Source organism: Micromonospora sp. NPDC049004, from assembly GCF_040649315.1.
Taxonomy (GTDB): Bacteria; Actinomycetota; Actinomycetes; order Mycobacteriales; family Micromonosporaceae; genus Micromonospora.
Map to the genome: position 1 here is coordinate 56,064 of NZ_JBEZFG010000005.1, position 57,473 is coordinate 113,536.

Here is a 57,473-nt window from a genome sequence, read left to right on the forward strand (position 1 = left end):
TCAAGGGGTTGCCACCGAACCTGATGCGCATCCCCTCCGGCTGCCCGTTCCACCCCCGGTGCCCGTACGTCCAGCAGGTCTGCGTGGACGTGGTGCCGCACGACCTGGTCCTCGGCGACGGCCGGACCAGCGCTTGCCACTTCGCGCAGGAGGTTCGTGATGACAGCGCCCGCTAGCTCCACCAAGGTCCGGGGCGAGACCATCCTCTCCGTCGACAACCTGGTGAAGCACTTCCCGATCAGTCAGGGTGTGCTGTTCCAGCGGCAGATCGGCGCGGTCAAGGCCGTCGACGGCGTGAGCTTCGAGCTGCGCCGGGGCGAGACGCTGGGCGTGGTCGGCGAATCCGGCTGCGGCAAGTCCACCCTCGCCCGGCTGCTCATGCGGCTGGAGACACCCACGTCCGGGCGGGCCACCCTGGAGGGCAGGGACCTGTTCAAGGCCTCCGGTGGCGAGCTGCGCCGGCTGCGCCGCAACATGCAGATGGTCATGCAGGACCCGTACACCTCGCTGAACCCGCGGATGACTGTCGGCGACATCATCGGTGAGCCGTTCGAGATCCACCGGGACGCGGCGCCGAAGGGCAGCAAGCAGAAGCGGGTCCAGGAGCTGCTGGACGTCGTCGGGCTCAATCCGGAGCACATCAACCGGTACCCGCACCAGTTCTCCGGCGGCCAACGTCAGCGCATCGGCATCGCCCGCGCGCTCGCCCTGCGCCCCGAGGTGATCGTCTGCGACGAACCGGTCTCCGCGCTGGACGTCTCCATCCAGGCCCAGGTGATCAACCTGCTGGAGCAGCTCCAGGACGAGTTCGGGCTGTCGTACATCTTCATCGCGCACGACCTGTCCGTGGTGCGGCACATCGCCGACCGGGTGGCGGTCATGTACCTCGGTCGGATCGTCGAGATCGGCACCGAGGACGAGATCTACGAGCGCGCCACCCACCCGTACACCCAGGCGTTGCTCTCGGCCGTGCCGGTGCCGGACCCGGAGGTACGCGACCAGCGCAACATGATCCGGCTGGTCGGCGACGTGCCCAGCCCGGCCGACCCGCCGAGCGGCTGCCACTTCCGCACCCGCTGCTGGAAGGCCCAGGACATCTGCGCGGTAGAGGACCCGGCGACGGTCCCGAGAGCGGCCGACCCGCACCCGTCCGCCTGCCACTTCGCCGAACTCCGCCCGGCAGCCCCGGCGGCCTGATCCCCCACCCGGCCCGGGGTGGTTGATCATGAAGTTGTTGCCCTGCACATCGGCGTGTCAGGGCAACAACTTCATGATCGACGGGTCTTGCGGTCAGTGGAAGAAGTGGCGGGTTCCCGTTAGGTACATCGTCACGTTGGCTTTTTTGGCCGCTTCGATGACTTCTTCGTCGCGGATCGAGCCACCGGGCTGGACGATGGCGCGGACGCCTGCGTCGATGAGGATCTGCGGGCCGTCGGCGAACGGGAAGAACGCGTCCGAGGCGGCCACCGAGCCCCGCGCCCGGTCGGCGCCGGCGCGCTGGACCGCGAGCTGCGCCGAGTCGACCCGGTTGACCTGACCCATGCCGACACCGACGGTGGCGCCGTCCTTGGCGAGCAGGATCGCGTTGCTCTTCACCGCGCGGACCGCCCGCCAGGCGAACGCGAGATCGCGCAGCAGCTCCTCGTCGGCGGCCTCGCCGGTCGCCAACTGCCAGTTGGCCGGGTCGTCGCCGGGAGCGTCCACCCGGTCGGCGACCTGGGACAGCACGCCACCGGTCACCGGCCGCCACTCGAGCTTCGCCGGGCTCCAGGCCGGCGCGCGAAGCAGCCGGATGTTCTTCTTGCCCTGCAACACCTCGACCGCGCCCTCGTCGAAGCCGGGGGCGACCACCACCTCGGTGAAGATGTCGGCGACCTGCCGGGCCAGCTCGACCGAGACCGGCCGGTTGACAGCGATCACGCCGCCGAACGCCGACACCGGGTCACAGGCGTGCGCCAGGCGGTGCGCCTCGGCCACGTCCACGCCCACCGCGATACCGCACGGGTTGGCGTGCTTGATGATCGCCACGGCCGGCTGGTCGGCGAAGTCGTTGGCGGCCCGCCAGGCGGCGTCCGCGTCGACGTAGTTGTTGTACGACATCTCCTTGCCGTGCAACTGCTCGGCCTGGGCCAGCCCCGCCGGGGCGTCCGGGTCGGTGTAGAGCGCGGCCGGCTGGTGCGGGTTCTCCCCGTAGCGCAGCACCGTCGACTTGCGCAGCGCCGACCCGGCGAACGCCGGCCAGGAGTCGTCGGCCGGGGCCAGCTCGCGGGCGCACCACTGGGCGACTGCCACGTCGTACTCGGCGATGTCGGCGTACGCGCGGGCGGCGAGCGCGCGACGCTGGGCCAGCGTGAAGCCGCCCTCGTCGAGCGCGCCGAGCAGCGCCGGATAGCCGGCCGGATCGGTGAGCACCGCCACCGAGGCGTGGTTCTTGGCGGCGGCCCGCACCATGGCCGGGCCACCGATGTCGATCTGCTCCACGCACTCCTCGACACCGGCTCCGGAGGCGACTGTCGCCTGGAACGGGTAGAGGTTGGAGACCAGCAGGTCGAACGCGGCCACTCCCAGCTCGTCGAGCTGTGCGACGTGCGTGTCCTTGCGCAGGTCGGCGAGGAGACCGGCGTGCACCTTCGGGTGCAGGGTCTTCACCCGGCCGTCGAGCACCTCGGGGAACCCGGTCACCGTCTCCACCGGCGTCACCGGCACCCCGGCGGCGGCGATGGTGCCCGCCGTGCTGCCGGTGGACACGATCTCCACACCGGCCGCGTGCAGGGCCTGGGCCAGCTCGACCAACCCGGTCTTGTCGTAGACGCTGACCAGCGCCCGCCGAATCGGGCGGCGCCCGTCCTGAGTGGGACTCACGGAACCGTGACCTTCCTTCCGGTGATGGTCCAGCCTTCGCGGACCAGACGGCCGACCTGCTCGACGAGCTGACGCCGCTCGGCTTCCTTGATGCGCTCGGTGAGCGCGTCCACGTCGTCGTCGTCGAGCACCGGCACCGCGACCTGCGCCACGATCGGCCCGGTGTCCATGCCGGCGTCGACGAAGAAGAGCGTGGCCCCGGTGAGCTTCACGCCGTAGGCGAGGGCGTCGCGCGGGCCGTGGATGCCGGGGAACGCCGGCAGCAGGGTGTTGTGGGTGTTCAGGTAGCGGTCGCCGAAGGCGGCGAGGAAGTGCGGGCCGACCAACTTGAGGAAGCCGGCGGAGATGACCAGGTCGGGCTCGTGCTTGGCGACGTGCGCGGTGAGCGCGCGGTCCCAGTCCTGGCGGCTGTCGTGGTCGCGGACCCGCTCGACGAAGGTCGGCACCCCCGCGGCCTCGGCGCGCTCCAGGCCCGCGATGCCGTCGCGGTCCGCGCCGACGGCGACGACCTCTGCGCCGTACGCGGGATCGGCGGCGGCGTCCAGCAGGGCCTGAAGGTTGCTCCCGGAGCCGGAGATGAGGACGACGATGCGGGCGGCGGACGCGGGCTCGGTCACCGGGCCACCCTATCGGGCAGGTCAGGATGCCCCTCGGTTGGGCGGTTCGCCGATCTGTGACAGTGCGCGCCGAGCAAAATAAACCAGTATCGGGGGTGATGCGCGGTATGTCGTCACGCTGCTGTGCTGTGCCTGAGGTGGTCTGACCGCGATCATGGATGGGAACAACAGCAGCAACTGACGGAACCAGTCCAAGGAGCTTCTCGAATGCAGCCCGGCAACCCCGGTCAGGACCCGTACGGCCAGCAGCCCAACCAGGATCCGACCGCGCCCCAGCCGCCGCACGACCCGTACGCCCCGCCGCCGGCCGCCCCGTACGGCCAGCAGCCCACCTCGGGTCAGCCCTACGGTCAGCCCACCTCGGGCCAGCCGTACGGCCAGCCGCCGGTGGCTCCGTACGGTCAGCAGCCCGGCGCCCCGTACGGCCAGCAGCCGCAGGACCCGTACGGCGCACCGCAGGCCCCGTACGGCCAGCAGCAGCCCTACGGTGGCGCCCCGACGTACCCGAACGCCGGTTACCCCCAGCAGCAGGGCCAGAACAACACCCTCGGCCTGGTGTCGATGATCCTCGGCATCGCGTCGATCCCGCTGATCTGCTGCCTCTACCTGGGCATCCCGGTGGGTATCGCGGGCGTGGTGACCGGTTACCTCGCGAAGCAGAAGGTCGCCCAGGGCCAGGCCAACAACGCCGGCCAGGCCAAGACCGGCCTGATCTGCGGCGCGGTCGGCGTCGGCCTGGGCATCCTGCTGCTCATCATCAGCGTCGTGGCGAACGTCAACCTGCCGACCGAGCCCTGAGCAGACCCCTGCTCCCGACGGGGCGCTCCGGATCCGTCCGGGGCGCCCCGCGCCGTCTCCGCACCCCGTGGGTAGTCCCCACCGTCGGCCGTGCCCCGCATCGGCCGTGCCGAGCGTCGGCAGCGGCAGCGGCAGCGGCAGCGGCCAATCAGGCTCCGGGGCGCACCGGCGGGGTCTGAGCGGCGCGCGGGCTCCGGGCGAGCACCCGGGTGGCAGCCGCGCCGAGCAGCGCGCCGACCGCGACGACACCTGCCGCCACCGCGCCCACCTGCCAGGCCACCGGCCCGAGCTGCGCCAGGCGCCCCGCCCCGAGCGGCCCACCGGAGGCCGCGGCGGCGACGCCGAGCAGCACGCCGGCCACCGGCCCGGCCAGCGCCGCCGGCGCCAACAGTTCGGCCCAGCGCCGCGGCGGCCGCTCCGGCCCGGCTGACCGGGCCAACCGACGGGCGAGCAACCAGCCGGCGACCATCCCGGCCAGCACCGGCACCGCGAGCAGCAGGGCGCCGAGGCCGTCCACCGGGCCGCGCGGCAGGCCAGCGAGCAACGGTACGGCCGGCAGCGCGCCGACCGACACCTCACTGGTGCGTACGGCCGTGTCGACGCCGACGGCGAAGCCCGGCCCGAGCAGATAGCTGGTCGACCAGACCGCTGCGTTCGGCGCGTACGCCATGCTGACCAGGGTGATCCCGGCCTGCCCGGCCACCCCGGTCCGGTACGCGCCGATCATGTCCGCGGCGTCACCGCCGCCCATGGCCACGGCCAGGCCGGCAGCGCCGGCGCCCGCTCCGAGCAGGAGGATCGCGGCCACCAGCCCGGCGCGTACGCCGTCGCGCAGCGGGCCGGGTATCCGGGTGACGAGCAGCCGGGTCACGGCGGTGATCCGGATCGCGCCGACCAGCGCGCCGAGCGTGCCGACCACCGCGAACGTGGCCGCCGCCCGCACCAGGGAGACCTGCGGCCCGCCCGCACCGATCAGCACCGCGGCGAGCGCGCCGAGCAGCGCGTACGCCAGACCGACAGCTGCGGCGGCGATCAGCGCGCGGCGCGGTGAGCGGGTGTCGCGGGCGCCGATCGCGCGGCTCACGTGCACGCCGGCCCGGGTCAGTCGCCAGAGCGCGAGCACGGTGAGCGCCAGCGGGGCGAGCCCGAACGGGCCCGCCTCGGTGTGCAGCGGCACCCCGTGCCCCACCAGCCAACCGGCCAGCGCCGTACGCAGGGTGCCGCCCAGCGTGGTGGAGTCGGCGCCGAGCTGGACCAGGCCGAGCACGATGGCGACCGGCAGGTACGAGGTGAGAGCCGCCCCGACCGCGGCCACCAGTGCGGCGACGGCCAGCGGCGCACGCCCACGCGGCGACCCACCGGCACGCGGCGCGGGAACCCGCCGACGGGGCGCGGCGCGGTCGACCGGCCGGTCGTCGGCGCGTACACCGCCGGCACGGCTGGGTGGGTCAGGGGTGACGGGGGGCATCCGCTCTACTCTGGCACGTCGCGCGGGCGGTGGCAGTCCGTTAACCCGCCCCGGAGGGCGGCGAGTTGGGCGAACCGGGGCCGGATCCGCCCGGTCGGGTCTAGCGTCGGGCCAGAGGGGGTGGCCGTCGCCGCCAACCGGGTCCCGCTCGCCGGTCGCGGCCCGGGGTCCGCCGCCCACGACCGCCCGGAGGTAGCCGTGACGACCGCATACCCACCGCCCCCACCACCGCCGGCCAGGGGACGCGACCGCACCACGCTCTGGGGCGTGCTGGGCATCGTCCTCGGCCTGATCTGTTGCGGCATCCTCGGCATCATCTTCGGCTACCTGTCCCTGCGCGACGCCCGGCGCAACGGCCAGTCGCCGGTTCTCGGCTACCTCGCCATCGTGTTCGGCGTGATCAACATCATCGGCGGCGCGATCCTGCGTCTCACCGGCAACTACCCGTTCTGGAACAACGACTGACCCGGCGGTACGACGAAGGGGCCGACCGGTTCCGGTCGACCCCTTCGGTGTTGCCGTCCCGGCTCAGTTGCCGGACATGATCTCCCGCATCAGCTTCGCGGTCTCGGTCGGCGTCTTGCCGACCTTGACGCCGACGGCTTCGAGCGCCGCCTGCTTCGCCTCGGCGGTACCGGCCGAGCCGGAGATGATCGCCCCGGCGTGACCCATGGTCTTGCCGGGAGGCGCGGTGAAGCCGGCGATGTAGCCGACCACCGGCTTGGTGACGTTGTCCTTGATGAACTCGGCGGCCCGCTCCTCGGCGTCGCCACCGATCTCACCGATCATCACGATGGCGTCGGTCTCCGGGTCGGCCTCGAACGCCTTGAGGGCGTCGATGTGCGTGGTGCCGATGATCGGGTCACCGCCGATGCCGACGCAGGTGGAGAAGCCGATGTCGCGCAGCTCGTACATCATCTGGTAGGTCAGCGTGCCGCTCTTGCTGACCAGGCCGATGCGGCCGGAGCCGGTGATGTCGGCCGGGATGATGCCGGCGTTGGAGGCGCCCGGCGAGGCGATGCCGGGGCAGTTCGGCCCGATGATCCGGGTCCGCTCGCCCTGCGCGAGGTTGTACGCCCAGAACGCGGCGGTATCGTGCACCGGCACGCCCTCGGTGATCACCACGGCCAGGCCGATCGCGGCGTCGATCGCCTCGACCACGGCGGCCTTGGTGAACTGCGGCGGCACGAAGATGACGGTGACGTCGGCCCCGGTCTCGGCCATGGCGTCCGCAACGGACGCGAAGACCGGCAGCTCGGTGCCGTCGAAGTCGACCTTCTGGCCCGCCTTGCGCGGGTTGACGCCGCCCACCACGTTGGTGCCGGCGGCGAGCATCCGCCGGGTGTGCTTGGAGCCCTCGGAGCCGGTCATCCCCTGAACGATGACCTTCGAGTCCTTGGTCAGCCAGATAGCCATGATCAGACCCCCGCAGCTGCCAGCTCGGCGGCCCGCTCGGCCGCGCCGTCCATGGTGTCCACCCGCTGCACGAGCGGGTTGTTCGCGCCGTCCAGGATCGCCCGGCCGGCCTCGGCGTTGTTGCCGTCGAGACGGACGACGAGCGGCTTGGTGACCTGCTCGCCGCGCTGCTCCAGCAGAGCCAGCGCCTGGATGATGCCGTTGGCGACCTCGTCGCAGGCGGTGATGCCGCCGAAGACGTTGACGAAGACGCTCTTCACGGCCGGGTCGGAGAGCACGATCTCCAGCCCGTTCGCCATCACCGCGGCGCTCGCGCCGCCGCCGATGTCGAGGAAGTTGGCCGGCTTGACGTTGCCGTGCCGCTCACCGGCGTACGCGACGACGTCGAGGGTCGACATGACCAGACCCGCGCCGTTGCCGATGATGCCGACCTCGCCGTCGAGCTTGACGTAGTTGAGGTCCTTGGCCTTGGCGGCCTGCTCCAGCGGGTCCACGGCAGCCTGGTCGACCAGGGCCTCGTGGTCCGGGTGCCGGAACGCGGCGTTCTCGTCCAGGCTGATCTTGGCGTCGAGCAGGAGCATCCGGCCGTCGCCGTTCTTGGCGAGCGGGTTGACCTCGACCAGCGTGGCGTCCTCGGCGACGAACGCCTGCCAGAGGCCGACGGCGATCTCGACCACCTGGTCGGCGACCTCGGCCGGGAAGCCGGCAGCGGTCACGATCTCGCGGGCCTTGGCCTCGTCCACGCCCTTCACGGCGTCGATCGGGGCCTTGACGACCTTGTCGGGCGTCTCGGCGGCGACCTGCTCGATGTCCATGCCGCCGGCGACGCTGGCGATGCAGAGGAAGGTGCGGTTCGCCCGGTCGAGCAGGTACGAGAAGTAGTACTCCTCGGCCACGTCCGCGGTCACCGTGATCATGACCTTGTGGACGGTGTGACCCTTGATGTCCATGCCGAGGATGTCGGTGGCCCGAGCCACCGCCTCATCCGGGCCCTCGGCCAGCTTGACGCCGCCGGCCTTACCTCGGCCGCCGACCTTTACCTGCGCCTTGACGACCACACGGCCGCCAAGACGTTCGGCGATCGCGCGGGCCTCTTCCGGGGTAGTGGCGACGCCGCCGGCCAGCACGGGCAAGCCGTGCCGCTCGAACAGGTCCCGCCCCTGGTACTCGTACAGGTCCACGATTGCGCGTCCCGTCCCGTCTCCGCGGCGCGCCGTCGCGCCGCCACCAGCGTTCAGAAAACAGTTTGACGCCTGTCATCAGTTGAAACAGGCCATTGGCGGCAGCCTAGCGAGGTGGGCACGGCCGGCAACCGAGCGGGTGCACGGTGTGCGGTAATGCACAACTCCGTGTCGAGTGGGGCGGATTCCGGCCGCGCCGTGCGCGGCGTCAATCGTCCGGACGATGTTGCCGGGGGTCCGTAACCCGCCCGTCGGGGCGTCGTTGAGTCAGGTGTCGGCGCGCTGAGCAGCGCAAAGACGGGATACGGCCGATGCCCTGTCGGTCGAGGGGTGGCGGCGGGGCATCGTGCATAGAGGGGCCGGACGTGTGAGGGGTGCGTCCGGCCCCTCCCCCGTGCCCAGATCCGGTCGGCGCAGCAGACCGACGCAATCGACGCGGTGGACCGACGTGGTCGGCTCGGCGCAGCGGACCGCTGTCTCAGGCGACCGGCTGCGCGACGTTCTCCCGGACCCACTCCACGATCGCCTGCGTGGTGGCGCCCGGCGTGAAGATCTTCGCGACGCCCAGCTTCTCCAGCTCGGGGAGGTCGCCGTTGGGAATGATGCCGCCACCGAACACGACGATGTCCCGGGCGTCGCGCTCGGTCAACAGCTCCAGCACCCGACGGAAGAGCGTCATGTGCGCACCGGAGAGTACGGAGAGACCCACCGCGTCGGCGTCCTCCTGGATGGCCGTTTCCACGATCTGCTCGGGCGTCTGGTGCAGGCCGGTGTAGACGACCTCCATCCCCGCGTCGCGCAGGGCGCGGGCGACGACCTTCGCGCCGCGGTCGTGGCCGTCCAGACCTGGCTTCGCGACGACGACCCGAATACGAGAGCTCATCAGCGCACACCTTTCACCGGCTCCACGGCCTTCACCTGAACGAACGGTAACCCGCCCGGCCGGGCCCGGGAAATCGGGGCTGGAAACCCGTCCGACATTCTGCCGCGCCCGGACACCGCCGTCGGCACCGTCGATCGAGGCCGTCCCGCCCGGGCCCCGGCGTCAAGCCGGACGACTCCGCCGGATCGGTCACGCTCGGCGACGAACGGGTGGTTACGGGGGCACCGTTCGACGGCACGATGCGTGACAATCTTGGACGCAAACGGACAGATCGACACGCCAATTCGGCGCTTCGGCTTGTGGGTCGCCTGGTGGTTGGCTAACGTGTCCACGGTTGTCATCAGGTCCATGGACGGGTGACGACGCGGTCGGCAGACGTTCATCTGAGCTTCACGGACGTCCCACCGGCCGCCTCGGAACCCCGACAACGGAGGGTGTGCGTGCGCCAGCGCCTGTCGTCTGAGCCCGATCGATATCGCGGTCGCCGCCGCGTACCCACCCCCCCGCGTAGCCGTTACGCGGCAGTCGTCACCACCGCCTTCGTCGGCGCGGGCATCGTCGCGCTGGGCGCGTCGGCGCTGCCCGACGCCAAGGACGTCAGCCCGACCGTGCTCGACGAGCTCAAGCAGGCGTCGATCACCAGTCAGGACGTCGCGGCCCGTGCGGACAACGCCGAGCGCGCCTCCCGGGACAGCCGCACGAAGGAAGCGGCCGAGCCCGAGGTCTGGATGCTGCCGCTGCAGGGCTACGACTTCAACTCCCCGTACGGCATGCGGTGGGGCAAGCTGCACACCGGCGTCGACCTGGTCGTCCCCGAGGGCACCCCGTACGTGGCGGTCCACGATGGCCTGGTCACCAAGGCCGGCTGGTTCGGCGGCTACGGCTACGCGGTGATCGTCCAGCACGCCGACGGCAGCGAGGCCATCTACGGTCACTCCTCCGCGCTCAGCGTCAAGGAGGGCCAGCAGGTCAAGGCCGGCGACCAGCTTGGCCTGGTGGGCCAGACCGGCCACGCCTACGGCACGCACCTGCACCTTGAGCTTCATGTCAAGGGCGCCCCGATCGACCCCGTTCCGTACCTGCAGGAGCGCGGAGTGGACATCAAGCTGCAAGTCGAGGCAATCTACAGCGAGGTAGCGGGTTCCTGACGCTGCGTACCGCCCGTTGACCGCCCGGATCTGCTGATCCGGGCGGTTTTTTCGGCTCGGTCCACGGCTGATGTCTGCTGGATCACAGGACGGACTGTGACCGACAGCACGGCACGGCATGATCACTTTTCCGGACGGACCGCGTCAGACCGGTGCATAGCAGGTCAGTCGGCCTGCCGCCCCCGGTTCGGACGCGCGGTCCCGGACGGTCGTCCAGCTCGGCCCGACACCAGTATTTCGAGGTCAAGTGCCCCTCGACTGTGAAGGTCCGCCGTGCAGGAAGACAGCCCCGTCCAGAACGAGAACACCCCCGACACCACCGTCGAGCAGCCGGGACGTGCCCGCCGGCGGAACCGCCTCATCGTGGTCGGCGCGGCCGCGCTGGTCGCCCTCGGCCTGGGCGGGGTCGCCGTAGCCACCTCCGGCCCCGACCGCCCGGCACCCACCGCCGTCTCGCTCGACGCCCAGTCCCGCGCCGAGGCCGCCAGCCGGGCCGACCGCTCGGCCCGTGAGTCGAGCGCGCCGGCGTCTCCGTCGGCCAGCCCGACCGTGAGCCCGTCGACGGCAAGCGCCAGCCCGACACCGACGAAGACGGCCACCGCCAAGCCGAAGCCGAAGCCGAAGAAGACCACCCGGCCGACGGCTGCCTGGGTCGACCCGATGCCGGGCGCCTCGGTCACCTCCTGCTACGGCCAGCGCTGGGGCACCCTGCACGCCGGGATCGACCTGGCGCTGCCCTCGGGGACCCCCATCCACGCCGCGGCCGCCGGCACGGTCACCCAGGCCGGCGACGCCGCGGACGGGTACGGTAACTCCGTCTTCATCGACCACGGCAACGGCTACCTGACCCACTACGCCCACCAGAGCCGCATCGCGGTCACCGTCGGGCAGGCGGTCAAAGCCGGCCAGGTGATCGGCTACGAGGGCGCCACGGGCGACGCCACCGGCCCACACCTGCACTTCGAGGTGCACCAGGGCATGTGGAACCAGATCGACCCCGCCCCGTTCATGCGGGCCCGAGGCGTAAACCTGGGCTGCTGACCCCTCCCGCGCCGATCTTGCGTTTCTGCGGCGACATGAAGGGCACAAGTACTCATATCGGCAACAGAAGTGCAGGATCGGCGCGCGAGGTCAGAGCTTGTCTACCGGGGCATGGCGGAGGACCAGCCACATGGTCTGGTCGCCGAAGTCGATCTGAGCGCGGGCGCCCGGGCCGTGCCCCTCCACGGCGAGCACGCGCCCCAGCCCGTAGCGCTGGTGGTTGACCCGGTCGCCGGCGGCCACCTTCGGCCCCTGCGGCAGCTCGCTGGCCGTGGTGAGGCGACTGGCGTCCACGCCGAGCCGCTGGGCCAGCTGCGCCGCCTTCGGCGTACCCCCGGTGAAGGTGCCGCGGCCGCCGGGCGCACGATCGGCACGACCGCCGACGCCGCCGCCCCCGCCGGCCCACGAGGTGTACGACCCCTCGGTGCGCTCCCAGCGCACCAGCTCCGGTGGCAGCTCCTCCAGGAACCGCGACGGCGGGTTGTAGGACGGCTGCCCCCAGGCCGAACGGGTCACCGCCCGGGAGAGGTAGAGCCGCTGCCGAGCGCGGGTGATGCCCACGTACGCCAGTCGGCGCTCCTCCTCCAGCTCGCGGGTGTCGCCCAGCGAGCGCAGGTGCGGGAACACGCCGTCCTCCAGCCCGGTCAGAAAGACCACCGGGAACTCCAGGCCCTTGGCGGTGTGCAGCGTCATGAGGGTGACGACGCCCTGGTGGTCGGGGTCGTCGGAGGGGATCTGGTCGGCGTCGGCCACCAGCGCGACCTGCTCCAGGAAGCCCGCCAGGGTGGCCCGGTCCCCGTCGGCGCCGGTCGCCTCGATCCGCTCGGTGTACTCCCGGGCGACGCTGACCAGTTCCTGGAGGTTGTCCACCCGGCCCGCGTCCTGCGGGTCCAGACTCTCCTCCAGCTCGGTGAGGTAGCCCGAGCGGGTCAGCAGGGCCTCCAGCACCTCCTCCGGGGTGCCGGTCTCGGCCAGCTCCCGCGCGCCGTCGAGCAGCGCCACGAAGTCGGCGATGCCGTTGGCCGCCCGGGTGGAGATGCCGGGCGCCTCCCGGGCCCGGCGCAGCGCCGCGCCGAAGGAGACCCGGTCGCGGCTGGACAGCGCCTCGACGCACGCCTCCGCGCGGTCGCCGATGCCCCGGCGGGGGGTGTTCAGCACTCGCCGGAGGCTCACCGTGTCGTCGTCGTTGACCACCGACCGCAGGTACGCGAGGGCGTCGCGGACCTCCTTGCGCTCGTAGAAGCGCACCCCGCCGACCACCTTGTAGGGCAGGCCGGCCCGGATGAACACCTCCTCGAAGACGCGGGACTGGGCGTTGGTGCGGTAGAAGACCGCGACGTCGCCGGGCCGGGTCTCGTCCGCGTCGACCAGTCGGTCGATCTCCCGACCGACCCAGTCCGCCTCGGCGTGCTCGGTGTCGGCCACGTAGCCGACGATCCGCTCGCCGTCACCGGCCTCGCTCCACAGCCGCTTCGGCTTGCGGGAGGTGTTGCGGTCGATCACCGCGTTGGCCGCGTTGAGGATGGTCTGGGTGGAGCGGTAGTTCTGCTCCAGCAGGATCGTCCGCGCGTCGGTGAAGTCCCGCTCGAACTCCAGAATGTTGCGGATCGTCGCGCCCCGGAACGCGTAGATCGACTGGTCGGCATCACCGACCACGCACAGCTCGGCCGGCTCCAGCCCGTCGGTGCCGGAGACCAACTCCTTGATCAGGATGTACTGGGCGTGGTTGGTGTCCTGGTATTCGTCCACCAGCACGTGCCGGAACCGTCGCCGGTAGCTCTCCGCGACGTGTGGATGGGACTGGAGCAGGTGCACGGTCGTCATGATCAGGTCGTCGAAGTCCAGCGCGTGCGCCTCGCGCAGCCGGCGCTGGTAGAGCGTGTACGCCTCGGCGAGCGCCCGCTCGTTGGGCCCGGTGGCCCGCGCCGCGAACTGCTCCGGGTCGACCAGCTCGTTCTTGAGGTTGGAGACCTGAGCGGCCAGCCCCCGCGCCGGGTAGCGCTTCGGGTCGAGATCCAGCTCGCGGGTGACCAGCTGCATCAGCCGGCGGGAGTCGTCCGCGTCGTAGATCGAGAACGTCGATTTGAGGCCTGCGTGCTCGTGTTCGGCGCGCAGGATGCGGACGCACGCCGAGTGGAACGTCGACACCCACATCAGTCGGGCCCGCGGGCCGACCAGCGCGGCGACCCGCTCCTTCATCTCGCCGGCCGCCTTGTTGGTGAAGGTGATGGCGATGATCTCACCGGGATGCACGTCCCGTGCGGCGAGCAGGTAGGCGATCCGGTGGGTGAGCACCCGCGTCTTGCCGGACCCGGCGCCGGCCACGATCAGCAACGGCGAACCGGCGTGGCTGACGGCGTCGCGCTGCGGCCCGTTCAGCCCGGCGAGGAGCTGCTGCGGATCGAGGCGGACGGGGGCCGACCCGGGCCGGTGCGGACGGGCCGGCGCGGACTCCGGCGCGGGCGGGGACGCGGGAATGTCGAAGAGAGGATGCATCGCGCGCCAAGTCTATGCCGCCAGCCGGACACTTCCCGACCGCGCCGTCCGTCGGGCCGGGCCGCCGTGCCGGCGCCGGAAGCACCCGAGCGGGGCCGCCCTTTTGCGCCGGAATCCTTGCGCGCCGGCCACCGGCGTGGGCATACTCGACGGCGTGATCGCTGCGCGCTACTACTTTTACTACGGCACCGGGAGTCCGGCTGCCGTAGGTCGCGCCTGATCGACAGACCTGCGAAAAGCCCCGGGCTCCTGGAGTCCGGGGCTTTTTCCGTCCCGGGTTCCGGGCACCGGGCACCACAGCACGAGAGGTACCCGATGATGACAGACGTGGTGGAGCAGAACGGTGGCCCGGCCGGGCCGGAGGCGGGACAGCCCCCGGCGAGCGGGAGCGTGCCGGAGGTGGTGCCTTCGGTGCGCGGCGGCGACCCGTCCGACGCACGGACCGGCACCGTGGAGCCGACCGCCGCTGCGCGGATCGTGCAGATCAGAGAACGGATCGACGAGATCGACCACGCGTTGATCGCGCTCTGGCAGGAGCGGGCCGCGCTGTCCCAGGAGGTCGGGGCGACCCGGATGGCCTCCGGAGGCACCCGCCTGGTGCTCTCGCGCGAACGGGACATCCTGGAGCGCTTCCGGCTCGCGCTCGGCGCCGACGGCACCCAACTGGCGCTGCTGCTGCTGCGCGCGGGCCGCGGGCCGCTCTGAGGCGCCTCGGCGAGCCGCCGGTCGGTGACCCCACCGGCGGCCCGCTCAGCGGACCCCGGACAGACGAAACCGCCTGCCGTCGTCGTGGTGACGTCGGCAGGCGGTTCCGGTGACTCACACCTCGTGGGTGGCGACGATCTCGCGACGCTCCGCGAAGTGGCAGGCGCTCGGGTGGTCCGAGTCGCGCCGGATCTCCAGCAGCGGGACCTGCTCGGCGCAGACCTCCTGCGCCTTCCAGCAGCGGGTCCGGAACCGGCAGCCCGAGGGCGGGCTGATCGGCGACGGCACGTCACCCGTGAGCCGGATGATCGTCTTGTTGTTCCGCTGGGTCGGGTCCGGCACCGGCACCGCCGAGAGCAGCGCCTGGGTGTAGGGGTGGGTCGGCCGCTCGTAGATCTCGTCCTCGGTGCCAATCTCAACGATCTTGCCGAGGTACATCACCGCCACCCGGTCCGACAGGTGGCGAACCACCGACAGGTCGTGGGCGATGAAGATGTACGACAGCCCCAGCTCGCTCTGCAGCTTCTCCAGCAGGTTCATGACCTGGGCCTGGATGGAGACGTCCAGCGCCGAGACCGGCTCGTCGCAGACGATCACCTCGGGCCGCAGCGCGAGCGCGCGGGCGATGCCGATGCGCTGACGCTGACCGCCGGAGAACTGGTGCGGGTACCGGTTGATGTGCTCCGGGTTGAGCCCGACCAGGTCGAGCAGCTCGCGGACCTTGGCCCGACGGCTACCCCGGGGCGCCACCTCCGGGTGGATCTCGAACGGCTCCCCGATCAGGTCACCGACCGTCATCCGCGGGTTCAGCGAGGTGTACGGGTCCTGCATGACCAGCTGGATCTGCCGACGCAGCCGACGCAGCGCCCCACCGGAGAGCTTGGAGATGTCCTGGCCCTTGTAGACCACGCTGCCGGCGGTCGGCTTCTCCAGGTTCATCAGAACCCGGGCGAGGGTCGACTTGCCGCAGCCGGACTCGCCGACGACACCGAGCGTCTCGCCGGCCCGCAGACCGAACGAGACCCCGTCGACGGCCTTGACCTGGCCGACGGTCTTCTTGAACACCACACCCTGGGTGACGGGGTAGTGCTTGACCAGGTCACGGACCTCGAGGATGTTCTCAGACACGGTTCACCAGCTCCTCGGCGAAGTGGCAGGCGCTGGCCCGGGCGGGGCCCACCTGGAGCAGCGGGGGGACCTTCTCCCGGCACACCGGCTGCGCCATCGGGCAGCGCGGGTTGAACGGGCAGCCCGGCGGGATGTTCATCAGGTTCGGCGGGAGGCCCTTGATCGTCCGGAGCTGCTGCCCCTTCTCGTCCAGACGCGGGATCGAGTCGATCAGACCCATCGTGTACGGGTGCGCCGGCTTGGCGTACAGGTCGTACACGTCGGCTTCCTCGACGATCCGGCCCGCGTACATGACGGCGATCCGATCGGCGACGTCGGCGACCACACCGAGGTCGTGGGTGATCAGGATCATGCCCATCTGCCGCTCACGCTGGAGCTCCGCGAGCAGGTCCATGATCTGGGCCTGCACCGTCACGTCGAGCGCGGTGGTCGGCTCGTCCGCGATCAGCACCTCGGGGTCGAGCGCCAGCGACATCGCGATCATCGCGCGCTGCCGCATACCGCCGGAGAACTGGTGCGGATAGTTGTTGAACCGGCCCTTGGCGTTCGGGATCTTGACCTGGTCGAGCATCTCGATCGCGCGCTTCTTGGCCTCCGCGCGACCCAGACCCCGCCGAACCCGGAACTGCTCGGCGATCTGGAACCCGACGGTGAAGACCGGGTTCAGGGCGGAGAGCGCGTCCTGGAAGATCATCGCGATGCCCTCACCGCGGATGCGGCGGCGCTCCTCGGCGGACATGCGGAGCATGTCCTTGCCGTGGAAGCGGACGTGCCCACCGGTGACGAAGCCGGGGGGCGTGTCGAGGATGCCCATGATCGTCTGCGCCGTGACGCTCTTACCGGAGCCGGACTCGCCGAGCACGGCGAGGGTCTCCCCCGCGTCGACGTGGTACGTGACCCCGTTGATGACCTTTGCGACGCCGTCCCGGGTACGGAACTCCACCCGCAGGTCGTCGACCTCGAGCAGCCGGCCGGAGGGGCGCCCGGACCCGCCGGATCCCGGCGCGGACTGCTCAGACACGAGAATGTCGGACACTGGATCTCCCCTAGCGGAGTTTCGGATCGAGGGCCTCGCGGACCGCTTCACCGAGCATCACGAAGCTCAGCACCGCGGCGACGAGGAATGCGGCAGGGAAGAACACCAGCCCCGGCGCGACCCGGATGAAATCCTTACCCTCGCTGATCATGATGCCCCAGGACACCACCGGCGACTTCAGGCCGACACCCAGGAAGGACAGGGTGGCCTCGGCGCCGATGAACGAGCCGACCATGATCGTGCCGTAGACCAGCAGCGGGGCCAGGCAGTTCGGCAGCAGGTGCTTGAGGATGATCCGGCCACTGCCGGCACCCAGCGCGCGCGCCGCCACGATGTAGTCGGCCTCCTTGGTGGCGAGCACCGAGGAGCGCATCAACCGCATGACGACCGGCCAGCTCAGCACGATCAGCGAGATGATCACCAGGCCCATGATCTCGGCCTTGCTGTTGCTGCTGCCCGAACCGTTGAACGTGGTCAGGATGACGATCGCGCCGAGCACGAACGGCACTCCGAAGAACACGTCCGCGACCCGGCTGAGAATCGTGTCGACCCAGCCACCGAGGTATCCGGAGATGATGCCCATGGCGCCGCCGACCAGCAGGGTGCCGACCACGGAGAGCACGGCGACCACGATGGAGGCACGCGCGCCGTAGATGACCCGGGCGTAGACGTCCCGGCCCTGCAGGTCGTACCCGAACCACGCGTCGCCGGACGCCTTGTTGAGGCTGCGCGAGAGCGCTCCGTTGACCGGGTCGCCCGGGGCGAACAGCGACGGGAAGGCCGCCATCAACAGGAAGATGACGATGATCGTCGCCGAGATCCAGAACAGCGGCTTACGGCGCAGGTCCCGCCAGGCGTCACCGAGCAGACCACGGGGCTTCTCGTTGCTCTGCGGCCCGGGGGCGGCGGGGGTGTCGGTCGGCTGCGCAGCAGGGGTGCTGACAATCGAAGCGGTACTCGGGTCACTCATAACGGATCCTCGGGTCCAGGGCGGCGTAGAGCAGGTCGACCAACAGGTTCATCAACAGATAGACGACCACCAGTACGACCACGATGCCAACCACGGTAGCGCTTTCCTTGGTGACGATCGCGCGGTAGACCTCGCGCCCGATTCCGTTGATGCCGAAGATGCCCTCGGTGACGATCGCGCCGCCCATCAGGGCGCCGAGGTCGGTGCCGAGCAGGGTGACGACCGGAATGAGCGAGTTGCGCAGCAGGTGCACACCCACGACCCGGCGCATCGGCAGGCCCTTGGCGATGGCGGTGCGCACGTAGTCGGCACGGCGGTTCTCCGCGATGCTCGTTCGGGCCACCCGGGCGATGTACGCCACCGATGCGCTACCGAGCACGAAGCCCGGCACGATCAGCTCGGAGAACCGCATCTCGGACGAGACGGTCGGCTTGACGATGCCCCACTGCACACCCAGCAGCCACTGCAGCACGAAGCCGACGACGAACACCGGCAGCGCGAGCAGGAAGAGGGTCGAAACGAGGACCAGGTTGTCCAGGAAGCCGTTGCGGCGCAGACCGGTCAGGATGCCGGCGCCGAGGCCGATGACAGCCTCGATGGCGAGCGCGACCAGGGCCAGCTTCAGGGTGTTCGGGTACGCCGTGGCGATGATGTCGCCGATGTCGCGCTGGGAGAACGTCTGGCCGAAGTCGCCCTGGAGCAGGTTCTTCATGTAGTTGCCGTACTGCACGAAGACGTTCTGGTCCAGGTGGTACTTCTCGGTCATGTACGCGACGTACTGGTCCGGGCAGCGGCGCTCGCCGCACTTGCCGGCGAACGGGTCGCCCGGGACGGACCAGACGAGCCAGTAGATCAGGAAGGTCGAGCCGATGAAGACGGGCACGAGTTGGAGCAGCCGTCTCAACAGATAACGGCCCATGGGGTGGTCCTCCAGACAGGGGGCGCGTCGGACGGCCGACACGGTGGTGACAACGTGGCGAGTGGAGTGCTGTGGCATCCACTCGCGGAACGGCCCCGGGTCGGGCTCACCGGATGTGGCGAGCCCGACCCGGGGTCAGACCGTTCGGATCAGAGCTCGACCGAGGTGATGTCGAGTTCGCCGACGTTGTTCAGCTCGAGCTTCTTGATCTTCTCCGAGTGGCCGGACTGCTGACCGTAGAAGTAGATCGGGATGCTCGGGACGTCCTGGTCGACCTTCTCGAGAACCTTGGCGAAGGCCTCGTGCGAAGCCTCCAGGCTCGGAGCAGCGCTGGCCTGCTTGGCCAGGGTGTCGACCTCCGGGTTGCTGTACAGGCCGTCGTTGGACGAGCCACCCTTGACGTAGAGCGGGTTGACCCAGTTCTCCACGTCCGGGTAGTCCTGCTGCCAGGCGGCACGGTACGGGCCGGTCATCTTGTGGGCGTTGATGTTCTGACGGAACACCGCGAAGGTCGGGATGCCCTCGGCGCGAGCCTCGATGCCGAGGTTGGTCTTGACCTGCTGCGCAACCGCGTCCATCCAGTCCTTGTGGCTGGAGTCCGAGTTGTAGTAGAAGACCATCTCGCCCGTGAAGCCACCGGCCTCGGTCAGCAGCTGCTTGGCCGTGGTCGGGTCGAACTTGCAGGCGGTGCAGTTACCCGGCTTGGCGCCCGGGGTCAGCGGGTTCGCCCAGCTGTCGGCCGGCTTGCGGGTGCCGAAGAAGATCTTGTCAGAGATCTCCTGCCGGTTGATCGACAGCGAGACCGCACGACGCAGCTTCGGGTTCTGGAAGCGCTTGTCGTAGATCGGGAACGCGATCAGCGCGGTCGACGGCGTGACGGTGTTCAGGCCACGGTCGCCGAGGTCGGTCTTCCACTTGTCGCCGGCGAGCGCCGAGGTGGGGACGACCTCCATGAAGTCAAGGTTGTTGGCGAGCAGGTCGGCGTAGGCCGCCGTCTCGTCCTGGTACAGCTTGACGTCGACGTCCTTGATCTTCATCTTGTCGCGCAGGCTGTAGTCGTCGAAACGAGTCAGCTTGATGAGGACGTTGTCCTGCCACGACACGAACTTGACCGGGCCGTTGCCGATCGGCTTCTTGCCGAACTCCTCGGGCTTCATGGTGAAGAACGCGTCCGGCAGCGGCATGAAGGCGCTGTAGCCGAGCTTGGTCGGGAAGACCGCGGTCGGCGCGGCGAGGGTGACCTCGAAGGTCTGCTCGTCGATGACCTTCAGGCCGGAGAGCTCCTTGGCCGACGGGGCCGGGGCCTTCTGCGGGCCGTCCGGGCCGTCCGGGTCCTCGGTGTAGGTCTTGTCGAAGCCCGCGATGTCCGAGAAGAAGGAGCCGTTCTGCGCGCCGTTCGGCGAGTACGCGGCCCAGTTCCAGGCGTCGACGAAGTTCTTCGCCTTCACCTCGGTACCGTCGTGGAACTTGGTACCCTTCTTGATCTTGATCGTGAAGACCTTGGAGTCCTTGGTGTCGATGGACTCGGCCAGCGCGTTGCGCGGGGCCCCACCGTCGTTGGGGTACTCGACCAGGCCGGTGAACAGCCAGTCGATGACCTTGCCACCGCCGGTCTCCGTGGTGTTCGACGGAACCAGCGGGTTCTCCGGCTGGACGCCGTGGATGACGATCGCGCCATCCTTGCTGGCGGCGGCGTCGCCGTCGCCGTCACCGCTCGAGCAACCGCTCGCGACAAGCGCGGCAGCCGCGCTGAGCGCGATCGCGCTCGTCGCCCGCTTCGAGACTCTCATTCCGAGGGGCCTCCTCTTTCTAACCTGGTTCCGTCGTGGGTTTCACGCACGTTTTGGGGGTGACACCGCCCGACCACCCCGGGGCGGGGGTCGCCGGGACCACAGGGAAGTTTGGGGACACCCCTGATGTTCCGATCCGCCGGGCTCCCTCACCCGACGAGGCACGACCCTACGCAGGCGACACAGCCACGAACCCGCCGGGAACAGCGGAGGTCGTGGTCGTGGGCCGTACGGAGTGCCACACACCGAGGGTGAGGTGCTGCCACTGTGACACCCACTGGCCTCTTCCGTGAAGGTGCCGTTATCAAGCCGTTAGTTGCCCGCCACGTTGCCGATACTTGAAAAATGATCATAAAACGGTCGGGGTGGGTGTCTCCGACCTGGAAGTACATGACCTGCTCGGACGCTCGCGCCCCGCTCAGGCTCGGCTTCTGTGAGGTTTTTCGCTTGACGACCACGCGTTCCGGCGTCTGTCGCGGGCTCGACTTTCTTTGCCCGTCCGGACGAGGTCGACGTCGGCTGCACGGGCACCATGGTCGGCTGGGTGGCCGAGGGTGCCGCGGGCGTTTTTCTGATCATCAAAGTGGCGACCACGGCGGCTACGACGACACCGGCCCCGGCGCCGCCTGGAGGCGGGGCCGGGGCCGGTGGTGTGGCGGGGATGGATCAGGCGGTGAAGCGGACCTTGCGACGACGCACCACAAGGACGGCGACCGCACCCGCGGCGAGCAGCAGCAGACCGGCGGTCGCCGCCGCCGCGATCGGCGAACCGGTCAGCGGCAGGCCGCCACCGTTGCTCGCCGGCGAGGTGGACGGGGCCGGGCTGGCCGGCGGCGCCGAGTCCGACGGCGTGGCCGACGGGGTGGTCGGCGAGGCCGACGCGCTCGGGGTCGCCGACGGGGTGGCCGGCGGCGTCGTGGGAACGGCGGTGAAGGTGGCCGAGACCCGGGTGGTGACGGTGGCGCCGGTGCTGCCGCCGAGGATCAGCTTCTGCGCCTTCTTCGGGCCGGTGAACAGGAACACCCGGCCGAAGGAGACGGCGTCCTGCGCGGTCAGCGTCACGTCGACCGTGCCGGCGGCCTCGGCGGCCAGCCAGAACTGCCCGCCGTTGGTGGTCGTGGTGACCGGCTTGCCCTCGGCGTCGACGGCGGTGCCGCCGGTGGCCGCGACGGTGATGGCACCCGCCGGACCACTGACCGTGAACGGACCGGCCTTGCCGCCGACCGTCGCGGTGGCGCTGGCCGGGCTGACCGACAGCTCGGCACGCGGCTCCGGCTGGTCGGTGGCGTTCTTGATGAGGTAGTCACGGACCTTCGTGATCACCTCGTACTGGTTGGGGGCCTGCAGGCCCTTCTCCCAGGCGCCCAGCTCGATGCCGTCACTGAAGTGCCAGACGGCGGTCTGGGTGCCGAAGTAGAGCAGGTTGTCGAGCTGCTTCTTGCCGATCTTGGTGTCCACGCCGGCGGCGGCGAGGAGCTTGGTGGAATCGGCGTTCGGGTAACCGTGGGTCAGCACCCACTGCACCTTGGCGAGGTTCTTCACCTGGGACTCGTCCCAGGTGCCCTCCTCGTACTTGCCGTCGAGCTTCACGCTGGTGTGGTAGTCGATGCAGAACGCCGGCACCAGCTTGCCGTCGATCTTCAGAGCGAGCGCAGACGTGGTGCGCGTCTTGCCGTCGAGCTTCAGGGTGACCTGGCTGCCCTCGACCGCCTTGGCCACACCGGTGGCCGGGGCCGCGGCGGCGGCGCCCGCCACGCCGAGCGCCAGGGCGCCGCCGGCGACAGCCGCCAGGGCGACCCGCGCCCAGTGTCGTCCTCGTTGTCCCAACATCGAAGTGGTACCTCTTCCCCAGGGGTGACCCGCCATCGCGGGCACGCGCGTGAGCCGTCGTTTCCGCGGGATGCGACACCCACGCGCGGAAACGGGACCGGGGCAGTATGGGACGACGGCTGATCGTTTGTCAGCCCCGCCCAGCGGCATCCGTGGCATCTGCCCGAAATGCCGGGGCGGAGGAATAGATCACACGAGCCGGCGGTCCGCCGCCCAGCGCGAAAGCTCGTACCGGTTGGACATCTGGAGCTTGCGCAGCACGTTCGACACGTGCGTCTCCACCGTCTTGATGGAGATGAACAGCTCCTTGGCGATCTCCTTGTACGCGTACCCCCGGGCGAGCAGGCGCAGCACCTCCCGCTCCCGGTTGGTGAGCTGGTCCAGCTCCGGGTCGGCCACCGGGGCGTCCGGCCGGGCCGCGAAGGCGTCCAGCACGAACCCGGCGAGCCGGGGGCTGAACACCGCGTCACCGTCGGCGACCCGACGGATCGCCGCGGCCAGCTCGTCCGGGGAGATGGTCTTGGTGACATAACCCCGGGCGCCGGCCCGGATCAACCCGATCACGTCCTCCGCCGCGTCGGAGACGCTCAGCGCCAGGAACTTGACCTGCTGATGGCTGCGCCGCATCGCCTCCAGCACGGCACGGCCACCGCCGTCGGGCATGTGGACGTCGAGCAGCACCACGTCCGGGCCGGTGGCGGCGATCCGGGTGACCGCCTCGGCCACCGTGCTCGCCTCACCCACCACCTCGACATGGGCGCCCAGCTCGGCACGCACCCCGGCGCGGAACATCGCGTGGTCGTCCACCAGGAACACCCGCAGGCGTTCCGGGCGGCTGGTCGCCGGGTCGAGGTGCTCCATCGGCTGCTCGGCCATGGTCATTTGTTCCTCTCCGCTGCGGACGAGTCCCGGGAGATCGGCAGGATCAACCGGACCTCGGTCCCCTCCCCCGGGCCGGACCGGATCTCGGCCCGTCCGCCGTGCCGCTTCATCCGTCCGATGATCGAACCGCGTACGCCGTGCCGGTGGTCCTCCACCGTATCCGGATCGAAGCCCTTGCCCCGGTCCCGGACGAAGACGCTGACCTGTTCGGGCTCCACCTCGGCGTAGAGCGACACGGTCTGCACACCTGCGTGCCGGGCCGCGTTCACCAGCGCCTCGCGCGCGGCGGCGACCAGCGCGCCGACCTTCTCGTCAGTCTCCCGGTCGCCCACCACCACGGTCTCCACAGTGATCGCGAAGGTGTCCTCGACCTCGGCGGCGGCCTGCTCCAGGGCGGCCGCGAAGCGCTCGCTCGGCGACGCCGTGGGCTTGTAGAGCCAGTTGCGCAGCGAACGCTCCTGACCTCGGGCCAACCGCTGCACCGTCTTGACGTCGCCGGCGTTGCGCTGGATCAGCGCCAGCGTGTGCAGCACCTGGTCGTGCACCATCGCGGCCAGCTCGGCCCGCTCCTGCTCGCGGATGCGGCCCTCGCGCTCCGCGCGGAGCTGGCTGTACGTCCGCCAGAGCACCGGCGCGGCGACCACGCCGACCCCGGCCAACCCGACCAGCGCGAAGATCACCCCGTTGATCACCGCGTCGAAGTTCTGTGCCGGCGAGTAGACCGCCGCGACACCGATGATGCCGACCGCGACCAGCACCCCGCCGCCGATGAACCGGAGCACGAAGGCCCGCCGGTCACTCTCCTCGACGACCGCCCCGAGCCACGGGACCGGCATCGTGTCGCCCCAGCGCCGTCGCCGCTCGGGCGCCGACTGGTGCCAGATGACCCCGGCGCCGACCGCGATGATGGCCACCAGCCAACCGGCGGTGCCCGCCGCGCCGACCGAGTCGAAGACCATCACCTGGATCAGCAGGACACCGAGCCCGATCCCGACGAACGGCAGGAGCTGGGCCACGTCGCGCCGGGGCGGCACGGCGGTGTCGCCGGGGCGCAGCGGCACCACCGCCCAGAAGGCCGCGTAGAGCAGCAGTCCGAGCCCGCTCAGCCCGAGCAGCACCATGAACGCGACCCGCACGCGCAGCACCGAGATGCCGAGGTGGTCGGCGATACCGGCGGCGACGCCAGCGGCCATCCGGTGCTCGGGGGCGCGGTAGAGGCGCGGAGGCGGGGTCACGGTGCTGATCGCAGGCTCCCTGGTCACGGTGGTGGGCTGTCCGGATGTCGGTGAGTCCGATCGTCACACGCTGCGGCGTCCCCCGACCACGGGGACGCCCCCGACATTCCGGCCGCTCGGATCTCAGGGTGGGGTCAGGGTCGGGTCCTGAGGTCGTTCGGGCGAAGCGGGCAGCAGGATCGAGGCATGACCGAGGAAGCTGCCCCGCCGCCCCGCCCCGGGTCGGCACAGCCGGGCGGTTCAGTACCGCCCGCCCCAGCCGGAACACCCGCCGGCTGGACCGAGCCCACCACGTTCGGCCCGCCCGCCGGCACCGGCCCGGCCGCCGAACCGACACCCGGCGCGTACGAGCCACCGAGCTATCCGCCCGGCGCCGGCTTCGCGCCCGGCGCGGGCTACGGGCCCGGCGGCGGTACGACAGGTGCCGGCTACGGGGCCGGCGGCGGCGCGGGTACGCCTGGAGGGCCCGGTGGGCCGGGGCCGTCCGTGGGGCCGCTGGGCGGCACCGGCTTCACCTCGCGGTACGGGCTGGTCCGGCCGCGCGACGGTCGTTACCTGGCCGGGGTCTGCGCCGCGATCGGACGAGCCACCAACACCGACCCGGTGCTCTGGCGGGTGCTGCTCGCGGTGCTCGGGTTCTTCGGCGGCATCGGCATCCTGGTGTACGTCGCCGCCTGGCTGATCATCCCGAACGAGGGCGACACGGCATCCCCGGTGGAGTCGATGCTGGGGCGCGGCCGTTCCAGCATGTCCCCGGTGACCGTGATCGTGCTGGGCATCCTGGTGGCGGCCAGCTTCGGCTACATCGTCACCGACGCCTTCCGCGCCGTGCTGCTCGGCGCGGCCATCCTGATCGGCGGCGCGTTGCTGCTCAACCGGGACAGCCGTGGGCCACAGCCCGGCGCCCCGGGTGGGCCGGTGCCGCCCACTCCGACAGGTACGCCACCCGGGCCGGTTCCGCCGGTTACCTGGCCCGCCCCGACGCACGGCACGGTGCCGTCCACCGGGCCGCTGGCGACCGCGCCGTTGGCGGATGGCGCTCCGGCGTACGCCGCCGCGGCGCCGGGTGAGCCGCCGAGCGCACCCGTGCACGGCACCCGGCCGGCCACCGCCACGCAGCCGTTCGCCGGTGCGCAGCAGGTGTCCGGGGCGGCACTGTCGTCCGCGGCCGGGCCGGTGTTCGGGCAGCCGGCCGGCGCCACGACGGGGCCGCAGGAGAGCGCCTGGCCGGCACCCGGGCAGAGCTGGCCGGGCAGCGACACGGCCACCGAGGTCACCTCCACCGCCGGCTGGCCGTCGGCGCCGGTGACCGCAGTGCCCGCCGGTCCGTCGGGTTACCCGGTCTCGGCGACGCCGGGCGGGTACCGCCCACCGTTCGCGCCGCACGGCCCGTACGCCGCGCCGGCACCGGCCGCGTACCCGCCGCCCAAACCACCGAAGCCGCCGAAGCGGCCCCGGGAGCGTTCGCCGCTCGGCGCGGTGAACTTCTCGCTGATCTTCCTGGCCCTCGGCGTCGTCGCCCTGCTCGACCTGCTGGACGTCTTCGCCGTCAGCGCTTCGGCGTACTTCGCGGCCGCGTTGGCGACGATCGGGCTGGGGCTGCTGGTCGGCACCTGGTTCGGTCGGGCCCGCTGGCTGATCGCGCTCGGCCTGGTGACCGCCGCGGCTCTGGGGACCGCCACGGTCGCCGAGTCCTACGACCGCATCCGCGGCGTGGACGGCGCGGTCACCTGGGCGCCCACCGACTACCGCGACCTCGCCGACCGGTACGAGAACAGCTTCGGTGACGCCGTGCTCGACCTGCGGGGCCTCGACTTCTCGAAGCAGGACAGCCAGGTGACCGTCGCGATCAATTTCGGTAAGGCGACAGTTGTCGTACCGCCGAACGTGGACGTCACCACCGTGGCCGACGTCAATGCCGGCGACGCCACCATCTTCGGCAACCGTTCCGGCGGGATCGACGGCCGCCAGCGGGAGTCCACCGACCTGGGCGCGGACGGCCCCGGCGGCGGGAAGCTGCGCCTGTACATCCACGTCAATGCCGGCAACCTGGAGGTGACCCGGTGAAGGCTCACCGTACGGACCTGCTCTCGTTCGCCTTCGGGCTGGTGTTCCTGGCGTTGTCGGCCTGGTGGCTGCTCGCCCAGCTGCTCGGGCTCGCACTCCCGCCGGTCGGCTGGTTCCTGGCCGGCGCGCTGATCCTGATCGGGATCTTCGGTCTGGTCGGCGCGTTGCGCTCCGGCCGATCCGGCCGCCCGGAGCCGAACGACGTCGCCGAGCCGGCCACGATCGCGGCCCCGCAACCCGGCACGTCGACCTCGGCGTTCGGGCCGGTCACCGCCGCCGAGCCCGGCGTGCCGACCTCCGGGGCACCCACCCCGACCTCCGGAGCGGGTGTTCCGGCGTGGACCGCCGAACACTCCACCTGGGACACTCCCCTGCCGCCCGAGGCCCCGACCGTGGCGACGCGGGCACCGGAGGCGCCGACCGCCGAGATGCGTCTGCCGGAGGCCCCGACCGCCGAGATGCGGGCACCGGAGGCGTCGGCGGACGCCATCCACCCGGCCTGGCTGGCCCACGGCGCGTCGGAGCCGCCGACGTCGCCGGTCTCCGGCCAGCCCGTTGACGGGAGTGACCAGCCGACCCGACCCGATCACCTCAGCACGACGACCGGCGACGATCCGGCGGACGAGCGGGAGAGCCGACGGCGGGAATCCTGACCCTGCTCCCCGCCCGCGGCGGCCCGCACCACCTCCACGGCGGTGCGGCCGGCGCGGGCGGGCGCATATGCTGACCGGTGGAGATCTCGCCTCCGCCGGCCGGCCCGTCCCCGCCATGGCGCCCCGCCGCGATTCCCGTCTCTACCCCGTCAGGAGCCCGCCCGACATGACGCAGTCCCCCGCCGTGCGTACCACCGGCCGGTCCGGTCCGGTCCGCATCGGCGAGCGAGCCGCCCGTACCCTCGTCGCCGAGCTGGCCCGGATGAACGACCCGAAGGCCGCCCTGCTGGTCGGCGCGAGCCCGGAGTCCGCGGTGCTGGCCGCGGCCATCGAGGCGTTGCTCCCCGGTGACCAGCTCACCGTGGTGCCCGCCGACTCGTCCGGCACCTCCGTGCTCCGCGAGCACGTCACCGCTCAGGGCCGATGGGTCGCCGACCGTGTCCGGGTGGTCGACTCGCTCGCCGACGCCGAGGCCGCCGCCGTGGTCATCGCCGGCGAGGCGTTCATCGGCACCGCCGAGGAGACCCGGAGCGGCATCGACGGGTTGTCCAAGTACCTGACCGACGGCGGCGTGCTGAGCGTGGCGACGACCGCGACGCCGGGCCGGACGACCGGCGCGGCCACCGAGCTGGCCCGCCACGACGCCCTCTACGGCGTCGGCGGGGACCTGGTGCTGCGGAACACGCCGCCGGTACGCGTCTACCGACTCCGGTTCACCCCGGCCAGCCCGGCCGCGGCCGACCGGTTGGCCCCGGCGTACCGGCCGTCGAGCGTGCCGCTGACCCGGGGAATGCACATCGACTCCAACGGGGTGGCCGCGGCGGGCATCACGCTGGGTCTGGCGGCGCTGGCCCGGGTGGCGCGGCCGTCGAGCAGGTTGTGGCTGCTGCCGGCGCTGGCCGCCGGGCCGGTAGCCGCGTTCTTCCGCGATCCCCAGCGGGACGTCCCGGAGGACCCGAACGCCGTGGTGGCCAGCGCTGACGGCAAGGTCCTGTCGGTGCAGCGCCTGCACGACGAGCGCTTCGGCGACGGCGAGTGGCTGCGGGTCGCGGTGTTCCTCTCCGTGCTGGACGTGCACGTCAACCGGGCTCCGGTCGCCGGCAAGGTGGTGGACTACTTCGTCGCCGACGGCGGCTTCGTCAACGCGATGAAGCCGGACGCCGAGCACAACGTCGCCGCGTACACCGTTCTGGACACCAGCCGTGGCACTGTGGTGGTCGCGCAGCGGACCGGCCTGATCGCCCGCCGCATCGTGCAGCGGGCGCCGATCGGCGCGCTGCTGGCCAAGGGGGAGCGCTTCGGGCTCATCCGGTTCGGCTCGCGGACCGACGTCTACCTGCCGGCCGAGGCCGCGGACCCGCTGGTGGGGCCGGGTGACAAGGTGGTCGGCGGCTCCACGGTCATCGCCCGCTGGCGCTGACGTCGAGACGCGAAAAAGGGGCGCCGCTGTCCGCGGCGCCCCTTTTTCGTGTGTCGGATCAGGCGGTACGACGCTGGCGCAGCCAGAGCACCGGCCCGCTGACCAGGTAGCCCACCACGATCAGGGCGAACGTGAGCCGGATGTCGACGAGCGCGCCGACCACCGGGGCCAGCCAGAGCCACGGCGGCAGCTTCACCAGGCGCGCGAGCTTGGCGTACGGGAAGCTGGACACCATCGCGAAGGCGAGCAGCGCCACTCCGGCGACGAGCACCAGGCCGGGCACCGGCAGGCCGATCGCCACCGTCACGGCGAGCACGGCCGCGGCCATGGTGGTGGGGACACCGCAGAAGAAGCGGCCGTCCTTCGGCGAGACGTTGAAGCGGGCCAGCCGGATCGCCGCACACGCCGCGACCAGGGCGCAGGCGACCGCGGCCGCAGCCGTCGACACCGAGCCGGCGAGCGAGGCGTAGACCACCACCGGCGCGGCGAGGCCGAACGAGCACATGTCGGCCAGCGAGTCCATCTGAGCGCCGAACGGGCTGGCCACGCCGAGCCGGCGGGCCAACGCGCCGTCGAGGCCGTCGAAGCCGACGCAGGCGATCAGGCAGAGAGCGGCGATGCGCACCTCGCCCTGCATGGCGAGGAAGATGGCCAGCATGCCGAGCATGAGGCTGGCCAGGGTGCAGGCGTTGACCAGGCCGAACTTCATCCGGCGGGCGACGGTGCGCTCGCCGGGCAGCAGTGGGATCGACCGGGACGACGCCTCGTCGGCGTGCGCCATCGGCGGCAGCGCCGGGCTGACCGGCATGACCGCCTCGATCTCGGCCCGGTTGACGCCGAGCGACGGGCGGCTGAGCCGGTCCAGGCCGTAACGGCGGCGCTGGCGGTCGGCGTACCGGTGCTCGGGCAGTGTCACGTCGGTGGTCCGCAGGTCGCCGTCACGGCGACCCACCCGGACCAGCAGCACCTGGCGGGCGAACGTGCTGCTGCGGCGCAACGGGCCCGCCCAGCGACGCCCTGCGGGGCGCGGACTGTCAGTCGTACGACGCCGGCGCCATGGGGCTCTCGGCACGTTTCCTCCATCACCGGATCGGCTTGCCGCCGTTTGGGGCGGGTGTCCGGCTGTCTCGTGCCGGACCTTGCGTGGCCCGGCAGCCGTTTTGCGGAGTACACCATCGCATAGGGGAACGTGGCTTGGCGATAGCTGCCGGCGGTACTTATATCTGGTGCAAACCGCGCGAACCGCCTTGTTATTCCCATCCGGGGCTTGATCGCCCGTTTCCTCCACCATTCCCGCCTCCGACTGTACCGGAGGGCCACCATCTCGGCTCGCTGAGCCGGGTGCTATCGACCCAGCTGTCCGATTGCCGAGGCAGCGATACCGGTCAGCGGCAGGTCAGCGGTCTCGGCGATGGTGAACCAGCCCGCCCGGGCGGTCGAGCCACCGGCCGACTCGGTCACCACCGCGTCGGTGGGTACGTCCACCAGGACCCGATAGATCACCCGGACGCCGTGCCAGTCCAGCGGACGCCCCTCCGGGCCGAGCGCGGCCGGGTTGTGCAGATTGTCCACGCCGAGCAGTTCGACCACCCGGCCCACCTGACCGCCCTCCTCCACCAGCTCACGGAGCAGCCCGGTGGTCGGCTGCTCGCCGTGATCGGTGCCACCGCCGGGCAGGTGCCACTTGCCGGCACCGGGATAGCCGTCCGCGATCTGGGTGAGCAGGATCCGCCCGGCCGGGTCGGTGACCAGCCCGTACGCCCCGAAGCGCAGCCGCCGATCCGGGTGCAGCAGCGGGAGCGGCTCGGCGGACGGGGGCGCGTCGGCGGGGAGCGGGGTGACCGGCAGTCCGAGCAGTTCGGCGCTGAACGGCGTCAACGGCAGCCGGGCCGCGTCCTCCGGGCTGACCCAGCGGGCCTCGATCGTGCCGCCTCCGGTGTCGCCCGACACGTCGCCGTCGACTGTCATCTCGAACAGCAACCGGTCGTTGTGCAGCGAGACACCGTCCTGCGTGGGAGGGCTGACGTCCGCGACCACGGCCCGCAACCGCCCCACCGACACGGTCAGCCCGGTCTGCTCGCCCACCGTGCGCACGACCGCACGCTCTGGGTGCTCGGCGTGCGCGACCGACCCCCCGGGCAGCGACCAGAGGCCCCCCGCCGGCTCCCGAACAACCAGAACCCGCCCGGAAGCCGACAACAAACCATAAACCGCAACCCGCCGCACCAGCTCCACAACCAGCCCCCGCTCCCCCGCACCCGCCCTCCGGCCGGTGATCATGAAGTTATCGCCGTCCATCTCGGCGTGTCCCGACAATAACTTCATGATCGCCGCAAGGAGGGAACCCGGGCGCAGCCCGGGGGGTGGGGGTGGGGGGTCAGGTTAGTTGGGCTGCCTGGACTGCTTCTGCCGTCACCTCGGTCAGGCGGTCGGTTCCGAGGGCGCCCAGCTCCTCGCGGGCGAACCACCGGGCCTCGCAGGTGGAGCCACCGACGTCGGTGATCGTCGGCGCGTTGGGCTCGTCGACCACGACCCGGTAGAAGGCGCGGACGCCGTGCCAGTCGATCGGGTAACCCTCCGGGCCGAGCGAGGCGGCGTCCCGGTGGCTCGCCACACCCAGCAGCTCGACGAGGCGGCCCGCCTGGCCGGTCTCCTCCACCAACTCCCGGATGAGCGCCGCGCCGGGCTGCTCGCCGTAGTCGGTGCCGCCCCCGGGCAGGTGCCAGCAGCCGGCGCCCGGGTAGCCGTCGGAGATCCGTGTGAGCAGCACCCGGCCGGCCGGGTCGGTGCACACGGCGTACGCGGCGAAGCGCTGCGCCCGGTGCAGCCCGTCCGGGCCGGGCACCGCGTAGAAGGAGGGGAACTCGGGCACCTCGTCGGGCACCACGTCGGCCGAGGAGGCGGGCAGACCGAGGGCACGGGCGGTGAACGAGCGCAGCGGCAACTCGCGGGCCTCGTCGAGCGTGTACCACCGGGCCAGGTCGGTGGGGCGTTCGCCGACCCGGTCGGCGAGGGTGCCGCCACGCACCGCCACCCGGTAGATCAACCGGTCCGTGTGGATGGTGATGCCCCGCTCGGGCAGCGCCCGCATGTCGGCGAGCACGTCGGCCAGGCCCGAGACGGCGACCGAGAGGCCCGTCTCGGCGGCGGTCTCGCGGACGACTGTGTGGTTCGGGTCCTCACCGTGGTCGACCGCCCCGCCAGGCAGCGACCAGGTGCCGGGGGTGCCGGAGCGCTCCGATGCGCGGACCAGCAACACTCGGCCGTCTGAATCAGCACAAACTGCGTATGCCGCGATCCTGCGAAGCGGCTCCAGCAAGGTGGTCACGGGACCAAATTCTCCCCGGATGGCGTTACCGGGACGGAAAAGAGTCGGATTCCTGACTCTTTGCTACCCGCTCAGGGATCGGTCAGGGTAAGGATCCGGGCGGTCACCGAGGGCGGGCCGGGCACCGGCGCGGACCGTGGAGACATGACATCCACCGCCGCTCCCCAGGCCCCGTACAAGCAGCTCCGGCGACCCACCACCGACCGCATGGTGGCGGGGGTCGCCAGCGGCCTCGGCCGCTACTTCAACGTCGACCCCACACTGGTCCGCGTGGCCTTCGCGGTCACCGGCCTGCTCACCGGCGGGCTCGCGCTTTTCGCGTACCCCATCATGTGGTTCCTGATGCCCGAGGAGCCCACCAGCGCGCCCGCCTGGCCGCACCCGGCGGGCGCCGCGCCGCAGCCCACCGCCGGGCCCGCGCCCGGCGGACCGCAGCACGGGTACGCGCCGACGCCGCCCTACCCGCCGACGACCCCGCCCCACACGCCGCCCGCCGCGTGAGCCGCTGTCACTCCCACTCGATGGTGCCCGGCGGCTTGCTGGTCACGTCCAGGACCACCCGGTTGACCTCGGCGACCTCGTTGGTGATCCGGGTGGAGATCCGGGCCACCACGTCGTAGGGCAGCCGGGACCAGTCGGCGGTCATCGCGTCCTCGCTGGAGACCGGGCGCAGCACCACGGGATGCCCGTAGCTGCGCCCGTCTCCCTGCACGCCGACGCTGCGCACGTCGGCGAGGAGCACCACCGGGAACTGCCAGACGCCCCGGTCCAGACCTGCCGCGGTCAACTCCTCGCGGGCGATCAGATCGGCGCGGCGCAGCAGGTCGAGGCGCTCCTGATCGACCGCGCCGATGATCCGGATGGCCAGGCCGGGGCCGGGGAACGGGTGCCGCCAGACCATCGCCTCGGGCAGGCCGAGCTGGAGGCCGAGCGCCCGGACCTCGTCCTTGAACAGGGTGCGCAGCGGCTCGACCAGGGCGAACTTCAGGTCCTCGGGCAGGCCGCCGACGTTGTGGTGACTCTTGATGTTGGCGGTGCCGGAGCCACCGCCGGACTCCACCACGTCCGGGTAGAGGGTGCCCTGGACGAGGAACTCCACATCGCCGTGCGAGGCGATCTCGCGGGCGGCGGCCTCGAAGACCCGGATGAACTCCCGGCCAATGATCTTGCGCTTCTGCTCCGGATCGGTCACCCCGGCCAGCGCGCCGAGGAACCGGTCGGCGGCGTCGACGACCTTCAGCTTGATGCCGGTGGCCGCCACGTAGTCCTTCTCGACCTGCTCGGCCTCACCCGCACGCAGCAGGCCGTGGTCGACGAACACGCAGGTGAGCTGGTCACCGACCGCCCTGTGCACGAGCGCCGCGGCGACCGCGGAGTCCACCCCGCCGGACAGGCCGCAGATGACCTCCTTGTCACCGACCTGGGCGCGGATCCGGGCCACCTGCTCGTCGATGATGTTCTCGGGCGTCCAGGTCGGCTCGATGCCGGCGATGTCGTACAGGAAGCGCTGGAGCATCTCCTGGCCGTGCGCCGTGTGCCCGACCTCCGGGTGGAACTGCACGCCGGCTCGACGCCCGGCCACGTCCTCGAAGGCCGCCACCGGGGCGCCCGCCGACTCGGCGGTGACCGTGAAGCCCTCGGGGGCCTCGGTGACGCAGTCGCCGTGGCTCATCCAGACCGGCAGGTCCGCCGGCAGGTCGCGCAGCAGCACGCCCGGCTCGAGGAGGCGGGGGCGCAGCGGCGTGCCGCCGTACTCGCGGTTGCCCGTGTGCGCGACGGTGCCGCCGAGCGCCTGGGCCATCGCCTGGAAGCCGTAGCAGATGCCGAAGAGCGGCACGTCGGTGCTGAACACGCCGGCGTCGATCTGCGGGGCGTCCGGCGCGTACACGCTGGCCGGGCCACCGGAGAGGATGATCGCGGCCGGGTTCTTCGCCAGCATCTCGGCGACCGGCATCGAGTGCGGCACGATCTCGGAGTAGACCTTCGCCTCGCGGACCCGGCGCGCGATGAGCTGGGCGTACTGGGCTCCGAAGTCCACCACGAGGACAGGGCGAGGCAGGCTCATGTGCACAAAGCCTACCGACAGTCACGGCCGCCCCGAGCCGCGCCCCACGCACTCGGCGCGGCGCGTCGCCCACCTCATCCGGTACGACCCACAACGTTCCGCGGGACCGCACCGGCGCCACGCGCGGCGATACCGTGCTCAGCGACCCGAGCGCGGACCGGACGGAGGCACGCCGATGACCGAGGTGACCGTACGACAGTTCCGTCCCGAGGACGGCGAGGCGCTGTCGGCCCTGGTCGTCCGCTGTCTTCGCGAGGTGAACAGCCGCGACTACCCGGCCGAGCTGATCGATGAGATGTGCGCCCACTTCACCGCCGACCGGTTCCGCGAGCTCGGCGTCGAGCGTCGGATCTACGTCGCCGAAGAGGACGGGCGGCCGGTCGGCACGGTGTCCCGCGACGGCAACAAGGTCTACACCATGTTCGTCGACCCGGACGCGCACGGCCGGGGCGTCGGCCGCCGGTTGATGCGACACGTCGAGGAGCTGGCCCGCGCCGAGGGGCACGAGTTCATGGAGACCGGCGCCAGCCTCACCGGGCACGGCTTCTACCGGCGGATCGGCTACACCGACGTACGGGTCACCGACACCGTGTTCGGCATCAACCACATCCTGCGCCGCCCGCTGTCAGGGGCGTAGCGCGGCCGGAGCGTCCGCCGGCACCGCCGGCTGCCGGGGCGCCACCGCGTCGAGTCGCCGGTACGGATCCCCGAGCGCCGGGCGGGGGTCCTCCTCGCCCCTGTTCGGCCAGAAGGACATCGCCCGTTCCGCCTGCGCGGTGATCGTCAGAGACGGGTTGACGCCCAGGTTCGCCGACACCGCCGCGCCGTCCACGACGTGCAGCCCCGGATGGCCGTACACCCGGTGCCAGGGGTCGATCACCCCGTCGGCCTCGGTGGCGCCGATCACCGCCCCGCCCAGGATGTGCGCGGTGATCGGAATGTCGAACGGCTCGGTGAGCGAGCCGCCGGGCGTGCCGCCGATCTCCTCGGCGAGCAGCCGGGTGGCGGTGTTGCCGGCCGGGATCCAGGTCGGGCTCGGGGTGCCGTGACCGGGCCCGGTGACCAGCCGGCGACCGAACACGCCGCGCCGCCAGCGGGTGGACAGCGAGTTGTCCACCGACTGCATCACCAGGGCGATCACCGTCCGCTCCGACCAGCCGCGCACGGACAGCATCCGGGCGGCCAGCCCCGGCTGCCGGACGATGCTGCTCAGCCAGCGCCGAACGCGGTGCGGGCCGCCGTCGACAAGCAGCGACTGGAGCAGCCCCATGGCGTTGGAGCCGCGCCCGTAGCGGACCGGCTCGATGTGGGTCTGCGGGTCGGGGTGGAACGAGCTGGTGATCGCCACCCCCTCGGTGAAGTCGGTCCGCCGCTGCCGGGCCTCCTGTCGGGAGATCGACGCGCCCAGGATCGCCTCCGAGTTGGTCCGGGTCAGCTCACCCAGGCGGGGTGAGAGCCGGGGCAGGGCGCCGTCGGTCTTCATGCCGTGCAGCAGCCGTTGGGTGCCCAGCGCCCCGGCGGCGAAGACCACCTGCTCGGCGTGGATCACCTGCCGCCGTCGGCGCAGCCAGGCGCCGGTGCGCTCGGTGTGCACCTCGTACCCGCCGTCGGCGGCCGGACGGACGGCCGTCACAGTGGTCAGCGGGTGCACTGTGACGCCCAGCCGCTCGGCGAGCCACAGGTAGTTCTTGACCAGCGTGTTCTTGGCCCCGTGCCGGCAGCCGGTCATGCACGAGCCGCAGTGCAGGCAGCCGGTGCGCTCCGGACCGACGCCCCCGAAGTACGGGTCGGCGACGCGCTCGCCGGGGCGGCCGATGTGCACGCCGACGGGGGTGGCGTGGAAGGTGTGGCCCACCCCCATCCGGTCGGCCACCGCCCGCATGGCGCGGTCCGCGCCGGTGTCCATCGGGTACGTGGTGACGCCGAGCATCCGCTTCGCCTGGTCGAAGTGGCGGGCCAGCTCGTCGCGCCAGTCGGTGATGTCCCGCCACTGCGGGTCGGTGTAGAACGCCGGCAGCGGCTCGTAGAGGGTGTTGGCGTAGACCAGCGAGCCGCCGCCCACTCCCGCGCCGGAGAGCACGAGCACGCCGCCGCCGGATCGCCGCTCGGCGGGGCGGAGCAGGGTGAGCCGCTGGATGCCGTAGCAGCCCAGCTTCGGCGCCCAGAGGAACCGGCGGGCCCGCCAGGACGTCTGCGGGAACTCGTCGTCGGCGAAGCGGCGGCCGGCCTCCAGGACGCCTACCGAGTAACCCTTTTCGGCCAGGCGCAGCGCCGTGACGCTGCCGCCGAAGCCGGACCCGATGACGACCACGTCGTACCGCATGAAGGCATCATTACTCGTCAGTAGCGCTCGCGCCAGCGCCCGTTTTCGCGCGATCATGCACCGGCCGACCGACCCGGCGCCTTCCGGCCGCAACCCGGAGCACCTGTCGGAGCGTTGTGCCGGATACGGGTGGAAGGAAAACACGATGAACCTGGGGTCGATGGAGCCGCGGCGACGGTGGCTGGTGCTCGGGCTGGCCGCCCTCGCCGTCGTCGCGCTGATCGCTGGCGGCACGGTGGTGATCACCCGGCTGACCGGGGGCGACTCGCCCGCCGGCACTCCGGTGGCCGGCTCGCCGAGCCCGTCGCCGGTCGGCACGCCCACGGCCACGCCCAGCCCGACCGGCCCGCCTCCGGGCGCGAACATCACCGGCCCGCTGACGCTCTTGCTCGTCGGGGTGGACACCCGGGTCAGCGTGCCCGGCTGGGAACCGCACTCCGACGCCGTGCTGGTGCTGCACGTGCCGAAGGGGCTGGGCCGGGCGTACCTCTTCTCGCTCCCCCGCGACCTGCTGGTGGACATTCCGGCGTTTCCGAAGGCCGGCTACAAGGGTGGCAGGACCAAGCTCACCCACTCGATGAGCTTCGGCAGCCGGGTGCCGGGCAAGCCCAAGCAGCCGAGCACCGCCCAGGGGTACGAGCTGCTGCGCAGCACGGTGAGCGGCTACACCGGCCTGCGGATCGACGCCGGGGCGGTGCTCACCTTCACCGGGTTCGACCGGCTGGTGAACGCCCTCGGCGGGGTGGACATCTACGTCGACCAGCGGGTCGCCTCGCTGCACCGCAAGCCCGACGGCAAGTACCGGGACAGCGCCCCCGGCGGGTACACCGGGCCGCAGCAGGTCTACGAAAAGGGCGAGCGGCACCTCAACGGGTGGCAGGCGCTGGACTACGCGCGGCAGCGCTACATCACCGGCGGCGACTACGCCCGCCAGCGCCACCAGCAGCAGCTCGTCCGCGCACTGACCCGCAAGATCCTCGATGAGGGCCTGGCCCGGCAGCCGGAGCGCGTCGACCAGGTGGTCGCCGCGCTGGGCGACACCCTGATCTACGTGGGCGGCAACCGGATCGTCGACCTGGCGTACGCGCTCAGCGGGGTGCCGGAGAACAAGTTCGTGCTTGTCGGCCTGCCCGGCTCGGGTGTCGGCAAGGGCAGCGCCTACCGGGGCGAACAACTCACCAGCGAGGGCCGGACGTTCATCACCGAACTCCGGGCCGGCCGCGCGGACGCGTACCTCGCGGCCCACCCCAAGCTGGTCGTCAAGACCTGACCCCGCCAGCCCCCAGCCCCGCGATCTTGCACTTTCGGTCGCCGATTGCGCCGCACTTGCCCCTTTCGCCGGGGCAGAAAGTGCAAGATCGCGGGGAGTGGGGGGGTGGGGGTCAGAGCTTCTTGGGCTGGGCGGGCTTCTTGGTGCCGTTGAGCCACGCCTCGAACAGGGCGTCGAGCTGCTTGCCGGAGATGCGCTCGGCGAGGGCCACGAACTCGGCGGTGGTCGCGGTCCCGTTGCGCTTCTCCGCCGCCCAGGTCTTGACGATCTGGAAGAACGCCTTGTCACCGACGGCCACCCGCAGCGCGTGCAGGGTCATCCCGCCACGCTGGTAGACCGACTCGCTGAACAGGTCCTTCATCCCCGGCTTGCCCGGCGGGGTCTTCCACACCGCGGCCGGGACCCGCTCGTAGCGGATGTCGAACGCCTGCTTGGCGGTGTACTGCTTGGTGTGCTCGGCCCACAGCCACTCCGCGTACGTCGCGAAGCCCTCGTTGAGCCAGATGTCCTCCCACTTGGCCAGCGCCACGCTGTCGCCGAACCACTGGTGGGCCAGCTCGTGGGCGACCACCTCGGTGTTCTCGCCCCGCCGGAAGAAGCCGGCGGAGTAGACCGGGCGGCTCTGCGTCTCCAGCGCGTACGAGATGCGGCTGTCCGAGACGACCACGCCGCCGTACGCGTCGAACGGATACGGCCCGAAGACGCTCTCCAGGTAGTCGGCCACCTTGACGGTCTGCGCGATCGACGCGTCCGACGCGCCCTTGGCCACCTTCGTGGTGACGGCACTGTAGACCGGCTTGCCCTTGTGCTGGCCGGTGGTGATCCGGAACTTGCCGATCACCACGGTGCTCAGGTAGCTGGCCATGGGCGACTTCTCCGACCACTTCCAGGTGGTCCAGCCGTCCTTGGTGGTGTTGCCGCCCGGCACGCCGTTGCTGACTGCGGTGACGCCCTGCGGGACGGTGATCTCGAAGTCGTACGCGGCCTTGTCGGACGGGTGGTCGTTGACCGGGAACCAGGTGCTCGCCGACTCCGGCTGGCCCAGCGCGATCGCGCCGTCCGCGGTGTGCAGGAAGCCGCCCTCGCCGAGCACCTCGTTCTTCAGCGGCTTCGGCACGCCCTCGTACACGATCTCCGCGACGAACCCGTTGCCCGTGATCAGGCCGGCCGCCGGCTTGATCACCAGCTCGTTCTTCTCCCGGCTGTGGGTGGCCGGCGTGCCGTCCACGGTGACCGTCTTGACCGTCAGACCGGCCAGGTCGAGGTTGAACGTCGACAGGTCCGCCGTCGCCGTGGCCTGCACCGTCGTCGTACCGGTCAGCTGGTCCTTCGCCGGGTCGTAGCGCACCTTCACGGTGTACTTCCCGACGTCGTACCCGCCGTTGCCGTAGGTCGGGAAGTACGCGTCGCCGACCCCGGCCGCCCCGGCGGTGAAGGTCCGCGACGGCGTCGGGGACGCGCTCGGCGTCGGGGCCGCGGCCTCCTTGGTGGACGAGTCGCATCCGGACAGCACGAGCGCCCCGGTCACCAGCAGACCGGCACCCACCCGCAGCCTGCGCCGCGTTCCCCGCATCACGAACCCTCCCCGTACGCCCGGTGCGGGGGGCCTCGCCACCCCGCGCGACCGGCGCTCCTGCCCGATCGCAGGCGGCAGCCTATCGACAGATGATCACGGGGCCGTCACGGCAGGGTCGGTGCCGCTCCGCCCACCAGCCACGCGTCGAAGAGCGGCCGAAGCTGCCGGCCGGCCACCCGCTCGGCCAGCGCCACGAAGTCCGAGGTGGTGGCGGTGCCGGACGCCCGCTCCGTGGTCCAGGTGCGCAGGATGCGGAAGAAGATGTCGTCACCGACCGTCCGGCGCAGCGCGTGCACGGCGAGCGCGCCACGCTTGTAGACGGCGGTGCCGAACATCCGCTCCCGTCCCGGCTCGACCGACGGCTGGGACCAGTCGGTCGACGCGTACTGCATCTCGAAGTTGCGCTGCGCGGTCCGGCCGCCGTCGTGCTCCTCCCACAGCCACTCGGCGTAGCTGGCGAAGCCCTCGTTGAGCCAGATGTCGCTCCACCGGTGCAGGGACACGCTGTCGCCGAACCACTGGTGGGCCAGCTCGTGCGCCACCACGCCGGGATTGGGACGGTCGTCGGTGAAGAAGGCGGGCCCGTAGACCGGCCGCGACTGGGTCTCCAACGCGTACCCGACCCGGTCGTCGGCGACCACGATCCCGCCGTACGCGTCGAACGGGTACGGGCCGAAACGGCTGGCCAGAAAGTCCACGATCTCGCCGGTGCGGGCCAGTGAACCGGCAGCCCCACCGTTCGCCGGCAGGCTCGCCGCCACGGCGGTGACCAGCGGGCGCCCCGCGTGCTCGCCGGTGACCACCCGATAGTTTCCGATCACGAGGGTGCTCAAGTAGCTCGCCATCGGGGTGCGCTCCGACCAGCGCCAGGTGGTCCAACCGTCGGCGCTGCTCCTGGGCCCGGGCACCCCGTTGCTCAACGCGGACAGTCCGTCCGGGACGGTCACCGCGATGTCGTAGCTGGCCTTGTCCGACGGGTGGTCGTTGACCGGGAACCAGGTGGCCGCGGAGTCGGGCTGGCCGAGAGCTATCGCCCCGTCGTCGGTGTGCAGGAAGCCGCCGCTGCCCAGCTCACCATCGGTCACGGCGGTCGGCACCCCCGCGTAGTCGACCACCACGGTGAAGGCCCGGCCTCGCGCAAGCCGGTCGCGCGGGGTCACCACCAGCTCGCCGTCGTCGCGGCGGTGCTCGGCGCGCTCGTCGGCGACGGTGACCGCGCCGACGTTCAGGCCGACCAGGTCCAGGTTGAACCGGGACAGATCCTGGGTGGCAGTCGCCGTGATCGTCGCCCGACCGGTGAGCCGGTCGGTCTTCGGGTCGTAGCGGACGTCCAGCCCGTAGTGCGTGACGTCGTAGCCGCCGTTGCCGCGGCCCGGCACGTACGGGTCGCCGATGTCCGCGGCACCGGGTCGGAACCCGCCGTCGTCGTCGCCCGTGCAGGCGGCGGTCAGCGTGACGGCGCAGCTCAGCGCCGTGAGGGCGGCGACCAGCCGGCGGCGGGACGGTGAGCGTCCGCTCAGGACCATGCACGACTCCTTCTCCGCCATCCCCGGTCAGGAACGAGCGTAGCCAGCAACACGTCGTCCGATGGCCGTATCGAGGGCGACAGCCCTACCGGCAGACGACGGAAGGCCGGCTCCGCGCGATCGCGGGCCGGCCTTCCAGCGTCGAATCGTCAGCGGTCGAGGACCAGGCCGACCTTCTGGAACTCCTTGAGGTCGCGGTAGCCGCACTTGGCCATCGCCCGGCGCAGCCCGCCGAACAGGTTGAGCTGACCGTCGGCCTCGTCCGCCGGGCCGAAGAGCAGCTGCTCCATCGACCCGAGCGGCTCACCGGCGACCTCGAACGCGCCGCGGGGCAGCGACGGGTGGCTGGCCGCCGAGTGCCACCAGGCGCCGCCGGCGGGCGCCTCGTCGCAGAGCGACAACGGCTCGCCGAGCATCACCGCGTCCGCGCCACAGCCGAGGGCCTTGGCGATGTCACCGGAGGTCTGGATGTCGCCGTCGGCGATGAGGTGCACGTACCGGCCGCCGGTCTCGTCGAGGTAGTCCCGACGGGCCGCCGCGGCGTCGGCGATCGCGGTGGCCATCGGCACCCGGATGCCCAGCACCGACTCGGTCGTCGACCAGTCGTCGCCGCCGATGCCCACGATCACGCCGGCCGCGCCGGTGCGCATCAGGTGCAGCGCCGTCTTGTAGTCGGTGCAACCGCCGACGATGACCGGCAGGTCGAGGTCGGCGATGAACTCCTTGAGGTTCAGCGGCTCGTCGGTAGTCGACACGTGCTCGGCCGACACGATGGTGCCCTGGATGACCAGGATGTCCACGCCGGCGTCCAGGATGACCGGGGCCAGCGCCAGGGTGTGCTGCGGGGACACCCGCACCGCCACCGTGCCGCCGCCGGCGCGCAGCTCGCGGACCCGCTCGGCGATCAGATCCGGGCGGATCGGCTCGGCGTACACCTCCTGGAGCCGCTTGGTGGCGCGGGCGTCCTCGTCGAGGCCGGCCAGCTCCTCCAGCACCTTCGTCGGGTTCTCGTAGCGGGTCCACAGCCCCTCGACGTTGAGCACGCCGAGACCGCCGAGCTGACCGAGCCGGACCGCCGAGGACGGGCTCATCGTGGCGTCCGAGGGGTGCCCGACACAGGGAATGCCGAACGGGTACGCGTCGAGCTGCCACGCGGTCGAGACGTCGTCGACGTCCCGGGTCCGGCGGCTCGGCACGATGGCGATGTCGTCCAGGTGGTAACCGCGCTGCGCGGTCTTGCCCAGCCCGATCTCGACCACGTCACGCATGGGGGACTCCAGGTTGTTGGGGGATGGTCAGCGGGAGTGGTAGTTGGGCGCCTCGACGGTCATCTGGATGTCGTGCGGGTGGCTCTCCTTGAGCCCCGCCGCCGTGATCCGGATCAGCTGGCCACGCCGGTGCAGCTCGGGGATGCTCTCCGCGCCGACGTACCCCATCGCGGCCCGCAGCCCGCCGGTGAGCTGGTGGGCGACCGCGGACAGCGGGCCCCGGTAGGGCACCTGCCCCTCGACACCCTCGGGGACCAGCTTGTCCTCGGCGAGCACGTCCTGCTGGAAGTACCGGTCCTTCGAGTACGACTTGGCCTGCCCCCGGGACTGCATCGCGCCGAGCGAGCCCATCCCGCGGTACGCCTTGTACTGCTTGCCGTTGATGAAGATCAGCTCGCCGGGGCTCTCCTCGCAGCCGGCCAGCAGGCTGCCGAGCATCACCGTGTCGGCGCCGGCGACCAGGGCCTTGGCGATGTCGCCCGAATACTGGATGCCGCCGTCGCCGATCACCGGGACGCCGGCCGGGCGGGCGGCACGGGCCGCCTCCATGATCGCCGTGATCTGCGGGACGCCGACTCCGGCGACGATCCGGGTCGTGCAGATCGCGCCGGGGCCGACACCCACCTTGATCCCGTCGGCGCCGGCCTCGACAAGCGCCCGCGCACCTGCGTACGTGGCCACGTTGCCGCCCACGATGTCGATCGTGACGTCCTTCTTGAGCCGGCGGACCATGTCCAGCACGGCCCGCTGGTGCCCGTGCGCCGTGTCCACGATCAGCACGTCGACGCCGGCGTCGACGAGCGTGCGGGCCCGCTTGTACGAGTCCTCGCCGACGCCGACGGCGGCGGCCACGCGCAGCCGGCCCGCGTCGTCCTTGGTGGCGTTCGGGTACTGCTCGCTCTTGGTGAAGTCCTTCACGGTGATCAGCCCGCGCAGCCGACCCGAGTCGTCCACGATCGGCAGCTTCTCGACCTTGTGGCGACGCAGCAGCGCCAGCGCGTCGTCCTTGCTCACGCCGACGGTGGCGGTGACCAGCGGCGTCCGGGTCATGATCTCGTGGACCGGGGTCTCCGGTTCGGAGACGAAACGCATGTCGCGGTTGGTGACGATGCCGACCAGCTGACCTTCGCCGTCCACCACCGGCACACCCGAGATGCGGTAGCGCCCGCACAGCTCGTCGACCTCGCGCAGGGTGTCGTCCGGGCTGGCCGTCACCGGGTTGGTGATCATGCCGGACTCGGAGCGCTTGACCAGGTCGACCTGGAGGGCCTGGTCCTCCACGCTCAGGTTGCGGTGCAGCACGCCGATGCCACCCTGGCGGGCCATGGCGATCGCCATCCGCGCCTCGGTGACCGTGTCCATGGCGCTGGAGAGCAGCGGAACGGTCAGTTCGATGCCGCGGGTGAGCTTCGTCCGGGTGTTGACCCGGCTGGGGACGACGTCCGACTCGCCCGGCTGGAGCAGCACGTCATCGAAGGTGAGCCCGAGCGGAACGACCCGGGCCGAGCCGGCGGGCAGCTCGGGCAGGTGGCCGCCCAGGTCGGCGTGCTCGACGCCGGCCGGAAGATCGGTGCTGGGCGAATTTTCCACGATTGCTCCCCTGAGCTGCTCGGATGGGCTTCAGCGAGGTGGCGCGGGCGGGCACCGGAACACGCCACGGTGCCGGCACGTCGTCCTATCGTACCCAGTGACCTGGGCGACCTCCGTCGGCGGCGGCCGCGTCGGCACCGTGCCGGGGGGCGGACGTTCGCGCCGCGTTGGGTCTACGGTGAGGGGGTGCACGACGAGCCCATCGACCCGTTCAACGGCGACCCGGCCGACCCGACCGCGGGCCTGGACGATCCGGGCGACGACGCGACGCCGGATCCGCTGACCGACGTCGAGCGGCAGGATGTGCTGGAGGACCTCGCCGACCTGGAGATCTACCAGGCCCTGCTGGCGCCCATCGGGGTGCGCGGGCTGGTCATCGAATGCGAGGACTGCCGGGAACCGCACTACTTCGACTGGGACCTGCTGCGGGGCAACCTGCGGCACCTGCTCAACTCGGGGCGGCCCCGGGTGCACGAGCCGGCGTACGACCCGGACCCGGACCACTACGTGACCTGGGACTACGCCCGTGGATACGCCGACGGGGTGCACGACACCCTGACCGAGGGCACCGAGGACGAACCGGGCACCGCCACCACGGCCGAGTGATCGCTGGCTGACCCCGGTGGGCGGGTCAGGAGACCAGGCCGGCGCGGAAGCCGGCGGCGACCGCGTGGGCACGGTCCCGGGCGCCGAGCTTGCGGAACAGCCGTCGCGCGTGTGTCTTGACGGTGTCCTCGGACACGAACAGCTCCCGGCCGATCTCCGCGTTGCTCTTGCCCTCGGCCATGCCGAGCAGCACCTGGAGTTCCCGTTCGGTGAGCCCGATCGCCGCCCGGTTGGGGCGGGCGCTCGGGGCGGGCCGGTTCGGGTCGGTCTGGCCGGCTGCCGACCCGTCGGTCGCCGATTCGACCTCGTCGTCACCCCGCTGCACCGGCACCGACGGCATGCCCGGCGACCCGTCGCCGGGCGCGGCCGTCCAGCCGGGTTCGGCGGAGCCGCGCACCGATGGCGCGGAGCGGCCCGAGCCGCCGACCGCCGCGGTGTCCCGCGCCGGGTCGGTGACCCGCTGCCGGGAGGCCCGTCCGGGCGCGGTGAGCAGCAGCAGGGCCTTGGCGACCGCGCTGGTCAGGTCATGGTCGGCGTTCTGGATGAGACCCCGGGCGCCGGCGCTGATGGTGGCGGCGGCGGCCTCGGACTCCTCCGCGCCGAGCAGCAGGACCGCTGCCTGCGGCGCGCGGGCCAGCACCCGACGGACGAAGCCCGCGCTGTCCGGCCGGGTGAGAGCCGTGTCGGCCAGGACCACGTCGGCTGGCCGCTCGGCGAGTCGCAGCATCACCTCGGGATCGGAGACGGCGGTACGGACGATCGCGGACAACCCCAGCCGGGCGGCAGCAGAAGTGAGGTGCTGAGCCGCGAGCGGTGTCCGAACGCACACAAGAACGGTACGCACTGTGGTGGTCTCCTCTCCGCACACGAGCAGACCATGACGGCGTCGGCTGGGGAGGGGGTTCCCGGCAATCATCTGAACTTTTCCGACAGATGGGGCAAAAGCCGCAAGTCGTCGGACGTTTTGGATCACACACGTGTGAGCCGACGACAGCCCGGGTACCGGGAGTTCCAGGCCGGGAACGGTGCGCCTGCGCGGCCCGCCGCCCGGAAGCCGGCCACAAGAATTCTCGCGGTGCCGCGCGGGAGGAGGGGTGCTGATGTCGAACGTACGTAGACTGCCCGGACCCATCGTCGATCTCTGGGACTGGCAGCGGCTCGGTGCCTGCCGGGGCCGGGACAGCGCCCAGTTCTTCCACCCGGACGGGGAGCGGGGCTCCTCCCGGCTGCGCAGGGAGTCCGCCGCCAAGTCGGTCTGCCGCGCCTGCCCGGTCCGCGCCGAATGCGCCGCGCACGCCCTGTCGGTCCGCGAGCCGTACGGCGTCTGGGGGGGCTTCAGCGAGTCGGAGCGGCTGCGCCTGCTCGCCGTCGGCTGGGAGGACCTGGCCGACCGGCGGCAGATCCGGGTCGACGTCGCCCGCCTGGAGGCGCGACTGGGCCGCCCGCACAAGTCGACGGTCCCGGCCCAGCGCAACGTCGCCTGACCCGACACACCAGCACTCTCCGAAACCGCGCTCCCGATGGGGAGCGCGGTTTCGCGTCACGGCACCACGACCGCGAGGCAACTTCTGACGGACGGCGGACCGGCGCCGCCGCTCGCTCCGCCGCCATGCCAGGCCCACGCAGCCGTGCGCTGAACGTTTTCGCTCTGCCCACCCACCGGTAGGCCTGCCGTCCTTTGCGATGCCGGCGGTATGCCGGCGGTCCTTTGCTCTGCCGGCGGTATGCCGGCGGTCCTTTGCTCTGCCGGTGCTCTGCCTGCGGTCCTTTGCTCTGCCGGTGCGATGCCGGCGGTATGCCTGCGGTCCTTTGCTCTGCTTCAGCGGAGGAAACACCCCCTGTCCGAATAACGGACACGGCGTGTTTCCTGGGTTGAAGCAGAGCAAAGGAAGAACGAAGGTGCAGGTCCTCCCTTGGCCGCCGACGGGCTCAGCGCGCGGCCCCGACCGGCTCAGTGCACGGCGTGAGCCAGATCAGCGGACGTTGACGGGGACTGTGTGCCAGCCGGTGGCGCCGTCCGGGGCGACGCTCTGCGTACGCTCGGTCTGGGTTTCGCCTGTCGCGTCGGTTGCCCGGACCTGGAGCCGGTGGTCGCCAGGCGTGGCGTCCCAGCGCCAGGACCACTGCACCCAGGTGTCCACCGAGACCGTCGGGGCCAGCTCCGCCTCCTGCCAGGGGCCGTCGTCGACGCGTACCTCGACCCGGCTGATGCCCCGGTGCTGCGCCCAGGCCACACCGGCCACCGTCACCGGACCGGCGGTCAACCGGTTGCGCCGACGCGGGGCGTCGATGCGCGACTGGGTCTTGATCGGGCCCTGGGCGGACCAACCGCGCGGCACCCAGTACGCGTCGAAGTCGGCGAACCGGGTCAGCTCCAGCTCGGTCACCCACTTGCAGGCCGACACGTAGCCGTAGAGGCCCGGCACCACCATCCGGACCGGGAACCCGTGCTCGACCGGCAACGGCTCGCCGTTCATGCCGATCGCCAGCAGCGCGTCCCGTCCGTCGCGGAGCGCTGCGGTGGGGGTGCCACAGGTCCAACCGTCGACCGAGCGGCCGACGACCTGGTCGGCGTCCTGCTCCGGCTGCACCTCGTCCAGCAGTTCCCGCAGGGGTACGCCCAGCCAGCGGGCGTTGCCGATCAGATCGCCACCGACCTCGTTCGAGACGCAGGCCAGTGTGACGTACCGCTCGACCAACGGCCGGGCCAGCAGATCGGCGTAGCTGTAGGTGCGCTCGGTGCCCACCCGGCCGTGGATGCGCAGCCGCCAGGTGTCCGGGTTCACCTGCGGCACCACCAGGGCGGTGTCGATCCGGTAGAACCCGGAATTCGGGCTGACGTACGGCGCGAGCTGGGCCAGCGACAGGTCCGCGCCCGCCGGCACCGCCGGTGCCGGGGCGATCGGCGCGGGCAGCCGGATCGCGTCCCGGGCGGCGGACACACCGCGTCGACCGGACAGCCAGCGCCCGCCGAGACCGGCCACGGCCGCCGTGCCGAGCAGTACGCCGGTGCCGGTCAGGAACCGTCGGCGCGACTCCGGATCGACAGCCGGGGCCGGCGCGGCGGGGGTCACCGGCACCGGCGGGGCGGCGGGGGTCACTGGGATCGGCAGGCTCTCAGTCGGCCCGGCGGGCGACACCGGCGTGGTTGCCGAGCGGGGCTCGGCGGGTGGGGCCCAGGGCCAGGGGTCCAGCTCGAACGGGCCGGCGATGAACAGCCAGAGCACCAGGGCGCCGAGCGCGCCACCGACCAACGACGGCAGGGCGTCGAAGACGTCCGCGCCGGAGCGGGTCAGCGCGGCGGCCACACCGACGACGCCGAACGCCGCGATTCCGGCCAGGCCCAGGGCCAGCCGGCGGACCGCCAGCATCCCGAGCAGCGCGGCGAAGGCACCCAGCAGCAGTGCCGTTCCGGTCAGCAGGGCGATCTTGTCGGCGGTGCCGAAGACGTCGATGGCGAACTGCTTGAGCGGCTCGGGGACGGCGTCGACCACCACCCCGCCGACCGCGACCAGTGGCGCCGACCGGGGGCCGGTCAGCACCGCCACCGGCTCCGCGATCCCGATCGCGACGGCGGCGGCGGTCACTCCGGCCAGCGCGGCGTACCGCCGCGACGTGGTGCTCATCGGCCCAGTGTGCGCGTTCGTCTCGCCGGGTCGCCAACCACGTCAGCGCTTGGTAATGATCGCGGAGACGAACCGGGGCACACCGCCGTACGACGGTGTGCCCCGCAACGGGTGTCGCTACCGGATCAGAAGCCCGGGCCGTGCTGGTGGCCGTGGCCGTGGCCGTGCCCACCGGCGGCGGCCGGCTCGGCCTGCTCCGGCTTCTCCACCACGAGGCTCTCGGTGGTGAGCAGCAGACCGGCGATCGAGGCGGCGTTGGTGACCGCGTTGCGGGTCACCTTCACCGGGTCGATGATGCCGGACTTGGCCAGGTCGACGTACTCGCCCTTGGCGGCGTCGAGACCGTTGCCCCACTCCATGCCGGCGACCTTCTGCGTCACGACGTAACCGTCGTGACCGGCGTTCTGCGCGATCCAGCGCAGCGGCTCGACCAGCGACTTGCGCACGATCGAGACGCCGACCTTCTCGTCACCGGTGAAGCCCAGGTCGTCGTCGAGCACCGGAAGGATCTGCACCAGGGCGGCGCCACCGCCGGGCACGGTGCCCTCCTCGACCGCGGCCTTGGTCGCCGCGATGGCGTCCTCGATGCGGTGCTTGCGCTCCTTCATCTCGACCTCGGTCGCCGCACCCACCTTGATCACGGCGATGCCGCCGGAGAGCTTCGCCAGCCGCTCGGCCAGCTTCTCCCGGTCCCAGTCGGAGTCGGAGGCCTCGATCTCCTTGCGGATCTGCGAGACCCGGTCGTCGACATCGGCCTTCTGGCCGCCGCCGTCGACGATCGTGGTGTTCTCCTTGTCGACCACGACGCGCCGGGCGCTGCCGAGCACCTCCAGGCCGACCTGGTCGAGCTTGTAGCCCAGCTCCGGGGCGACCAGCTCCGCGCCGGTGGAGATCGCGATGTCCTGGAGCATGGCCTTGCGCCGGTCGCCGAAGCCCGGGGCCTTGACCGCGCAGACCTTGAGGGTCTTGCGCAGCGAGTTGACCACCAGGGTGGAGAGCGCCTGACCGTCCACGTCCTCGGCGATGATCAGCAGGGGCTTGCTGTTCTGCAGGACCTTCTCCAGCAGCGGCAGCAGCTCCTCGATCGCCGAGATCTTCTGGGTGGTGACCAGGATGTACGCGTCCTCCAGGACGGACTCCTGACCCTCCAGGTCGGTGACGAAGTTCGGCGAGATGAAGCCCTTGTCGAACTGGAGACCCTCGGTCACTTCCAGCTCGGTGGTGAGCATCGAGCCCTCCTCGACGGTGATGACACCGTCGCGGCCGACCCGCTCCATCGCCTCGGCGATCAGCTCGCCGATGGTGGCGTCCTGCGCGGAGATCGTCGCCACGTTCGCGATCGACTCCTTGCCGGCGACCTCGACGGCCCGGCCGAGCAGCGCCTCGGAGACCTTGGCGGCCGCCGCGTCGATGCCCCGCTTGAGGCCGGCCGGGTTGGTCCCGGCGGTCACGTTGCGCAGGCCCTCGCGGACCATCGCCTGCGCCAGCACGGTCGCGGTGGTGGTCCCGTCGCCGGCGACGTCGTTGGTCTTGGTCGCCACCTCCTTGACCAGCTGCGCGCCGAGGTTCTCGTAGGGGTTGGTGAGCTCGATCTCCTTGGCGATGGTCACACCATCGTTGGTGATCGTCGGCGCACCGAATTTCTTGTCCAGGACGACGTTGCGCCCGCGCGGGCCGAGGGTGACCTTGACCGCGTCTGCGAGGGCGTTGACACCGTGCTCCAGCAGGTGCCGGGCGTCGTCCGAGAAGCTCAGGATCTTCGCCATGAATGTCCCTTCGAAGCGACGCTGCCCCGGCCCGGCGAGCCGGACCGGGGCAGCGACACTGATCGGTTGCTTACTTCTCGATGACCGCGAGGACGTCGCGGGCGGAGAGCACCAGGTACTCCTCGCCGGCGTACTTGACCTCGGTGCCGCCGTACTTCGAGTAGAGGACGGTGTCGCCGACCTGCACGTCAACCGGAACCCGGTTGCCGTTGTCGTCGACGCGCCCCGGGCCGACAGCGAGGACGGTGCCCTCCTGCGGCTTCTCCTTGGCGGTGTCGGGGATCACGATGCCCGACGCCGTGGTGGTCTCAGCCTCGTTCGCCTGGACCACGATGCGGTCCTCGAGCGGCTTGATCGCAACCTTGGTCGCGGTAGTCACGGGCATACCCTCCTGGGGTACTGGTTTCGTTGCCGGCCAGCGGGGCTGACCAGCGTCAATCTGCCTCATGCCACCGGGCGGGGCCGTCGTCGCGGGTGCCGGTCCGCCTGGCGTGCGCACCCGGGTCGCGAGACCCGGAAGCTGGCACCCTCAGGGTGAGAGTGCTAATCGCAGGTTATTCCGTGGCTAGCACTCCGTCAAGGAGAGTGCCAGCGAGTCGCGCCCCGCCAGCCGGTATTTCCGCCTCGGCCGGGACAATGGCCGGGTGGATCTCGAACAGCTGGCGGCGCTGCGTACCCCTGAGGGGTCGGCCGCCCTCACGGCGGCGGCCGGGCTGGCCGGCGGTGATCCACTGGCGGCGGCGTCGGCGTTGCGCGCCGCCGGGGTGCCGCCCGCGCTGGCCGCGGCGGCGCTCACCCAGGCCGAGCTGCGTCACCGGGCGGTCGGCAAGTTCGGCCCGGCCGCCGCCGGGATGTTCCTCACCCGGGCCGGGCTGGAGCAGGCCACCCGCCGGGTCGTCGCCGAGCGTCGCGCCGAGCGCCTGCGCGCGGCGGGCGTACGCACGCTGGCCGACCTCGGCTGCGGCCTCGGCGCCGACGCGCTCGCCGCCGCCCGCTCCGGCATCCGGGTGTACGGGGTGGAGGCCGACCCGGTGACCGCCGCGATGGCCGCCGCCAACGCCGCCGCCGCGGGGCTGGCCGAGCTGTTCACTGTCGAGTGCGGCGACGCCACGGCGTTCGACGTCTCGCGGGTCGACGGCGTCTTCTGTGACCCGGCCCGACGCACGAGCGGCACCGGTCGGCGGATCTTCGACCCGCGCGCCTACTCGCCGCCGTGGGACTTCGTCACCGGGCTGGCCGAGCGAGTGCCGCGCACGGTGGTGAAGGTGGCGCCGGGCCTGGACCACGCGCTCATCCCGGCGGGCGCGGAGGCGGAGTGGGTAGGCGTGGACGGCGACCTGGTCGAGGCCGCGCTCTGGTGCGGCGACCTGGCCCAGGTGCCCCGCCGCGCGACCCTCCACCGGCAGGTGGGCGCCGAGACGCACCGTTTCCAGCTCACCGGCTCGGGCGCCACCGAGGCGTCGGTCGGGCCACCGCGTCGCTACCTGTACGACCCGGACCCGGCGGTGGTCCGCGCGCATCTCGTCGCCGAACTGGCCGACCAGCTGGACGCCACGCTGGCCGACCCGAGCATCGCCTACCTCTACGCCGACCGGCCGACCCGCACCCCGTACGCCAGGTGTCTGGAGATCACCGACGTGCTGCCGTTCTCGCTCAAGCGCCTGCGGGCGTTGCTGCGCGAGCGGCGGGTGGGCCGGGTGGAGATCCTCAAGCGGGGCTCCGCGCTCACGCCGGAGCAGTTGCGGCGGGATCTGCGGCTGGCCGGCGACCAGGCGGCGAGCCTGGTGCTCACCCGGACGGCCGGGGCACCGACCGTGTTGGTCGGCCACCCGGTCCACTAGCGTCGTCGGTGTGGCGGGACAGGGCACTCCGGCGACGGCGCTGCTGGGCAAGCGTGGGATCGCGTATCGCACCCATCCGTACCGGGTCTCCCCGGACGCGCCGAACTACGGCGCGCTGGTCGCCGAGGCGCTCGGCGTGGCGCCCGAGCGGGTGTTCAAGTCACTGGTGACCGAGGTCGACGGCGCGCTGACCGTGGCGGTCGTTCCGGTCACCGGCGAGCTGGACCTCAAGGCGCTCGCGGCGGCGGTCGGCGGCAAACGGGCGACGATGGCCGACCGGGCGGTCGCCGAGCGGGCCACCGGCTACGTGCGGGGTGGGATCAGCCCGCTCGGGCAGCGCCGACGCCTGCCCACCGTGCTTGACGAATCCGCGCTGGATCTGCCGACGATCTACGTCTCGGCTGGTCGACGCGGCCTGCAACTCGAACTGGCCGCGGCGGATCTGGTGGCGCTGACCGAGGCCCGCACCGCGCCGTTGCAGACCCGCTGACGACAGTCGTTACGTCGGCTCCCCGTGGGATACCCGGGGAGTAACAGTCGCGTTGCTGAATTGTTATCGCTTCCAACAAACTTGGCACCTGCGCGGTCTTGTGGGACCAGTGTGACGCGAAATACGTTGCCGGACACAACAAAACAACACCTCCCCCACCTCCGAAAGGACCCTGCACATGCGTAAGGGGATCCTCACCATCGCCGCCGTGGGCCTGCTCGCGACCGGCGGTTTGACCGCCTGCGGCGACGACTCCGGCTCCGACAAGCCCAGCTCCGCCAAGACCCCCAAGATCGGCGTCATCCTCCCGGACAGCAAGTCCTCCGCCCGGTGGGAGACCGCGGACCGCAGGTTCCTGGAAGAGGCGTTCAAGGCCGCCGGCGTCAAGTACGACATTCAGAACGCCCAGAACGACAAGACCGCCTTCCAGACCATCGCCGACCAAATGATCACCAGCGGCGTCACCGCCCTGATGATCGTCAACCTGGACTCCGGCACCGGTAAGGCAGTGCTCGACAAGGCCAAGTCGCAGGGCGTCGCCACCATCGACTACGACCGGCTCACCCTGGGCGGCTCCGCCCAGTACTACGTCAGCTTCGACAACGAGACCGTCGGCAAGCTCCAGGGCGAGGGCCTGTCGAAGTGCCTGACTGAGAAGAACGTCAAGAACCCCGTCGTGGCGTACCTGAACGGCTCCCCCACCGACAACAACGCCACCCTGTTCAAGGCCGGCTACGACTCGGTGCTCAAGCCGAAGTTCGACTCCAAGGAGTACGTCAAGGGCCCCGAGGACGCCGTGCCGGCCTGGGACAACGCGCAGGCCACGACGATCTTCGAGCAGCAGCTCACCAAGGCCAACGGCAAGATCGACGGCGTGCTGGCCGCCAACGACGGTCTCGGCAACGCGGCCATCTCGATCCTCAAGAAGAACAAGCTCAACGGCAAGGTGCCGGTGACCGGCCAGGACGCCAGCACCGAGGGCCTGCAGAACATCCTCGCCGGTGACCAGTGCATGACCGTCTACAAGGCCGTCCGCGAAGAGGCGAAGGCCGCCTCCGACCTGGCCATCGCGCTCGCCAAGGGCGAGAAGAAGGACACCGGCCAGACGGTGAAGGACCCGGAGGGTGGCCGTGACGTCCCCTCGGTGCTGCTCACCCCGAAGGCCATCTACAAGGACAACATCAAGGACGTCATCGCCGACGGCTACGTGACCAAGGAGACGGTCTGCACCGCGGCGTACGCCAAGGCCTGCGCCGACGCCGGCATCAGCTGACCGACGCCGCAGTACCCGCCGGGACGACCACCGCCGCCCGGCACGGGAGCACCCCTCCCGTGCCGGGCGGCGCCCGCCGGACGGGCCCCGACCCTCCCTTAAGAAGGAGACCCCCGTGTCCGCGACCCCCCTGCTGGAGCTCCGCGGGATCGACAAGAGTTTCGGTCCCGTCCAGGTGCTCCGCGACGTCGCCCTGACCGTCCACCCGGGCGAAGTGACCGCTCTGGTCGGCGACAACGGCGCCGGCAAGTCGACCCTGGTGAAGTGCATCAGCGGCATCTACCCCACCGACGCCGGTGAGGTCCTGTTCAACGGCGAACAGGTGCACATCGGCAGCCCCCGCGACGCCGCAGCCCTCGGCATCGAGGTCGTCTACCAGGACCTCGCGCTCTGCGACAACCTGGACATCGTGCAGAACATGTTCCTCGGCCGGGAGAAGCACAGCGGCATCGTCCTGGACGAGCCGACCATGGAACAGCTTGCCGCCGAGACCCTTGCGGGGCTCTCCATCCGTACCGTCACCTCGCTTCGCCAGCACGTGTCCAGCCTCTCCGGCGGTCAGCGCCAGACCGTGGCCATCGCCAAGGCGGTGCTGTGGAACAGCAAGCTCGTCATCCTGGACGAGCCGACCGCGGCGCTCGGTGTGGCACAGACCGCGCAGGTCCTCGAACTGGTCCGCCGCCTCGCCGACAACGGCCTGGCCGTGGTCCTCATCTCGCACAACATGAACGACGTCTTCGCCGTCTCCGACCGGATCGCCGCGCTGTACCTCGGCCAGATGGTCGCCCAGGTGAAGACCACCGACATCACTCACGCCCAGGTGGTTGAGCTGATCACCGCCGGCCGCTCGGGCGGGCTCGGCCTCGCCACCGACCCGGGCGGCAACGGCGACGGCCCGCAGGCGGCCGACTCGATCTCAGGAGGCGTCCGATGACCACCACCGCCGTGCGCAAGGACGGCCCGGCGGCCGTCAAACCGCCGCCGACCGTCGGGAGACACGCCCGCAACTACATCAGTCGGGTACGCGGTGGCGACGTCGGCGCGTTGCCGGCCGTGCTCGGCCTGATCGTGCTCTGCACCGTGTTCGCGGTCATGCGGCCGTCGTCGTTCCTGTCGGCCGGCAACTTCGCCAACCTCTTCACCCAGGGCGCCGCGGTCACGCTCATCGCGATGGGTCTGGTCTTCGTGCTGCTGCTCGGCGAGATCGACCTCTCCGCCGGCTTCGCCAGCGGCGTCTGCGCGGCGGTACTGGCCAACGTGGTCACCGTGCTCGGCTACCCCTGGTGGGTTGCGGTGCTCGCCGCGATCGCCACCGGCCTTGTCATCGGCACCACCCTCGGCATGCTCGTCGCGAAGGTCGGTATCCCGTCCTTCGTGGTCACCCTCGCCGGCTTCCTCGCCTTCCAGGGCATCGTGCTGCTGCTGGTGAAGGAGGGCACCAACATCTCCGTCCGCGACAACGTGCTGGTCGCCATCGCGAACCGCAACCTCAGCCCCGCCCTGGGCTGGGCGTTCGCCATCCTCGCGGTCGCCGGCTACGCGGCGGTGCAACTGCTGCGGCACCGCAACCGGGTGGCCCGCGGCCTGATCACCGACCCGATCGCCGTGGTGGCGCTCCGGATCGCCGGGCTCGCCATCATCCTCGGCACCGCCGTGTACGTCCTCAACCTGGAGCGCAGCCGCAACGTCCTGATCAGCTCGCTCAAGGGCGTGCCGATCGTGGTGCCGATCATCGCGGTGCTGCTGGTCGTCTGGACCTTCGTCCTGCAGCGCACCAGCTACGGCCGGCACATCTACGCCGTGGGCGGCAACCGGGAAGCGGCCCGCCGGGCCGGCATCGGCGTCGACCGCATCCGGATCTCGGTCTTCATGATCTGCTCGTCGATGGCCGCCGTCGGAGGCATCGTGGCGGCCAGCCGAGCCAACTCGGTCGACCCGAACACGGGGGGCAGTAACGTACTGCTCTACGCGGTCGGCGCGGCAGTCATCGGCGGCACCAGCCTCTTCGGCGGCAAGGGCCGTGTCCTCGACGCCATCCTCGGCGGCGCGGTGGTCGCGGTCATCGAAAACGGAATGGGCCTGATGGGGTACAGCGCGGGAGTCAAGTACGTGGTCACCGGCGTCGTGCTGCTGCTCGCCGCCAGCGTCGACGCGCTCTCCCGCCGTCGCGCGGCAGCCACCGGCACCCGCTGACCGCGCGGAAGGTAGCACCAGCATGCGCCCGGCACCCAGCCAGGAGGAGGTCCGGAGGCAGAACCTCGGGGCCCTGCTGCGGCACGTGCACGTCCACGGGGCGACCACCCGGGCCGAACTCACCACCGCGCTGGGACTGAACCGGAGCACCATCGGCGCGCTCACCGTCGACCTGGCCAGCGTCGGACTGGTCAGCGAGGGAACGCCGAAGGAGACCGGCCGGGCCGGACGACCGTCCATTGTCGTCCGGCCCGAGTCGGCCCGGGTGTACGCGTACGCGTACTCCGTCGAGGTGGACCGGCTGCGCGCCGCGAGGGTCGGCCTGGGCGGCGCGGTGCTGGACCGCCGGGAGCTGGACCGCCCACGCGGGCTGCTGGCTGCGGAGGCCGCGCCGATGCTGGCCGGCGCGGTCAAGGAGATGCAGCAGGCGGTACCCGCCGACGCGATCTGCGTCGGCACTGGCGTCGCGGTCTGCGGGATGGTCCGCCGCGAGGACGGCCTCGTCCGGCTCGGCCCCACCACGGGTTGGGTGGACGAGCCGATCGGCGCCGCGCTCGGCGCCGAACTGGGCCTCGACGTGCCGGTGACGGTCGGCAACGTGGCCGACGTGGCGGCGTTCGCCGAGCACGCCCGGGGAGTCGCGGCCGGCTGCGACAACGTCATCTACCTGTACGGGGACGTCGGCGTCGGCGCCGGCATCATCGCCGGTGGGCGGCGACTCACCGGACACGGCGGGTACGGCGGCGAGGTCGGCCACATGAAGGTGGTCCGTGACGGCATGCCCTGCGAGTGCGGCGCCCGGGGTTGCTGGGAGACCGAGATCGGTGAGCACGGCCTGCTCCGCGCGGCCGGACGGTCCGACGCCCGCGGCCGCGACGCGTTGCTTGCCGTCTTCGACGCCGCCGACCGGGGGGACGCCCGCGCCCAGACGGCGGTCCGCAAGGCCGGTGACTGGCTGGGCTTCGGGGTGGCCAACCTGGTGAACGTCTTCAACCCCGAAATGGTCATCTTCGGCGGCACCATGCGGGACCTCTACCTCGCCGCGGCCGCCCAGATCCGCAGTCGACTCAACTCCAACGCCCTCGGCGCCTGCCTGGAACACGTCCGGTTGCGCACACCCAAACTGGGCGAGGACGCGCCCCTGATCGGCGCCGCCGAACTGGCCTTCGAACGGCTCCTCGCCGACCCCCTCGACGTGGGCTGATCCGCGTACCCTGTCCGGCGTGGATGTCGAGCTGCGCGCCTCCGACGACGACCGCCACCGGGTGGTCGCCGAGCTGCACCGGCACACCACCGAGGGCCGGCTCACGCTTGACGAGTTCGACGAGCGGGCCGGCGCGGTGTGGGCCTCCCGCACCCTCGGCGACCTGGCCGCGCTGACCCGGGACCTGCCGGCCCTGCCCGACCCCGCCGCCGCGACGGCCGACGCCGGTGACCAGATCGGGCACGGCCGCCGGGAGCTGCTGGTGCTCTTCGCCGTGGCCGCACTCACCCTGCTGCTGCTCGGCGGTTTCCTCGCCGTCACCCGCTGACCGGCGTCGCGCGGAGGGCTCCGGCTCGTCCACAGCACGCATTTCCACGGGACGTACCGATGAACTGATCGGGCGATCAGTCCGTACCAGTGGGCGGACGGGCGGTCGGCAGGATGCGGCTGCCCGGTCCGAACGCGTTTCGGTCCGGACCGAGGAGGCACCGCAGACATGGCACCGCTCAGATCCGCCCGTCGTCGGCCGGGCAACCGGATGCACCGCGCGGCGATGTTGCTCATCGCGATCATCGCGGGGGTCGGTGTCCTGCCCGGAGTGGCCATCGCCGCCCCCGCCGGCGGACAGCAGCTCAACGCCGCCGACATGACACTGCTCAACGGTGTGCGGTTGGCCGGGCTGTGGGAGATGCCGGCCGGTCAGATGGCCGCCGAGAAGGGGCAGTCGGCGAAGGTCCGGGAGATCGGTGCGGGCATCGCCAACGAGCACCAGAAGCTCGACCAGCTCGTCGTGGACGCCGCCAACAAGCTCGGCGCGACCATCCCCACCGAGCCGACCGCCGAGCAGAAGGGCTGGCTGGCCGAGATGCAGAAGGCCTCCGGCGCCCGGTTCGACCAGATCTTCGTCACCCGGCTCCGGGTCGCCCACGGCAAGATCTTTCCGGTGATCGGCGCGGTCCGGGCCAGCACCCGCGACGCGACCG

50 protein-coding genes and 1 pseudogene (2 of these 51 cut by a window edge) are annotated in these 57,473 nt (G+C 71.4%); 23 read left to right on the forward strand and 28 right to left on the reverse strand.

Going from position 1 to position 57,473, the window contains the following annotated elements; genetic code table 11:
• Both AB0B97_RS16450 and AB0B97_RS16455 read left to right on the forward strand, forming a co-directional pair.
• Positions 1-176: the final stretch of an ABC transporter ATP-binding protein gene (locus AB0B97_RS16450; RefSeq protein ID WP_234583899.1), read on the forward strand. The gene continues 862 nt to the left of window position 1, outside the view; the window shows 176 of its 1,038 coding nt (coding positions 863-1,038); the start codon falls outside the window, past its left edge; the stop codon is at positions 174-176.
• Positions 160-1,197, forward strand: a complete 1,038-nt coding sequence (locus tag AB0B97_RS16455; RefSeq protein WP_357494362.1) for a dipeptide ABC transporter ATP-binding protein — start codon at positions 160-162, stop codon at positions 1,195-1,197. The genes AB0B97_RS16450 and AB0B97_RS16455 overlap by 17 nt, the downstream gene beginning before the upstream one ends.
• Before the next feature lie 93 nt (positions 1,198-1,290).
• Here AB0B97_RS16455 and purH read toward each other — a convergent pair whose 3' ends face one another.
• Entirely contained in the window at positions 1,291-2,862 is a 1,572-nt protein-coding gene (gene purH / locus AB0B97_RS16460) for a bifunctional phosphoribosylaminoimidazolecarboxamide formyltransferase/IMP cyclohydrolase (protein ID WP_357494364.1), read from the reverse strand.
• A complete protein-coding gene (purN, locus tag AB0B97_RS16465; RefSeq protein ID WP_357494366.1) occupies positions 2,859-3,479 on the reverse strand; it encodes a phosphoribosylglycinamide formyltransferase in 621 nt (206 codons plus the stop codon). The genes purH and purN overlap by 4 nt, the downstream gene beginning before the upstream one ends.
• 207 nt (positions 3,480-3,686) lie before the next feature.
• On the opposite strand from purN, the gene AB0B97_RS16470 reads away from it, so the two are divergent.
• Complete coding sequence (locus tag AB0B97_RS16470; protein WP_357494368.1) at positions 3,687-4,277, forward strand: DUF4190 domain-containing protein; 591 nt, start codon at positions 3,687-3,689, stop codon at positions 4,275-4,277.
• Positions 4,278-4,425: 148 nt separating this feature from the next.
• Here the strand turns inward: AB0B97_RS16470 and AB0B97_RS16475 are convergent, their stop codons facing one another.
• A complete protein-coding gene (locus AB0B97_RS16475) occupies positions 4,426-5,745 on the reverse strand; it encodes a DUF6350 family protein (RefSeq protein ID WP_357494370.1) in 1,320 nt (439 codons plus the stop codon).
• Positions 5,746-5,943: 198 nt separating this feature from the next.
• Here AB0B97_RS16475 and AB0B97_RS16480 point away from each other — a divergent pair, with 198 nt between their 5' ends.
• Complete coding sequence (locus AB0B97_RS16480; protein ID WP_234590178.1) at positions 5,944-6,210, forward strand: DUF4190 domain-containing protein; 267 nt, start codon at positions 5,944-5,946, stop codon at positions 6,208-6,210.
• Positions 6,211-6,273: 63 nt separating this feature from the next.
• Here the strand turns inward: AB0B97_RS16480 and sucD are convergent, their stop codons facing one another.
• The 3 genes from sucD to AB0B97_RS16495 all read right to left on the reverse strand — a co-directional run bounded on the left by sucD (position 6,274) and on the right by AB0B97_RS16495 (position 9,225).
• A complete protein-coding gene (gene sucD / locus AB0B97_RS16485; RefSeq protein ID WP_357494372.1) occupies positions 6,274-7,161 on the reverse strand; it encodes a succinate--CoA ligase subunit alpha in 888 nt (295 codons plus the stop codon).
• A 2-nt stretch (positions 7,162-7,163) separates the two neighbouring features.
• Positions 7,164-8,342 carry an ADP-forming succinate--CoA ligase subunit beta gene (sucC, locus tag AB0B97_RS16490; RefSeq protein ID WP_234590183.1) on the reverse strand — a complete coding sequence of 393 codons (1,179 nt, stop codon included), beginning with the start codon at positions 8,340-8,342 and terminating at the stop codon, positions 7,164-7,166.
• A gap of 478 nt (positions 8,343-8,820) precedes the next feature.
• Positions 8,821-9,225, reverse strand: coding sequence for a cobalamin B12-binding domain-containing protein (locus tag AB0B97_RS16495; RefSeq protein WP_234590185.1), 405 nt, complete (start codon positions 9,223-9,225; stop codon positions 8,821-8,823).
• A gap of 440 nt (positions 9,226-9,665) precedes the next feature.
• Between AB0B97_RS16495 and AB0B97_RS16500 the strand changes: the two genes are divergently transcribed.
• The gene (locus AB0B97_RS16500) at positions 9,666-10,373 is read left to right on the forward strand and encodes a M23 family metallopeptidase (RefSeq protein ID WP_234590189.1); all 708 of its coding nucleotides are present in this window, start codon (positions 9,666-9,668) and stop codon (positions 10,371-10,373) included.
• Positions 10,374-10,646: 273 nt separating this feature from the next.
• Entirely contained in the window at positions 10,647-11,414 is a 768-nt protein-coding gene (locus AB0B97_RS16505) for a M23 family metallopeptidase (protein WP_357494375.1), read from the forward strand.
• Positions 11,415-11,504: 90 nt separating this feature from the next.
• On the opposite strand, the gene pcrA is transcribed toward AB0B97_RS16505, so the two are convergent.
• Positions 11,505-13,910, reverse strand: a complete 2,406-nt coding sequence (pcrA, locus tag AB0B97_RS16510) for a DNA helicase PcrA (protein WP_357494377.1) — start codon at positions 13,908-13,910, stop codon at positions 11,505-11,507.
• Positions 13,911-14,225: 315 nt separating this feature from the next.
• On the opposite strand from pcrA, the gene AB0B97_RS16515 reads away from it, so the two are divergent.
• The gene (locus tag AB0B97_RS16515; RefSeq protein ID WP_357494379.1) at positions 14,226-14,615 is read left to right on the forward strand and encodes a chorismate mutase; all 390 of its coding nucleotides are present in this window, start codon (positions 14,226-14,228) and stop codon (positions 14,613-14,615) included.
• Between the two features lie 114 nt (positions 14,616-14,729).
• Here the strand turns inward: AB0B97_RS16515 and AB0B97_RS16520 are convergent, their stop codons facing one another.
• The 8 genes from AB0B97_RS16520 to AB0B97_RS16555 form a co-directional block, all read right to left on the reverse strand.
• Positions 14,730-15,743 (reverse strand): dipeptide ABC transporter ATP-binding protein, encoded by a 1,014-nt coding sequence (locus AB0B97_RS16520; protein ID WP_308195420.1) that lies wholly within the window; start codon positions 15,741-15,743, stop codon positions 14,730-14,732.
• Complete coding sequence (locus tag AB0B97_RS16525; protein ID WP_234590213.1) at positions 15,736-16,764, reverse strand: ABC transporter ATP-binding protein; 1,029 nt, start codon at positions 16,762-16,764, stop codon at positions 15,736-15,738. The genes AB0B97_RS16520 and AB0B97_RS16525 overlap by 8 nt, the downstream gene beginning before the upstream one ends.
• Before the next feature lie 25 nt (positions 16,765-16,789).
• The gene (locus AB0B97_RS16530) at positions 16,790-17,749 is read right to left on the reverse strand and encodes an ABC transporter permease (protein WP_234590197.1); all 960 of its coding nucleotides are present in this window, start codon (positions 17,747-17,749) and stop codon (positions 16,790-16,792) included.
• The gene (locus AB0B97_RS16535; protein ID WP_007465043.1) at positions 17,742-18,668 is read right to left on the reverse strand and encodes an ABC transporter permease; all 927 of its coding nucleotides are present in this window, start codon (positions 18,666-18,668) and stop codon (positions 17,742-17,744) included. Before AB0B97_RS16535 ends, AB0B97_RS16530 begins: the two co-directional genes overlap by 8 nt.
• A gap of 149 nt (positions 18,669-18,817) precedes the next feature.
• Positions 18,818-20,458, reverse strand: coding sequence for an ABC transporter substrate-binding protein (locus AB0B97_RS16540; protein ID WP_357494382.1), 1,641 nt, complete (start codon positions 20,456-20,458; stop codon positions 18,818-18,820).
• 666 nt (positions 20,459-21,124) lie between these two features.
• Entirely contained in the window at positions 21,125-22,288 is a 1,164-nt protein-coding gene (locus AB0B97_RS16545) for a thioester domain-containing protein (protein ID WP_357494384.1), read from the reverse strand.
• A 189-nt stretch (positions 22,289-22,477) separates the two neighbouring features.
• Entirely contained in the window at positions 22,478-23,164 is a 687-nt protein-coding gene (locus AB0B97_RS16550) for a response regulator transcription factor (protein WP_357494949.1), read from the reverse strand.
• A 2-nt stretch (positions 23,165-23,166) separates the two neighbouring features.
• Complete coding sequence (locus AB0B97_RS16555) at positions 23,167-24,432, reverse strand: ATP-binding protein (RefSeq protein WP_234590204.1); 1,266 nt, start codon at positions 24,430-24,432, stop codon at positions 23,167-23,169.
• 159 nt (positions 24,433-24,591) lie between these two features.
• Here AB0B97_RS16555 and AB0B97_RS16560 point away from each other — a divergent pair, with 159 nt between their 5' ends.
• The 3 genes and pseudogenes from AB0B97_RS16560 to AB0B97_RS16570 all read left to right on the forward strand — a co-directional run bounded on the left by AB0B97_RS16560 (position 24,592) and on the right by AB0B97_RS16570 (position 28,545).
• Positions 24,592-26,472: a PspC domain-containing protein gene (locus tag AB0B97_RS16560; RefSeq protein WP_357494386.1), complete on the forward strand. Its 1,881-nt coding sequence runs from the start codon at positions 24,592-24,594 to the stop codon at positions 26,470-26,472.
• Positions 26,469-26,654: pseudogene (locus AB0B97_RS16565) on the forward strand (hypothetical protein); the annotation flags it as partial. The gene AB0B97_RS16560 and the pseudogene AB0B97_RS16565, both read left to right, overlap by 4 nt.
• A gap of 637 nt (positions 26,655-27,291) precedes the next feature.
• Complete coding sequence (locus AB0B97_RS16570; RefSeq protein WP_357494388.1) at positions 27,292-28,545, forward strand: phosphatidylserine decarboxylase; 1,254 nt, start codon at positions 27,292-27,294, stop codon at positions 28,543-28,545.
• A 58-nt stretch (positions 28,546-28,603) separates the two neighbouring features.
• On the opposite strand, the gene AB0B97_RS16575 is transcribed toward AB0B97_RS16570, so the two are convergent.
• The 3 genes from AB0B97_RS16575 to AB0B97_RS16585 form a co-directional block, all read right to left on the reverse strand.
• Positions 28,604-29,542, reverse strand: coding sequence for a CDP-alcohol phosphatidyltransferase family protein (locus AB0B97_RS16575; RefSeq protein WP_234589336.1), 939 nt, complete (start codon positions 29,540-29,542; stop codon positions 28,604-28,606).
• A 347-nt stretch (positions 29,543-29,889) separates the two neighbouring features.
• Entirely contained in the window at positions 29,890-30,780 is an 891-nt protein-coding gene (locus AB0B97_RS16580; RefSeq protein ID WP_357494952.1) for an NUDIX domain-containing protein, read from the reverse strand.
• A gap of 142 nt (positions 30,781-30,922) precedes the next feature.
• Complete coding sequence (locus AB0B97_RS16585; protein WP_357494390.1) at positions 30,923-31,873, reverse strand: NUDIX domain-containing protein; 951 nt, start codon at positions 31,871-31,873, stop codon at positions 30,923-30,925.
• Between the two features lie 144 nt (positions 31,874-32,017).
• Between AB0B97_RS16585 and AB0B97_RS16590 the strand changes: the two genes are divergently transcribed.
• Complete coding sequence (locus tag AB0B97_RS16590; protein ID WP_357494392.1) at positions 32,018-32,374, forward strand: PspC domain-containing protein; 357 nt, start codon at positions 32,018-32,020, stop codon at positions 32,372-32,374.
• A gap of 7 nt (positions 32,375-32,381) precedes the next feature.
• Here the strand turns inward: AB0B97_RS16590 and guaA are convergent, their stop codons facing one another.
• Positions 32,382-33,938, reverse strand: a complete 1,557-nt coding sequence (guaA, locus tag AB0B97_RS16595; RefSeq protein ID WP_357494394.1) for a glutamine-hydrolyzing GMP synthase — start codon at positions 33,936-33,938, stop codon at positions 32,382-32,384.
• A 175-nt stretch (positions 33,939-34,113) separates the two neighbouring features.
• On the opposite strand from guaA, the gene AB0B97_RS16600 reads away from it, so the two are divergent.
• Complete coding sequence (locus AB0B97_RS16600) at positions 34,114-34,575, forward strand: GNAT family N-acetyltransferase (RefSeq protein WP_357494396.1); 462 nt, start codon at positions 34,114-34,116, stop codon at positions 34,573-34,575.
• Here the strand turns inward: AB0B97_RS16600 and AB0B97_RS16605 are convergent.
• Entirely contained in the window at positions 34,564-36,261 is a 1,698-nt protein-coding gene (locus AB0B97_RS16605; RefSeq protein WP_357494398.1) for a GMC family oxidoreductase, read from the reverse strand. The genes AB0B97_RS16600 and AB0B97_RS16605 overlap by 12 nt on opposite strands.
• Before the next feature lie 145 nt (positions 36,262-36,406).
• Here AB0B97_RS16605 and AB0B97_RS16610 point away from each other — a divergent pair, with 145 nt between their 5' ends.
• A complete protein-coding gene (locus AB0B97_RS16610) occupies positions 36,407-37,531 on the forward strand; it encodes an LCP family protein (RefSeq protein WP_357494400.1) in 1,125 nt (374 codons plus the stop codon).
• Between the two features lie 112 nt (positions 37,532-37,643).
• Here AB0B97_RS16610 and AB0B97_RS16615 read toward each other — a convergent pair whose 3' ends face one another.
• From AB0B97_RS16615 to guaB, 4 genes are all read right to left on the reverse strand, one after another.
• Positions 37,644-39,104 carry a M1 family metallopeptidase gene (locus AB0B97_RS16615; protein ID WP_357494402.1) on the reverse strand — a complete coding sequence of 487 codons (1,461 nt, stop codon included), beginning with the start codon at positions 39,102-39,104 and terminating at the stop codon, positions 37,644-37,646.
• Between the two features lie 107 nt (positions 39,105-39,211).
• Positions 39,212-40,633 (reverse strand): M1 family metallopeptidase, encoded by a 1,422-nt coding sequence (locus tag AB0B97_RS16620; RefSeq protein WP_357494404.1) that lies wholly within the window; start codon positions 40,631-40,633, stop codon positions 39,212-39,214.
• 149 nt (positions 40,634-40,782) lie between these two features.
• Positions 40,783-41,901 (reverse strand): GuaB3 family IMP dehydrogenase-related protein, encoded by a 1,119-nt coding sequence (locus AB0B97_RS16625; protein ID WP_234589311.1) that lies wholly within the window; start codon positions 41,899-41,901, stop codon positions 40,783-40,785.
• A gap of 27 nt (positions 41,902-41,928) precedes the next feature.
• Positions 41,929-43,491 carry an IMP dehydrogenase gene (gene guaB / locus AB0B97_RS16630; RefSeq protein ID WP_234589309.1) on the reverse strand — a complete coding sequence of 521 codons (1,563 nt, stop codon included), beginning with the start codon at positions 43,489-43,491 and terminating at the stop codon, positions 41,929-41,931.
• Positions 43,492-43,677: 186 nt separating this feature from the next.
• On the opposite strand from guaB, the gene AB0B97_RS16635 reads away from it, so the two are divergent.
• Positions 43,678-44,097 (forward strand): DUF5319 domain-containing protein, encoded by a 420-nt coding sequence (locus tag AB0B97_RS16635; RefSeq protein WP_357494406.1) that lies wholly within the window; start codon positions 43,678-43,680, stop codon positions 44,095-44,097.
• A gap of 25 nt (positions 44,098-44,122) precedes the next feature.
• Here AB0B97_RS16635 and AB0B97_RS16640 read toward each other — a convergent pair whose 3' ends face one another.
• Positions 44,123-44,941, reverse strand: a complete 819-nt coding sequence (locus tag AB0B97_RS16640) for a response regulator transcription factor (protein WP_234589303.1) — start codon at positions 44,939-44,941, stop codon at positions 44,123-44,125.
• A 256-nt stretch (positions 44,942-45,197) separates the two neighbouring features.
• Here AB0B97_RS16640 and AB0B97_RS16645 point away from each other — a divergent pair, with 256 nt between their 5' ends.
• Positions 45,198-45,581: a WhiB family transcriptional regulator gene (locus AB0B97_RS16645; RefSeq protein WP_234589302.1), complete on the forward strand. Its 384-nt coding sequence runs from the start codon at positions 45,198-45,200 to the stop codon at positions 45,579-45,581.
• A 489-nt stretch (positions 45,582-46,070) separates the two neighbouring features.
• Here AB0B97_RS16645 and AB0B97_RS16650 read toward each other — a convergent pair whose 3' ends face one another.
• The 3 genes from AB0B97_RS16650 to groES form a co-directional block, all read right to left on the reverse strand.
• On the reverse strand, positions 46,071-47,723 hold the full coding sequence (locus tag AB0B97_RS16650) for a molybdopterin-dependent oxidoreductase (protein WP_357494409.1): 1,653 nt from the start codon (positions 47,721-47,723) through the stop codon (positions 46,071-46,073).
• 125 nt (positions 47,724-47,848) lie between these two features.
• Positions 47,849-49,489, reverse strand: coding sequence for a chaperonin GroEL (gene groL, locus AB0B97_RS16655; RefSeq protein WP_357494411.1), 1,641 nt, complete (start codon positions 49,487-49,489; stop codon positions 47,849-47,851).
• A 70-nt stretch (positions 49,490-49,559) separates the two neighbouring features.
• On the reverse strand, positions 49,560-49,874 hold the full coding sequence (gene groES, locus AB0B97_RS16660; protein ID WP_030330046.1) for a co-chaperone GroES: 315 nt from the start codon (positions 49,872-49,874) through the stop codon (positions 49,560-49,562).
• A 259-nt stretch (positions 49,875-50,133) separates the two neighbouring features.
• Between groES and AB0B97_RS16665 the strand changes: the two genes are divergently transcribed.
• The 8 genes from AB0B97_RS16665 to AB0B97_RS16700 all read left to right on the forward strand — a co-directional run.
• The gene (locus AB0B97_RS16665) at positions 50,134-51,330 is read left to right on the forward strand and encodes a methyltransferase domain-containing protein (RefSeq protein ID WP_357494413.1); all 1,197 of its coding nucleotides are present in this window, start codon (positions 50,134-50,136) and stop codon (positions 51,328-51,330) included.
• A 10-nt stretch (positions 51,331-51,340) separates the two neighbouring features.
• Complete coding sequence (ybaK, locus tag AB0B97_RS16670; protein ID WP_357494415.1) at positions 51,341-51,820, forward strand: Cys-tRNA(Pro) deacylase; 480 nt, start codon at positions 51,341-51,343, stop codon at positions 51,818-51,820.
• Positions 51,821-51,998: 178 nt separating this feature from the next.
• Entirely contained in the window at positions 51,999-53,093 is a 1,095-nt protein-coding gene (locus AB0B97_RS16675) for a substrate-binding domain-containing protein (RefSeq protein WP_234591082.1), read from the forward strand.
• 115 nt (positions 53,094-53,208) lie between these two features.
• A complete protein-coding gene (locus AB0B97_RS16680) occupies positions 53,209-54,027 on the forward strand; it encodes an ATP-binding cassette domain-containing protein (protein WP_234591084.1) in 819 nt (272 codons plus the stop codon).
• On the forward strand, positions 54,024-55,286 hold the full coding sequence (locus tag AB0B97_RS16685) for an ABC transporter permease (RefSeq protein ID WP_357494417.1): 1,263 nt from the start codon (positions 54,024-54,026) through the stop codon (positions 55,284-55,286). The genes AB0B97_RS16680 and AB0B97_RS16685 overlap by 4 nt, the downstream gene beginning before the upstream one ends.
• A gap of 22 nt (positions 55,287-55,308) precedes the next feature.
• Positions 55,309-56,490, forward strand: coding sequence for an ROK family protein (locus AB0B97_RS16690; protein WP_234591089.1), 1,182 nt, complete (start codon positions 55,309-55,311; stop codon positions 56,488-56,490).
• Positions 56,491-56,509: 19 nt separating this feature from the next.
• Positions 56,510-56,818: a DUF1707 domain-containing protein gene (locus tag AB0B97_RS16695; RefSeq protein WP_234591092.1), complete on the forward strand. Its 309-nt coding sequence runs from the start codon at positions 56,510-56,512 to the stop codon at positions 56,816-56,818.
• Between the two features lie 168 nt (positions 56,819-56,986).
• Positions 56,987-57,473, forward strand: the 5' portion of a protein-coding gene (locus AB0B97_RS16700) for a DUF4142 domain-containing protein (protein ID WP_234591094.1). Its footprint extends 254 nt past the window's final position; only the first 487 of its 741 coding nucleotides appear in the window; its start codon is at positions 56,987-56,989; its stop codon lies off the right edge, out of view.

Excerpts from the sequence above, each read along its gene's own strand:
- AB0B97_RS16455 (WP_357494362.1), top strand. The coding sequence starts at position 160 with ATGACAGCGCCCGCTAGCTCCACCAAGGTCCGGGGCGAGACCATCCTC.
- AB0B97_RS16470 (WP_357494368.1), top strand. The coding sequence starts at position 3,687 with ATGCAGCCCGGCAACCCCGGTCAGGACCCGTACGGCCAGCAGCCCAAC.
- AB0B97_RS16475 (WP_357494370.1), bottom strand. The coding sequence starts at position 5,745 with ATGCCCCCCGTCACCCCTGACCCACCCAGCCGTGCCGGCGGTGTACGC.
- sucD (WP_357494372.1), bottom strand. The coding sequence starts at position 7,161 with ATGGCTATCTGGCTGACCAAGGACTCGAAGGTCATCGTTCAGGGGATG.
- AB0B97_RS16495 (WP_234590185.1), bottom strand. The coding sequence starts at position 9,225 with ATGAGCTCTCGTATTCGGGTCGTCGTCGCGAAGCCAGGTCTGGACGGC.
- pcrA (WP_357494377.1), bottom strand. The coding sequence starts at position 13,910 with ATGCATCCTCTCTTCGACATTCCCGCGTCCCCGCCCGCGCCGGAGTCC.
- AB0B97_RS16515 (WP_357494379.1), top strand. The coding sequence starts at position 14,226 with ATGATGACAGACGTGGTGGAGCAGAACGGTGGCCCGGCCGGGCCGGAG.
- AB0B97_RS16530 (WP_234590197.1), bottom strand. The coding sequence starts at position 17,749 with ATGAGTGACCCGAGTACCGCTTCGATTGTCAGCACCCCTGCTGCGCAG.
- AB0B97_RS16535 (WP_007465043.1), bottom strand. The coding sequence starts at position 18,668 with ATGGGCCGTTATCTGTTGAGACGGCTGCTCCAACTCGTGCCCGTCTTC.
- AB0B97_RS16540 (WP_357494382.1), bottom strand. The coding sequence starts at position 20,458 with ATGAGAGTCTCGAAGCGGGCGACGAGCGCGATCGCGCTCAGCGCGGCT.
- AB0B97_RS16545 (WP_357494384.1), bottom strand. The coding sequence starts at position 22,288 with ATGTTGGGACAACGAGGACGACACTGGGCGCGGGTCGCCCTGGCGGCT.
- AB0B97_RS16550 (WP_357494949.1), bottom strand. The coding sequence starts at position 23,164 with ATGGCCGAGCAGCCGATGGAGCACCTCGACCCGGCGACCAGCCGCCCG.
- AB0B97_RS16560 (WP_357494386.1), top strand. The coding sequence starts at position 24,592 with ATGACCGAGGAAGCTGCCCCGCCGCCCCGCCCCGGGTCGGCACAGCCG.
- AB0B97_RS16570 (WP_357494388.1), top strand. The coding sequence starts at position 27,292 with ATGACGCAGTCCCCCGCCGTGCGTACCACCGGCCGGTCCGGTCCGGTC.
- AB0B97_RS16590 (WP_357494392.1), top strand. The coding sequence starts at position 32,018 with ATGACATCCACCGCCGCTCCCCAGGCCCCGTACAAGCAGCTCCGGCGA.
- guaA (WP_357494394.1), bottom strand. The coding sequence starts at position 33,938 with ATGAGCCTGCCTCGCCCTGTCCTCGTGGTGGACTTCGGAGCCCAGTAC.
- AB0B97_RS16600 (WP_357494396.1), top strand. The coding sequence starts at position 34,114 with ATGACCGAGGTGACCGTACGACAGTTCCGTCCCGAGGACGGCGAGGCG.
- AB0B97_RS16605 (WP_357494398.1), bottom strand. The coding sequence starts at position 36,261 with ATGCGGTACGACGTGGTCGTCATCGGGTCCGGCTTCGGCGGCAGCGTC.
- AB0B97_RS16610 (WP_357494400.1), top strand. The coding sequence starts at position 36,407 with ATGAACCTGGGGTCGATGGAGCCGCGGCGACGGTGGCTGGTGCTCGGG.
- AB0B97_RS16615 (WP_357494402.1), bottom strand. The coding sequence starts at position 39,104 with ATGCGGGGAACGCGGCGCAGGCTGCGGGTGGGTGCCGGTCTGCTGGTG.
- AB0B97_RS16620 (WP_357494404.1), bottom strand. The coding sequence starts at position 40,633 with ATGGTCCTGAGCGGACGCTCACCGTCCCGCCGCCGGCTGGTCGCCGCC.
- AB0B97_RS16625 (WP_234589311.1), bottom strand. The coding sequence starts at position 41,901 with ATGCGTGACGTGGTCGAGATCGGGCTGGGCAAGACCGCGCAGCGCGGT.
- AB0B97_RS16645 (WP_234589302.1), top strand. The coding sequence starts at position 45,198 with ATGTCGAACGTACGTAGACTGCCCGGACCCATCGTCGATCTCTGGGAC.
- AB0B97_RS16650 (WP_357494409.1), bottom strand. The coding sequence starts at position 47,723 with ATGAGCACCACGTCGCGGCGGTACGCCGCGCTGGCCGGAGTGACCGCC.
- groL (WP_357494411.1), bottom strand. The coding sequence starts at position 49,489 with ATGGCGAAGATCCTGAGCTTCTCGGACGACGCCCGGCACCTGCTGGAG.
- groES (WP_030330046.1), bottom strand. The coding sequence starts at position 49,874 with ATGCCCGTGACTACCGCGACCAAGGTTGCGATCAAGCCGCTCGAGGAC.
- AB0B97_RS16675 (WP_234591082.1), top strand. The coding sequence starts at position 51,999 with ATGCGTAAGGGGATCCTCACCATCGCCGCCGTGGGCCTGCTCGCGACC.
- AB0B97_RS16685 (WP_357494417.1), top strand. The coding sequence starts at position 54,024 with ATGACCACCACCGCCGTGCGCAAGGACGGCCCGGCGGCCGTCAAACCG.
- AB0B97_RS16690 (WP_234591089.1), top strand. The coding sequence starts at position 55,309 with ATGCGCCCGGCACCCAGCCAGGAGGAGGTCCGGAGGCAGAACCTCGGG.